Origin of the sequence: Acidovorax sp. ACV02, from assembly GCF_014851475.1 — a bacterium.
Classification (GTDB): domain Bacteria; phylum Pseudomonadota; class Gammaproteobacteria; order Burkholderiales; family Burkholderiaceae_C; genus Acidovorax; species Acidovorax delafieldii.
Window position 1 is genome coordinate 336,592 of sequence record NZ_JACUZU010000005.1, and the last position, 56,224, is coordinate 392,815.

Sequence of the window (56,224 nt, forward strand, 5' to 3'; positions counted from 1 at the left end):
CGCGGCCTTCGACACTGGCGCGGCCCAGGCCAGTGCACCCGTGGAACCGGCTTTGCCAGGCCAGGGGGGCGTCTCCCCAAGGGGGATGGCGCCGAAGGCGACTCAGGGGGCTACTCGGTAATAGTGATGCGATGCAGCTTGCGGTGCTGCGGAAAGAAGTCGCCCACTGCGTAGTGCTGGGTGGAACGGTTGTCCCACACGGCCAGCGTGCCCGGCGCCCAGCGCAGGCGGGCCTGGAACTCGGCCACCTGCGGCAGGGCAAACAGCTGGGTCAGCAGCGCATCGCTGTGCGTGCGGTGCAGGCCCTTGATGTGGCTGGTGAAGGTGGGGTTCACGTACAGGATCTTCTTGCCCGTGACGGGGTGCACGCGCACCACGGGGTGCTCCACGGGCGGGTACTTGGCGCGGGCGGCCTTCAGTTCTTCGCCGCTGGCGTCCTTGCGCAGCAGGTACTCCGTCCAGCCACTGATCTCCCAGGTGTGCACGGCCGTGAGCGTTTCCAGGTAAGCCTGGAAGGCGGGCGGCAGACTGGCGTACGCGGCCGTGAGGCTGGCCCACAGCGTGTCGCCGCCGCTGGCCGGGATCACCTGTGCATAGAGGCTGGTGCCCAGCGGCGGTTGCTCGCGCCAGGTGATGTCCGCATGCCATTGGTTGGACGCCTTGGGGCGCTCGGCCGTGCTCTCCACGATCTCGATCTCGGGGTGGCTCTCGAGCCGGGGGAAGAACGCCTTCACCTCGGCCACATTGCCAAAGCTGCGGGTGAAGTCCACCTGCTGCTGCGGCGTGATGTGCTGGTCGCGGAAGAACAGCACCTCGTGCACGGCCAGTGCCTGGCGCAGTTCGGCCTGCGTGGCGGCGTCCAGGGGCTGGCGCAGGTCCAGCTCGTGGATGACTGCCCCGATGGTGGGGGTGTAGGGCTCTACCGCAAAGCGGGTGAAATTGGGGTGCAAATCGTTGATCTTGGACATGGCGCTACTTTCTGAAACGGTGGGGTGATGAAAGAGAACTCCCACACGATTGGGACAGCGCGCAGTGAGCGCATCAACGAAGCAGTTTGCATATGCATAGTCGGAAAACTGTGCCTTGCACTGGCGCGCGTGGGCCTGCCATTCGCAAATTTGGATATCTGTTTTTGGTCGTTGGCCCACGCGCAGGGCTTGCCTAGAGTGATTGGCGATGTGTGCAGCACATTGCGCACGCACACCGGCACGACGACAGGCAAGACAACAGGCAAGACAACAGGCAAGACAACAGGCACGAAGGGTCAACAGATGAAAAAAACGCAATGGAAAACAGCGCTCTGGGCGGCTGCCACGGCAGCCAGCGCAGCGATGGCCCTGGGCCTGTGGGCGGGTAGCGCAGCCGCACAGGCGCAAGATCCCCTGAAGGTGATCCGCATCGGCATCGCCACCGGCGGTGTGGGCAGCGACCCGGTGCGCCATGGGGGCACCTCGGCCGCGCTGGCCTACACCGATGGCGGGCTGGAAGAAGAGTTCAAGAAGGACGGCGTGAAGGTGCAATGGACCTTCTTCAAGGGCGCAGGCCCGGCCGTCAATGAGGCACTGGTCAACAAGCAACTGGACTTTGCGTGGCAGGGCGACCTGCCCTCTATCGTGCACCGGGCCAGTGACGTGAAGACCAAGATCATTCTGGGCAGTGGCGTACGCGGCGGGCTCTACCTTGCGGTGCCGCCCGACTCCAACATCCGCCGCCTGGAAGACCTCAAGGGCCGCAAGGTGGCCGTATTCAAGGGCACCAACCTGCATCTGGCAGCCGTGCGCGCGCTGGCCGACAAGGGTCTGAGCGAGCGCGATGTGAAACTGCTCAATCTGGATTTGCCCAGCGCTGAGGCGGCGTTGGTCAGCAAGGACATCGACGCCGCATTTGGCTATGTGGGTTTTTTCAAGCTGCGTGACCAGGGCCTGGCCAAGGTGGTGTGGTCGGCCGCAGAAGATTCCTACAAGTACACCCGCCAGACGGCGCTGCTGGTGACCGACGACTTCGCCGCCCGCCACCCCAGGGCGGTGGAGCGCGTGGTCAAGACGGTGGTGCTGTACGCCCATAAATATTCCGACGAAAACCGCCGTGCCGAACTGTTTGCACAGTGGGGCAAGGCCGAGTACGCCGAGAAGGTGTGGCGCGAAGACTTTATTGGCCAGCCGCTGCGCGTGCGCCTGTCGCCACTGCTCGACCCATTTCTGGTGGCGCGCTACAAGGACGCGGCTGACGAGGCCCACAAGCTCAAACTCATCCGCAAGAAGCCAGAGATCGATAGCTGGTTTGACCGCCGCTATCTGAACGCTGCTCTCAAGGAGCTGAAGCTGGAGAGCTACTGGCCCGTGTATGGCGCCAACGGGGATCTGGTCGCCGCCCCTTGATGCAGGTCTCCAATCCGAACCACGGTGTCCAAGCCCGGAAAAGCCGCTCACCACCGCTCGTTGCAACCCGCCCGCACCTTGTGCGCGGCGGGTTTTTTGTGCCTGCGCCGAGGCAACCTCATAACGCAGGCGTCGCTGCTCATGCCGCAAACATCTTTGTCATTGCATATGAGTATTAACCATTTATTTTTATAACAAACGTCTTTTACATTTCTTTTGGTTGTTATCGATGGCGCTGCGCTCACCCCAGGTGGTAGCAGCTCCACCACCCACAAAGGAAATGCAAAAGATGGCGATACCCGCATTGAACGCGGCCGGGCCAGGCAGCCCCGTGAGCCCGCTGGACGCGCTGCCGGATGCCCCCACGCGCCGCCCCGCAGCGGTAAGGCAAAACGCTGCCTGGACTTGGGCGAGGCGTTCGCTTTGGGCCTGGCCCTTTCCGCTGGCCGTACTGGCGCTGTGGCAGCTCTCCGCCCTGTGGGGCTGGGTGCCCGAGCAGGTGCTGCCGCCGCCCGCCGCCGTGTTCAAGGTGTTTGGCGAGCTGCTGGCCAGCGGCGAGTTGTGGGACCACCTGCGCATCAGCATGGTCCGCGTGTTTGCGGGCTTTGGCATTGGCCTGTCGCTGGGCCTGGTGCTGGGTGGTGCCATGGGCCTGTCGCCGACATTCCGTGACTATTTCTTCCCATTGTTCAAGGCCTTCAGCCAGGTGCCGGTGATCGGCTGGCTGCCGCTGCTGATCCTGGTGGTGGGCATTGACGAGGGGCTCAAGTTTCTGCTGATCGCCAAGGCGGCCCTGGTGCCGGTGGCCATCAACACCTGCCAGGGCATTCAGAACGTGCCCAACCGGCTGGTGGAGGTGGCGCGTGTGTATGGCTTCACCCGCTGGCAGATGCTGCGCAAGGTGGTGTTTCCGGCGGCTACGGCGCCCATCTGGAACGGCGTGCGCTATGGCCTCACGCATGCCTGGCTGGCGCTGGTGGTGGTGGAGCTGCTGGCGTCATCGGAGGGCATTGGGTTCCTCATCGTCTATGGCCGCCAGCTCTTTCAGCTGGACGTGGTGCTGGCCGCCGTGCTGGCCGTGGGCATCGTGGGGTTTGTGATCGACAAGCTGCTGGCCGTGTCCGAGGCCTGGCTGCTGCGCTGGCGCAAGCCGGGTTTGTGAACGGGGTGTGCCAATGTCTTCTGTGAACGTGCAACGCAACGTGTTCCAAAAAGTGCCCGCACGCCTGCGGGGCTGGGTGCTGCCCGTGCTGATCCTGGCCGTGTGGTGGGCGGTGGTGGCTTCGGGGGCGTCCGATTCGCCCCTGCTGGTATCGCCATTGGCCGTATGGCATCGCGGTGTGGGCCAGGTTGTCAGCGGCGAACTGTGGGTGGCCTTGTCGGCCAGCCTGTGGCGCATGGCCTGGGGGTTCGGCATTGGCTCCGGCATCGGGCTGGCGGTGGGTGCGCTGCTGGGCTGGTCGCGCTGGGCCGAGCGGCTGGTGGGGCCCACGTTCCACACGCTCAAGCAGATCTCGCTGTTTGCGTGGATTCCGATGCTGTCGATGTGGTTTGGCCTGGGCGATACCGCCAAGGTAGCGTTTGTGGCCATGGCGGCGTTCTTTCCGGTGGTGCTCAACACGCTGGAGGGCCTGCGCAGCGTGCCGCGTGAGTACCTGGAGGTGGCCCGCGTGTACGAGTTCAGCGTGTGGCAAACGCTGCGCCGTGTGGTGGCGCCTGCTGCCGCGCCCTCACTGTTCACCGGTATCCAGCTCTCGCTCATCTACAGCTGGCTGGCCACGCTGGGGGCCGAATACCTGCTGGCCTCGGGCAAGGGCATTGGCAACACGCTGATCGATGGGCGCGAGCATTTCTGGATGGACCTGGTGCTGTTTGGCGTGGTGGTGGTGGGCCTGGTGGGCTTTGTACTGAACGCGCTGCTGGCCGCACTGGAAAAGCGCCTGCTGGCCTGGCGTGATCGCACGATCGCAAGGTATTGAGCCCCCTGAGGCGCTGCGCGCCATCCCCCTCAGGGGGACGCCCCCAGGGGCCTGGCAAAGCCAGCTCCCCGGGGGCACTGGCCTGGGCCGCGCCAGTTGCGGGCCATTGCTGAGAACAACGTCATTTGAAAAGGAACACACCATGGCACACGCCGGTACCCTGGCCATTCGCGGCCTGAACAAGCAGTACGAGGTCAAGGGCGAAGCCCTGCCCGTGCTGCAGGACATCCACCTCACCATCGAGCCCGGCGAGTTCGTGAGCATCGTGGGCTCGAGCGGCTGCGGCAAGTCCACGCTGCTGCGGCTGGTGATTGGCCTGGAGGGCGATTACCAGGGCGAGATCCTGCTCAACGGCCAGCGCATTGTGGGCACCAGCCTCAACCGGGGGATCGTGTTCCAGGAGCACCGCTTGTTCCCCTGGCTCACGGTCGAGAAGAACGTGGCGCTGGGCCTGCTCAACTCCAGCCTGACCGAAGGCCAGCAGCGCGCCACCGTGCGCGAGCACATTGCGCTGGTGGGCCTGCAAGGTTTTGAGACTGCCTATCCGCACCAGCTCTCTGGCGGCATGTCGCAGCGCGTGGCCATTGCGCGGGCGCTGGTCAACCGGCCCGACATCCTGCTGCTGGACGAACCCTTTGGCGCACTCGACGCCATGACCCGTGCCCACCTGCAGCAGGAGCTGCACCGCATATGGCAGCAGGAGGGCATCACCATGATCCTGGTGACCCATGACGTGGAAGAGGCCGTGTACCTGGGCGACCGCGTGGTGGTGATGGAGCCGCGCCCCGGCCGCATCCGCCGCACCGTGCCGGTGGGGCTGCCCCATCCGCGCGAGCGCACCTCCCACGCGTTCACCGCCATCAAGGACAGCGTGCTGCGCGAGTTCTCCGGCCACCCGGCGGCCGACCTGGCCGAGCCGCCGCTCAAGCGCGGCGAGCAGCTGGCGCCTGCCGCGCAGTGGCAATTTGCCGTTTGATTGTTTGTTCCCCTTTTACAGATCCCCGAGATTCCCATGACACAACAAAACCCCCTCGCTTTCTCCACACGCCGTTCTCTGCTGGTGGCTGGCGCTGCCGCATTGGCTGCCCCCATGGTGCTGCGCGCCCAGTCGCCCGCCAAGGTCATCCGCATCGGCTCGCCCGACCTGGGTACGGCCGGCAAGCCCTCGCCAGGCGGCAGTGTGTTTGCGGTGCTGCAGGCCAACAAGTGGCTGGAAGATGAATTTGCCAAGGACGGCATCAAGATCGAGTGGAACTTCTTTCGCGGCGCAGGACCGGCCGTGCACGAGGCGCTGTCGGCCAAGCAGCTCGACATCGTCTCGCTCGGCGACCTGGCCGCCGTCATTGGCCGCGCGCGCGGTCTGCCCACCCGCTTCATTGCGGCCACGGGCCGGGGCAGCAACAGCTATCTGGCCACGGCGCCGGGCGTGAGCATCAAGACCGTGGCCGACCTCAAGGGCAAGAAGGTCACGGTGCTCAAGGGCACCGCCTACCAGCGCACCTTCGACAACCTGCTGGCCACGGCGGGCCTGACCGAAAAGGACGTGAAGCTCATCAACATGGACTGGCCTACGTCCAAGGCCGCCGTGGTGGCCGGGCAGATCGACGCCACGTTCGGCGGCTCGGACCTGTTCCTGCTCAAGGCCCAGGGCGCGCAGATTGCGCTGAGCACCAAGGGCCGTGGGCCGGACTACACCATCAACTCCGGCATCCTGGCCACCGAGGATTTCGCTGCACAGAACCCGCAGCTCACGCAGCGCCTGGTGACCCAGCTGGTGCGCGCCGCCCACTGGTCTTCGCAAGAGGGCAACCGCGAGGCGCTCATCAAGCTGTACGCCGACAACAGCGGCAACCCCGAGCTGTCGTTCCGCGAAGAACTGGCGGGCGACAACCTGAACGCCCGATATTCGCCGCTGCTCGACGAGGGCTTCATCGCCGGTTACCAGGGCGTGCTGGACGACGGCGTCAAGCTGGGGCTGATCCGCCAGACGTTTGACGTGAAGGCCTGGTTCCAGCCCGCCTTCGTGCAGCAGGCCGTCAAGGACCTCAAGCTCGACAAGCAGTGGCGCGAGACCGATGCCGCCGGCAAGGCCAAGGGGGCTGCATGAGCATCACCACCAATGTGGCCGCCTCCGCTTCCACCCAAGCGCCCAACATCGTCTTTATCCTGGCCGACGACCTGGGCTGGGCCGACCTGAGCGTGTACGGCCAGGCCGACTTCACCACGCCGCACCTCGACGCGCTGGCGGGCGAGGGCGTGCGCTTTACCCAGGCCTATGCCAACTCGGCTGTGTGCTCGGCCACGCGGTTTGCGCTCATCACCGGGCGCTACCAGTACCGCCTGCGCGGCGGGCTGGAGGAACCCTTGGTGCGCAAGGCCCATGTGCACGGCCTGCCGCCCGAGCACCCCACGCTGCCATCGTTGCTGCGCGATGCGGGCTATGACACGGCGCTGATTGGCAAGTGGCACCTGGGCAGCCTGCCCACCTTCGGCCCGCTCAAGAGTGGCTACGACCGCTTCTTTGGCAACTATGGCGGTGCCATCGACTACTTCACGCACAAGCCCGGCGTGGGCGATGCCGTGGCGCGCGATTTGTACGAAGGCGAGGTGCCGGTGGAGCGCGTGGGCTACTACACCCAGCTGCTGGCCGATGAGGCCACGCGCTGGATCGGCGAGCGCAGCGCGGCCAAGCCGTTCTTTCTGTCGCTGCACTTCACCGCGCCCCACTGGCCCTGGGTGGGGCCGGAGGACGAAGAAATCTCGCTGGGCCTGAAAGACCTCTTTCACTACGACGGCGGCAACCTGGCCACCTATGCGCGCATGGTGCGCTCGCTCGACAAGGCGGTGGGCCAGGTGCTGGATGCACTCAAGGCACAAGGCCTGGCCGACAACACCATCGTCGTCTTCACCAGCGACAACGGCGGCGAGCGCTTTTCCAAGACCTGGCCCTTCACCGGCCAGAAGACCGAGCTGCTCGAAGGCGGCATCCGCGTGCCCACGCTGCTGCGCTGGCCTGCGCGTATTGCACCGCAGGTGAGCGACCAGGTCACCGCCACCATGGACTGGCTGCCCACGCTGCTGGCCGCTGCGGGCGTGGCGCCCCATGCCGACTACCCGCCCGACGGCGAGAGCATCCTGCCCGTGCTGGAGGGCGATGCGCCTGCGCACCCGCGCACGCTGTTCTGGCGTTACAAGTCGCAGCGCCAGCGCGCCGTGCGCGAGGGCCGCTTCAAGTACCTGCGCATCAACGACAACGAGTTTTTGTTCGACGTGGAAGACGACACGCTGGAGCGCGCCAACCTGCGCCACAAGCACCCCGAAGTGTTTGAACGCCTGCGCACGGCGTGGGAGCAGTGGAATGCGCAGTTCCTGCCCATCACCGACGAGGTCATCACCCACGGGCTGTCGCCCGACATCCAGGCCGACCGCTATGTGCCCGACCTGTCCCAGCGGGGCATGTAAGGCCCGCACGGGCAAAAAACCAAATAAAAGTGACTGATGCGCTAGTGGAATATGCGCTTGATGCTATCAAAAACATAGTATTTACAGACCCCTGCGCTACGGGCTGTCTGGCTACGGAACGCATGGGGCCGTCGCCAACACGGTCCCCGCGCGGTGGCAGTCACATCGACATTGTGAGACCGGCTTTTATCCATGAACTTTCAGCAACTGCGCTCTGTGCGCGAAACCGTGCGGCGGGGCTTCAACCTGACCGAAGTGGCACACATCCTGCACACCTCGCAGCCCGGGGTGAGCCGCCAGATCCGCGAGCTGGAGGAAGAGCTGGGCGTGGAGATTTTTGTGCGGGCGGGCAAGCGTCTCACGGGCCTGACACCGCCTGGCGAAGTGCTGTTGCCCACAGTCGAGCGCCTACTGCTGGAGGCCGACAACCTCAGGCGTGCCGGCCAGGACTTCAGCGACAGCGCGCAGGGGCGTCTGTCGGTGGCGGCCACGCACTCGCAGGCGCGTTATGCGCTGCCCCAGGTGGTGCGCGACTTTCGGGCGTTGTTCCCGCAGGTGTCGCTGCACCTGCACCAGGGCTCGCCCCGCCAGGTGGCAGAGATGCTGTTGTCCGGCGAGGCCGACATCGGCGTGGCCACCGAGGCGCTGGCCGGCTACGATGCCCTCGTCACCCTGCCGTGCTACCGCTGGACGCACAGCATCGTGGTGCCCCCGGGCCACCGCCTGCTCGACCTGCCCGGCCCGGTGACGCTGGAGCAATTGGCGCAATATCCCATCATCACCTACGAGCTGGGCTACACCGGCCGTGCGCACATCGACGAGGCCTTTGCGCGCGAAGGCATTGCGCCCGACATCGTGCTCACCGCCATGGACGCTGACGTGATCAAGACCTATGTGGAGCTGGACATGGGCGTGGGCATCGTCGCGTCCATCGCGGTCGATGAAGAGCGCGACCGCCACCTGCGGCTCATCGACGCGGGCCATCTGTTCGAGGTCAATCTCACCCGCCTGGGTCTGCGGCGAGGTGCCTGGCTGCGCGGGTATGCCTACCGGTTCATTGAAAGCTTTGTGCCGACGCTCACGCGCGAAGCGGTCGAAAAAGCGGTGCAGCAAGGCGGCGATGGCGTGGTGGATGACGCCGACGGGCGCAGGCTGGAATGACGCAGGCGACGCCGCCGGTTTCTTGTTCTCCTCAGGCCCGCCCCCGGGCATCCCCCGTTCAGGGCAATGACTTCACGCCCTCAAACGCCGCGTTCAGCGCCGCCTCGGCGGCCAGCAGGCGCTGCCGGGCTTCACCCGACCAGGCGCGGTCCTTGGCCAACGTGTCCTTGGCGGAGGCCACCATGCGCGCGACCTCCTGGGGCTGGGGGCCGCCTGTGCCGGTGCGGGTCTGCACCATCTCGGCGGGGGACAGGGCGCGGCGGAATTCCTTTTCCGTCAGGGGCAGGCGCTGGTCCTTGATGTCGTACTTTTTGCCCGCTTCGCGGTAGATGCGCACGGCTTCGGCGTACGGGAAGTCCTTGGGCCGGATGTTGCGTTCCTTGGCATACACCACCACGTCCGACGCAAAGTGGTGGCCCACCCGGAACGGAATGGCATGGGTGCGCTGCAGGGTTTCGGCCAGCTCCATCGACGTGGTCCATTCGGATTCCAGTTCGTCCAGCGCGCGGGCCGGGTCGATGCGCAGCGAGTCCAGCACATCGGCCAGCTGCTGCAGCATCTCCACGCCCTGGACAAAGGTCTTGGCGCTGCCGGGGCTCCAGGTGTTCTTGTAGTCGATCATGCCGGGCGTTACGTTATGGGCGCGCCACAGCGATGCCTGGGCCGACGCCACCACATCGCTGGCCTTGGCGCGGGTGTTCTGGATGATGCCCGGGTTCGCCTTTTGCGGCATGGCGCTGCTGGTGTAGGTCTTGGAGCTGGCCAGCAGCAGCCATGGCCGGGTCTGGTGGTACTGGGTGTGCACATCCTGCATGAAAGCGCCCACGCGGATGGCGGTGGAGCTGGCGATGGACGTGGCCTCGATCGGGATGTCATACGTGCTGATCTGCCCGGCATCCAGCGAGTTGACGATGAGCCCGTCAAACCCCAGCAGTTGCGCCAGGCGCTCCCGGTTGATGCCCCAGCTGGAGTTGGCCAGCACCGCCGTGCCCATGGGGCTGAGGTTGATGCGGGCATAGGCCTCGCGGATGCGGGCCGAGTCGCGGGCGAACGAATCGGCAAACGCCATGAGGTAGTGCCCATAGCTGATGGGCATGGCCTGCACGCCATTGGTGTAGGCGGGCACATAGGTGGCGGTGTGCGCCTGTGCGATGGTGATGAGCCGTGCGCGCACCTGGTCCAGGGCATCGGCAAAGTCCAGCATCTCCAGGCGCAACTGCGCAGCGTTCAGGGTGGAGTGGATGTCCTGGCGACTGCGCCCGGTGTGGATCAGCGTGGCCTCTGGACCCACGGCGTCCGTGATGATCTTCTCGACCTGCAGCACATCGGTGGGGCGCTTGCCGCCCGGGGCCGTCGCCTGCGTGATCGACAACTCCACGCCCCTCGCAATGCGGCCCGCCTGGGCTTTGGGGATGATGCCTTGCTCCACGTTGACCACGGTCGATGCCATGTTGATGCGGCCAAACCAGTAGAAGGTGTCCTGCGACTTGGACAAGGCGCTGGTGGCGTCCCCCTTGACCAGCCCCTGGATCTTGGCGACCTGTGCCTGGCATTCGGCGGTGGTCTTGCAGGCGGTGTCCAGGGTGTCTGCGGCCTGTGCCTGGCCCATGGCCAGGAGTGCGCCCACGACCGGGGCGAGCAGGAAGTGGGTGGGGCGCAAGGTGATCGTGCGCAGGGGCTGGCGCTGAGGTGATGGCATGGTGGTTTGTCTCCTGAGATCTCTCGCATCCAGCGGCGGGCTGGTGCGGGAATAAGATTCGTTAATTGAATGCATCTGGCGTGGGTTTGCCCCTTGCCAGCGCGCGATCGTTCCACAGCAGGCTCCGCAAGGCCAATGCTTCTTTTTCAAGTGAATTCATTTTTTGAATAAGTCATGCCGGATTTGACGCCTTCCGTCCTGTTCAACCGCATCCTGGGGCGGGTGCGCCTCAAGCACCTGCAGCTGGCCATTGCGATCGCCGACCTGCAAAGCCTGCACCGGGCGGCTTCCTCCATTGGCCTGAGCCAGCCCGCCGCGACCCATGCGCTGGTCGAGCTGGAAAGCTCTCTGGGCGGCCCTCTGTTCGAGCGGCACTCCAAGGGCATGCGCTTGACCCGCCTGGGAGAGGCGGTCCTGCCGCTGTTGCGCGCATCGCTGGTTCCGCTCCAGGCCGCCGCAGGCAATGCCGCGCTGTTGCAGCAGGGCGCAGCGTCTGCGCTGATCCGCATTGGCAGCATTGCGGCGGGCATCAACGGCCTGCTCACGATGGCCATCCCGACCTACGTTGCCGCACATCCGGATGCGGCCATCGATGTCCACGAGGTCACGATCGACAACTTGCTGGAGAGCATCCAGGAGGGGACCCTGGACCTGGCCATCTGCCGCGAACCGACCCCGCTGCCGCAAGGGTTCGCGTTTTGCGCCGCGCTGCAGGATGGGTTTGTGGTGGCCTGTCGTCCGGAGCATCCTCTGACCCGGCAGGCCACCGTCACGGCCGCAGAGCTGCTGGCCCAGCGCTGGCTGGCCCCACCCCTGACCGGGCTGGGACCCCAGCAGGTGGAGAGCCTCTTCGATGAACTGGGTGGTGTGCCTGAGCTGTGCCGCGTGTCGAGCCGTTCGACCGAGATTGCATACGCCATGCTGGCCGACAGCGACATGCTGATGTGCGCGCCCGCCAGCCTGCTGCGGCCGCTGGTTCAGCGTGGAGAGCTGGCGGTGTTGCCGTGGAAGTCACAGGCGGTGGGGCCGCTGGGCATCTTGGTCAAGGCAGATGTGCTGGCGCACCAGAGCCACCCGTGTCACAGCTTCATCGAGCATGTGCTGGCCGTTGGGGCGGGGCCGGGTCGCTGACCGCCATCAGCCAAGCGCTGCGACGGCGCTCCCAGCGTTTTGTCAGCCGCCCTGGTCGCCTGCATCGCCCTGAGAAGGGCCCAGCGCTTGCATCAGCATTTCCACCAGCGCGCGCAGCCGGGGCACCCGGCGCAGGTCCCGGTGGTAACCCAGCCACACATCGCGCCCTGGCGGCGCTGGGGCGACCTCCACCCTTTGCAGGCCGGGGTGTGAGTCACCCAACGGGCAAGGCAGTACGGCCAGGCCCGCGCCCGATGCGCAGGCCACGGCCTGCACGTGCCGGTTGTTGCTGCGAAACGCGATGCGCGCCGAAGGAAAGGCCTCGCGCAACCAGGCCGCGTCCGGCATCTCGCTGAAGCCCAGGTCCATGGTGATGAGGCGGGCGTCAGCACCGTCTGTGGGCATGTCTGCGCCCCGCTGCATGTACAGCGCGTAGGGCACATGCATCAGCCGCCGCTGTATGACGTCGGGCTCGTCAAAAGGAACGATGCGCGCCACCAGGTCCGCCTCGCGGCGCGCCAGGCTGAAGAGGCGCGCATCGGTCAGGAGTTCGATGCTGACGCGGGGGTGGTGGTTGGTGAACGCGGCGCACAGCGGCGCCAGCACATGCAGTCCAAACCAGTCAGAGGTCGATACCCGCAGCGCGCCTTCCAGCTGCTGGTCTGCGCCGTCCAGTTGGCGGGAGAACGACAGCGCCTGTGCTTCCATGCCCTCGGCGTGGCGCTGCACGGCGGCTCCTTCGTCGGTCAAGACGAAACCCTCGGAGGTCCGCTGGAACAGGGTGTGGCCCAGAGAAAGCTCCAGCGCCTTCAGCCTGCGGCCCATGGTGGGCTGGCTTTGTTGGAGGGCGCGGCCTGCCGCACCCAGCGTGCCGTGCCGGGCAATGGCCAAGAACACCTGTACGTCATCCCAGTTCATTGGCTGGATCATACAAAAGTGAATGACAAGGTTTCAATCTTGTGGCTTTTCATTCAAAAGCGAAAGATGAAAACTGGCGGCACTGTTCAACCCCGCGAAGGAAAACGCCATGTCCACCTCTCCCGTCCCCACCATGCAGGCCCTGGTGCTCGCATCCCCCCACGGCGCACTGACCCCCACCATGCTGCCCCGGCCCCAGCCCGCGGCGGGCCAGGTGCTGGTCCGCATCCACGCCAGCGGCGTGAACCCGCTGGACACCAAGATCCGCGCGGGCGCCGCCGAGCACGCCCAGCAACCACTGCCGGCCGTTTTGGGAATGGACCTCGCTGGCGTGGTGGAGGAGGTGGGGCAGGGCGTCTCTCGCTTCAAGGTGGGGGATGCGGTGTATGGCTTTACCGGCGGCATTGGCGGGCTGCAAGGCAGCCTGGCGCAATACGCGGTGGTGGATGCACGCCTGTTGGCCCACAAGCCGGGCCGGTTGACCATGCGCCAGGCAGCGGCCTTGCCGCTGGTCTTCATCACCGCCTGGGAAGGACTGGTGGACCGTGCCAACGTGCGCAGCGGGCACAAGGTGCTGGTGCATGGTGGCGCCGGGGGCGTGGGCCATGTGGCGGTGCAGCTGGCGCGCGCGCGGGGTGCCGAAGTGTTCGCCACGGGCACGGCGGCGCAGGCCGATTACATCCGGTCCCTGGGCGCCACGCCGATTGACCATGAAACAACCTTGGTCGAGGCCTATGTCCACGCGTTTACCGACGGCCGGGGCTTCGATATCGTTTACGACACCGTGGGTGGGCCAGTGCTGGATGCGTCGTTTGTGGCGGTCCGCCGCTACTCGGGCCACGTGGTGACTTCGCTGGGCTGGGGCACCCACAAGCTGGCGTCGCTGTCGTTCCGGGGTGCCACTTTCTCTGGCGTGTTCACGCTGCTTCCCATCCTCACGGGTGAGTTCCGTGAACACCACGGCGAGATCATGGAACAGGCCACCTTGCTCGCGGAAGCGGGGCAACTAGAGCCATTGATCGACCCCACCAGCTTCACGCTGGACACCGCCGAAGCGGCGCACGCCCTGGTCGCCAGCGGCCGCGCCCTTGGCAAGGTGGTGGTGAGCGTGCTGCCATGAGCCAGCCGGGTCAACCTTTGGCAGAAAGCGCCAGCGGGCCAGCCAGCAGGGACGACGCTGCAGGCCTGCGGCATGGTGCGATGGCCCCGACGCACGAACACCTGCGCCACGTGGCGGATGCGCTGATCGCGGCCACCAACGCATTGGCGGTGGAGCGGGTGCTCGCCCTTTTTGCACACGATGCCGTGATCGACGACCCCTCCACGGGCCACCGTTTTGATGGCCATGCCGGAATACGCCGCTATGTCGAACAGTACTTCGTCGGTTACCAGACGGTGACCCGGTTCCTGTCGATGCAACGCCTGGGGCCGCAGCGCGCGAGGGTGCGGGTGGACTTCACGGGGGATTTTGGTCACGAGATCGGCAACCTTGACATCACCGTGAATGCGCAGGGCCTTATCGCCCGGCTGGATGCCGACCTGGAATGAGCGGTGTGAATGGCTTGGCTGCGCGACGGCCCTCAGGGCCGGCGTGCGGCACCAGGCTGCACGAGGCGGAGGTGGGCGGCGCTGTGCTGTTTTGATGCGGAATTTGATCAAAAACAGCCGGAAGCGCTAGTGAATCATGCGGTAATAGCTATCAAAAAGAGAGCGTGTTGATCCGACTCAACGCGGCAAGCACCCCGCAAACCCCCTGGGCCCTGCTGCCGAGACATCCGCCAGCGCCACGGCCTCCAGCCGGTCGTTCTGCCCCGGTATCTTGGTCAGCCGCTGGCCGTTCTGCCAGCGCCACTGGGTGCCGTCAAAACTGTAGATGAAGGTGTGCGTGCGGTTGGACAGCAGGTGCGCGGGGGTGAGGGTGATGGCCTGGGCGGCGGCTTCGGTGGGTGCGTGGGCCTGGGCCTCGTTGTCCTTGATGACGAGCTTGCCTACGTAGGGTGTCACGGTGGATTCGGTGCGCGTGACTTCGGGCTGGACCAGGGCAGGGCTGTAGCCGGTCAGGGTCCAGTCGCCCGCGGCGCCAGGCAGTACATGGGGTTGCCGTGCGGCCAGGAACTGGGTGCACGCGGTGGTGATGGCATCGAAGCTGGTGGTGGCGGGGCCGGTGGCTTCGGGCTTGCTGCAGCCTGCCAGGCCCGCCACCATGGCGGCAGCGGCTGCCAGGTGGAGGGGGGCACAGGAGCGGAGGGTGGGCTGGGTCATCAGGCGTGAGGCGGGGGGGCGTCGAGAAGTTCGGCCGCACGGCCAGGCGGCTGCGGGGCTGGCTGCATTGTGGGCGGCTGGTTGCGGTGGGTCTTGACGGACATCAAGGCGCGTGGGCTTTCACGGCAATGTGGTGGGCAGGGCCAGCGCGCCTTCGTCACCCCGGTACCAGCGCAGCAGAGCGCTGGGTGCGTGGAGCGGCGTGCCGTCCAGGGCTGCCAGCACGGCGGCGTTGAGTTCGTGGGCGCTGGCGGGCAAGGGCTGGTCGCGGTAGGCCAGGGCGGTGCCGGCCATCAGCGCTTCGGCGTCCACCAGCAGGCGTAGGTTTTGCGGGATGGTGGGCGATTGCTCTGCACAGTGCACAGCCGACAAGGAATGCGCCTTGCGGCAGGCGGCAGGGCGCACGCTGTAGATGGCACACCGATCATTGACGAGAAAGCTGCAGGGCTGGCGCGTGCTGCCCGCGCTTGCCGCCGCGACGTGCTGCTGCAGGCGCAGCAGGGTTGTGGCCTGGTCCGCGCCGGGCAGCGTGCGCAGGTGCTGGGCGATGCGCAGCACCTCGGGCTCCGTCGCCTCCACGCGCAGGTGGCAGCAGTGCGCGCAGCCCGCCTGGCACGCTGGCTGGGGGCCGGTGGCGCGGGCTTGTTCTGCCACGGTATCCAGGCCCTTGTGCAGTTGGGCGATGAAATCGACGGCGGCCTGGGCGGCGGCGTTGGCCTCGGTGCCATGGGCTGCAGCGCCCTGCATGGCGTGGGCCTGCACCGCCCGCAAGGCCCGCCCGGCCGCGCTGCGCACGCGGGCGATGGACTGCAGGAAGGCCGCTTGCTCTGCCTCGGTCAGTGCTGGGTCGGGCGGGCTCGTCATGGGGTTGTGGGGAGCGTGCTGGAGGGGGCAGGCGCATTGGGCGCCAACGGCAGCCACACGCTGGCCGCGAGGCCAGATCCGTCGGTTGTGTCGCTGGCTGCCGCCAGTTCCAGCCGTCCTTCCATCAGCTGCACATACCGCGCCACGATGGCCAGGCCCAGCCCTGCACCCTGGCCCAGGCGCTGGCCCTGGTCGCCCTGCGCCCAGCGCTGTTGCAGCTGCTGCGCCAGCGTGGCGTCCACGCCGGGGCCGTTATCGGTCACGCGCAGCACACCAAAGCCGGGCTCGGTGTGCAGCGCCACGGTGATGCGGGGTGGCGTGCCGCGCCCGTAGCGCAGTGCGTTGTCCAGCAGGTTGTTCAGGATGCCTTCGACCAGCGCTGTGTTGCCCCGCACCACCACGGCCTGGTCCAGCCCCTCGGCGCCCAGGTCCACTCCCAGGGCATCGGCGCGTGGCAGGTAGCGCAGCAGCACGTCGCGCACCAGCGAGTGCAAGGCCAAGGGCTGCAACGTCAGCGCGATGCCACCCTCGGCCGCACGGGCCAGGGCCAGCAGCTGGTCCACGGTGCGGCTGGCGCGCTGTTCGGCTTGGGCGATGCCCTCGATTTCGCTGCGCCAGACGGCCGGGTCGTTGTGGGCCAGTGCGTGGGCGGCCTGGGCGCGGATGCCAGCGAGCGGAGTGCGCAGCTCGTGCGCCACGTTGCCCGCAAATTCGCGCTGCGCGTGCAGGCTTTGCTGCACCCGCGCCAGCAAGCCGTCCAGGGCCACGCCCAGGCGTTGCACGTCGCTGGTGCTGGCCTGTTGCGTCAGCGCGGGCGGCAGGGGTTGCAGGTCGGCAGCGTCGCGCTGGTCCATGGCGTCCTGCAGTGCACCCAGCGGATGCAGGTCGCGCTCGATGCCACGCAGCAGCCACGACCCCAGCACCACCAGCAGCCACAGCTGGGCCAGGCCCGAGTACACCAGCAGCCTGCGCAGCAGCTGCGTGCGCTCGGCGGTGGTCTGCGCCATGACGACGGTGAAAGAGGGCGGCCCCGCAATCTGCAAGGTGGCGCGCCGCAGCTCGCGCCCGTCTTGCGAAAGCTGCGAAAAGGCGTGGCTGCTGCCCGCCGCCACCACGCCCGGCGCCAAATGGGGGTCGCCTGCGATGAAGCTGCCATCGGGCGCGTACACCGCAAACCATACGGTTTCGCTCTGGTCAAAACGCAGCAGACCCACCTCGCGCGGCGTGAGGTCCAGCCGCAAAGGGTCGCGCGCAGGATCTGTCGGCTGGCCGCCGCGCACATGGGCGGCCACGGCGTGTGCGTCGTCGAGCAACGCTCGGTCAAATGCCTCGGCCACAAAGTGGTTGCCCACGCCCAGCACCACCGTGCTGCCCAGCCCCCAGATCAGCACCAGTGACAGCAGCACGCGCCGGCCTATGCGCTGGCGCAGGTCGGGCGGCTGCTGGTGCAGCGGTGCGGGGCCGGGTTCAGGACTGGCCAACGTCATCCTCTAGCACGTAACCCAGCCCACGCAGCGTGCGGATCGCCGCGCCGCTGCCGGCAATCTTGCGCCGCAGGCGGGAGAACGAGGCCTCCAGCGCGTTTTCGCCCACCACCTCACTACCGTCCGACAGGCGCGAGGACAAGTCGCCCTTGCTCAGCACACGGCCGGGCGGGGTCATCAGCTCCCACAGCAAATCGAACTCGCGCGCGGGCAGCTCCAGCGGTTGCCCGGCCACGCTGACGCGGCGCGCCTGGCGGTCGAGCACCAGCTGGCCCACGGTGACGATGTCGGCGGTGCCGCTGGCGCGTCGCAGCAGCGCGCGCAGGCGCGCTTCCACCTCTTTGAGTTCATAGGGCTTGCCCAGATAGTCGTCGGCGCCGGCGTCCAGCCCGGCAATGCGCTCCTCGGTGCTGTCGCGGGCACTGAGCACCAGCACGGGGGTGCGGTCGCCGCGCGCACGGGCGCTGCGCAGGGCGGTGAGGCCGCTGCCCAGGCCACTGCGCGCATGGGCAGCGTGGGGCAGGTTCAGGTCCAGCAGCACAGCGTCGAAAGCCTGTACGGCCCACCAGTGCTGGGCTTCTTCGACGGTATGGGCCAGCTCGACACGGTGGCCCGCGTTTTCGAGGCCCTGGGCCATGGTGCGGCTGAGCACCGGGTCGTCTTCCACCAGGAGGAGGCGCATGGAGGTCGGGGTTCTACGTGAAATTACGCATGGCCAAGATCAGCCTGCGATCAGGTTCGATGGAGATAGTCTGCCCGTCAGCATACCCCAGCCCTGCGCGCCGTTTGCACCGCCGGATGGGGTCGTCCAGCCTATCAGGAGACAACCTTTACATGATCAACCGCAATCTACTCAGAGGCTTTGCCCTCATGGCTTTGGCGCTGGGCTTTGGCCTGCCGTCCATGAGCTATTCGCTGGGGACGCTCGGCCGCGCAGGGCCGGGCATGTTCCCGTTCATCGTCAGCTGCATGCTGTTTGTGATCGGGGTCATCACCGTGGTGCGCGCGCGCCTGGTGGCACCGGTGCCCATGGACTTCCAGGTGCGCAACATCGCCATCATTCTGGGCAGCCTGTGCGGCTTTGCGGCGCTGTCGCACTTTGTGAACATGATCGCAGGCATCGTGTTTCTGGTGTTCTGCTCGGGGTTTGCGGGTACGTCGTACTCGTGGAAGCGCAACCTGAAGATCGCTGCGGTGCTGGTCGGCATCGCGTTTGCATTCCAAAAGCTGCTGGGCGTGAGCCTGCCGCTGTACTGAGGTCGCCGCCATGGAAGTCTTGAACAACCTCGCGTTTGGCTTCAGCCACGCGCTGACGCTGCAGAACCTGATGTTCTGCGCCCTGGGCTGCACGGTGGGCACCCTGGTGGGCTTGCTGCCGGGCCTGGGCCCGCTGGCCACCATCAGCCTGCTGCTGCCGCTGACCTATTCCATCGACACCACCGGCGCACTCATCATGCTGGCCGGCATTTACTACGGTGCGCAGTACGGCGACAGCGTGAGCGCCATCACCATGAAGATCCCGCATGCGAGCAGTATCGTGGCGTGTATCGACGGGTATGCGATGACGCTGAAAGGGAAAACGGGGCTGGCCCTGTTCACCGCCGGGTTCTCCAGCTTCATCGGGGGCACGGTGGCCATTGTGGTGTTGGCGTTCCTGGCGCCCAGCCTGGGCGAGGTGGCCTTTCTGTTCGGCCCTGCCGACTACTGCGCGCTGATGCTGGTGGGTTTTGTGTGCGTGAGCTTCGTGACCACGGGCAGCCTGCTCAATGGCCTGGCCATGTGCATGGTGGGCGTGCTGCTGGGCTCCATCGGTACCGACGTGAACAGCGGCCTGGCCCGCTTCACCTGGGACGCTCCGTTCCTGGCTGACGGCGTGGGCATTGTGAGCATTGCGCTGGGCTGCTTCGGCATTGCAGAGATCGCAAAGAACCTCGACTCGCGTGAAGAGCGCTCGCCCTTCAACGGCAAGATCAAGCTCATGCCCACCTGGCCCGAGTTCAAGCGCATCATCCCCAGCGCGCTGCGTGGCAGCGTGGTGGGCTCCATCCTGGGCATCCTGCCCGGCGGCGGCCCCGTGATCGCCCAGTTTGCGGCCTATGCGCTGGACAAGAAGGTCAGCAAGTACCGCCACGAAATCGGCACCGGCTGCATCGAAGGCGTGGCCGGCCAGGCTGCAGCGGACGAAGCGGCTGCACGCACCAGCTTCATCCCGCTGATGAGCATCGGTATCCCCGAGAACGCCGTGATGGCGCTGATGATGGCCGCGTTCATCATCAAGGGCATCCAGCCCGGCCCCAACATGATTGCCGGCCACCCCGAACTCTTCTGGGGTCTGGTCGCCAGCATGTGGATTGGCAACTGCTTCCTGCTGGTGCTGAACGTGCCGCTGGTGCGCTACTGGCTGTCGGTGTTCAAGATTCCGTACAACGTGTTGTTCCCCGCGATCTTGTTCTTCTGCTGCATTGGCACCTACAGCATCAACAACAACCTGGACGACGTGTTCATCACTGTGGCGTTTGGTGCGCTGGGCTACCTGTTCATGCGGCTGGAGATGGACCCCTCGCCGCTGATGCTGGGCTTCATCCTGGGCCCCATGCTCGAAGAGAACTTCCGCCGCTCCATGCTGCTGTCGCGCGGTAGCTTTGAGGTGTTCATCAACCGTCCTATCAGCGGCACGCTGATCAGCCTGATCGCCGCATTCGTCTTGTGGCAAACGGTGGCGTTTTTCCGCCAGCGTGGCAAGGCCAAGGAGCTGGTGGTGACGGAGCCCGTTGCATCCTGAAGATTGACTCTCTGTGTGCCGCTTTGGCGGCCTTTGCAAGGCCGGTCCCCAACGGGTGACCGGCCTTTTTTTGTGGCTCAGCCTCTCAGTCCACCTGCCACCATGCAGGCAGCAGCGCACGCACCTGGGCCTGCGCAAACCGGTCGTCCATCAGGTGCACCACGCCCTCGTCGCTGGGCGTGCGGATCACGCGGCCTGCGGCCTGCACCACCTTTTGCAGGCCGGGGTAGAGGTAGGTGTAGTCGTAGCCCGCGCCAAACAGCACCTGCATGCGCTCGCGGATCTGCTCGTTGACGGGGTTGACCTGCGGCAGGCCCAGCGTGGCCAGAAAGGCGCCAATCAACCGCTTGCCCGGCAGGTCGATGCCCTCGGCAAACGCGCCGCCCAGCACAGCAAAGGCAATACCCTGGCTGCTGTCGGTAAAGCGCGCCAGAAACTCGCGCTGCTCGCCCTCCAGCATGCGGCGCGACTGGCACCAGTGCGGCACGTCGGGGTGTTGCTGCGCAAACAATGCAGCAGCCTGCTGCAGGTAGTCATAGCTGCTGAAAAACGCCAGGTAGTTGCCGGGCCGCTCGCGAAACTGCTGCGCCATCAGCGCCGCGATGGGCGCGAGGGACGCCGCGCGGTGCGGGTAGCGCGTGGAAATGTGGCGCGCCACCTGCACCTGCAGCTGGTGCGCGGCAAAGGGCGATTCCACGTCCACCCACACATGATCGTCGGGCAGGCCCAGCAGGTCGGCGTAGTAGCGCGCGGGCTGCAGCGTGGCCGAAAACATGGTGCTGGTGTGTGCCGCTGCGAGGCGCGGTTGCAGAAAGGGTGCGGGCACCACGTTGCGGATGCAGACCACGGAATCGCCGGGCTTGGGGGCGTGGCGGTGGGTGGCCTGGGTGATGTCCACCATCGAATGCGCGTCGAGCAGGTCGGCCATGCGCTGCAGGTGCAGGGCATCGAAGTAGAACGTTTGCAGTGCGCCGTCCGGCTCGGTGGGGTGATCGGTGAAGTGCTCGGTGAGCGTAGTGGTGCACTGCTGCAGCGCGGCCAGCAGCTTGTCGGGGAAGGTTTCGAGCACCGTGTACGTGGCCGGGTGCGCCTTGTCCAGCGCCACCCAGGCGCGGCGCACCTTGTTCAGCGCCTTCTTCACCGGCGCGTGCTGCGCAGCGGTGGGGCTGCTGCGGGCCTGGGCCAAGGCGGCGGGGTGCAGCTCGGCCGTGAACATCTTGCGGCCGCGCTCCACCAGGTTGTGGGCCTCGTCCACCAGCAGCGCCGTGCGCCACTGGTTGGCCTGGGCCAGGCCGTGCAGCAGCCCGCCCAGGTCAAAGTAGTAGTTGTAGTCGCCCACCACCACATCGGCCCAGCGGGCCAGTTCCTGGCTCAGGTAGTAGGGGCAGATGTCATGCTGCAGGGCTACGTCGCGCACACGGGCTTGTTGCAGGACGGACGCGGGTTTGTCTGCGCTGGCGGGGGCCACGGCGGCAGCGCGGGCGGCAGGCAGCCGGTCGTAAAAGCCCCGGGCCAGCGGGCAGGATTCGCCGTGGCAGGCCTTGTCTGGGTGTTCACAGGCCTTGTCGCGCGCCACCAGCTCCAGCACGCGCAGCGGCAGTGCGGGAGCGCTGTTGGACAGGCGCGCCAGCGCATCCAGCGCCATCTGCCGCCCCGAGGTTTTGGCGGCCAGAAAGAACACCTTGTCGATGTGCTGCGCAGGCGCAGCCTTGAGCAGTGGGAACAGCGTGCCCATGGTCTTGCCAATGCCCGTGGGCGCCTGGGCCAGCAGGCAGCGGCCCGCCACTGCCGTCTTGTACACGGCCTCGGCGAGCGGGCGCTGGCCGGTGCGAAAGTCGCCAAACGGAAACGCCAACGTGGTCAGTGCCGCATCGCGTGCGGCACGGTGGGCCACCTGCTGTTCGGCCCAGGCAATGAAGCGCTGGCACTGGGCCTCGAAGTGCTGGCGCAGGTCGTCGGCGTTGCAGCGTTCGGTGAACACCGTCTCTTGTTGCGTGCCCACGTCCAGGTAGACGAGTGCCACGTCGATGTGCGCCAGCTGCTCCTGTTCACACAGCAGCCAGCCATACACCTTGGCCTGCGCCCAGTGCAGGTGGCGGTGCGATGCGGGTTGGCGGTCCAGCCGCCCTTTGAAGGTCTTGACCTCGTCGATGCGCTGCTGCGCGGGGTCGTAGCCATCGGCCCGGCCGCGCACGCGCAGGCTCTGGTAGCTGCCGCTGAGTGCCACTTCGGCGCGATAGCCTGCACCCCGGCGCGACGCTGCCACCGCATGGCCCGCCATGCCCTCCAGCGCGGTGGGTGCGGGCGTAAAGCGCAGGTCCAGGTCGCCCTGCTTGGCGGTGAACTCGCACAGCTCGCGCACCGCCACGGTGTAGGTCATGGTGCGGAGTGGTGGCTGTCGATGGCGGGATCGAACGCTTCACCGAGATGCGCCTGGGCCGGGTCTTCCTCACTGCGCAGCGGCGTGGCCTTGCACAACGCCATCCACACCGCAAAGGGCAAGGTGCAGCGGTTGTGCCTCGCAGGGCGCAGCAGCTCAAAGCGCCCATCCTCCACACTGCCATGTAGCACCCAGATGCCGAAGTGCTCGGGGATCTCTTCGGGCTCGGCTATGCCTGCCGGGAAGACGTAGTAACACTCCTCGCACAGCCACTGATAGGCCTGCCGCTTGGCGTCGTGCCGCAGGTCTGACAGCAGGTCGGCCCGGCTCGCCTTCACCTCGTGCACCATGGGCTGCAGGTAGGCGGGCACCGAGGTATTGCGCACCGAGAACAGATCGGGCCGGGCCATGCGCCACACATTGGCGGCGGCGCGGGCAGCGGGGGCGTGGTCAGCCTCGGCCCACAGCGGTGACATGGCGGGCGCGGTGTTGGTGGGTGCATCGGCCGTGGCCGCAGGCGGCACCACATCCCCCATCGGTACGGTGTCGATCACCGCGCGCAGTGACAGTTCGGTCCATACGATGCGTCCCGAAGCCAGCAGCTGCGCTGCAAACTTCTGCCCCAGCCGGTCGTGCAGGCTCAGCGCCCGCACGCCACGCTGGCGGGCCTGTGCCAGGGTGCGGATGCCTTCGTCGGTGAGGCGCAGGGTTTCACAACCATCGGCCGCAATGTGCAGGCGGATGAGGCCCGCAGCCAGCAGGTCAATCTCCAGCCCATCCTTGCACGGCCAGCCTGCCGAGCGCCAGATCTGCATCAGGCGCGTGCGGTGAAAGCGGGTGATGGGGGCGGAGCGTGGGGAGTCCGAAGTGGGGGAAGGCAGCACCGTCATGGCGGGGTGGGTGGGCTGGCGGAATACTGATTTTAATCACAGTATCCTGCTGGCGCTGCTCTTCGGATGGGCGGAAGGGGAGCGCAGACGAAATTAGGTCAGATCGGCATCTAGTGCAACATGAATATGCACTGGCAGCTATTGAAATAGGAGCGTTTTGGTAAATACCTGGCAAAGGGGGCCATATGAATCCCACAGAGTTTTGAATGGGTATGCTCTTGTGATTGCTTGTATCTTCTTTTTTCAGGCTCTTTGGCTAGTGGTGCCGGTGTGGCTCTAGACAAATGGCGCAGGCCGTCGTCAAGACCTTCACCCAAACACCCCGTTCATCCCCGTGAGCCCCCACAACAACACCCGCATCGATATCACCATACTGGGCTGCGTTGAAAAGCAGATTTGCGAACAACTGATGGAGCCTCACGCTTTCAACCGAAGGACTCGCGGACGTGCAGTTTTTTATGAATCGCTACTGCCAGCAGCCAGGAGCCCAAGGCTTGCAAGCGCAACCGGGGAGCGTTGGATGCTCAGCCCCCGAGCGTCGGATAGTCCGTGTAGCCCTTGGCACCGGGCGTGTAGAACGTGGCGGGGGCGGGCGCGCTCAACGGTGCGTCTTGGCGCATGCGCTTGACCAGGTCCGGGTTGGCGATGAACGGTCTGCCCATGGCGATCAGGTCCGCACGGCCTTCGCTCAGCGCCTGTTGTGCGCTGGCTTTGTTGAACCCGCCGGCGAGGATGAAGGGGCCATCGAATGCCGCCCTCAGATCTGCTTTCAGCTTCGCTGGTACTGGCGGGGCGCCCATGGCCGAATGGTCCAGAAGGTGAACGTACATGAGGCCGAGGGCGGAGAGCTGCTGGACCAAGGCCAGGTACTGTGCGTCCACGCCCTCGAATGCGCCCGTGCTATTGACCACACCGCAAGGCGACAGGCGGATGCCGACGCGCTCGGCGCCGATCTCGTTCACTGCAGCGCGGGCGACCTCCAGCACGATTCGGTTGCGCCCATCGGCGTTGCTGCCGTACCCATCGGTGCGGCGATTGACATTGGCGTTCAGGAATTGCTCCAGCAGGTAGCCGTTGGCTGCGTGCAATTCGATGCCATCGAATCCAGCCTGGATGGCAAGGCGCGCGGCCGTGGCGTACTCGCCGATCACGTTGTGAATGTCAGCCTCTGTCATGGCGCGCGGCGGCGTGTGCGGCAGGCTACCTTGCGTATCGGTCCACATTTCGCCAGGGCAGGTTTCGGGCGAAGGCCCAAGCACCTCGGCACCCGTTGGCAGGTTGGCCTGGTGGCTCACCCGGCCGGTGTGCATCAGCTGCACGACGATCTTGCCGCCCTTGGCATGAACCGCATCGGTCACCAGCTTCCAGCCTTGCACCTGAGCGTCATTGAACAGCCCCGGTATGCGGGCATAGCCCAAGCCGTTGGGCGACGGGGAGGTGCCTTCCGTGATGATGAGGCCAGCGCTTGCACGCTGGGCGTAGTAGGTGGCCATGAGGCTATTGGCCGTGTTGCTCTCGCTCACACGGCTGCGCGTGAGCGGCGACATCACTGTGCGATTGCTCAGCGGGGTGGCGCGCAGGGAGAAAGCTTCGAAAAGCATGGGCTGTCCTAGGAAAATCTAAAGAGGGAAGGGGCGCGAAGGGGAAGAGCTGCCAGCGGTCCGTTCGCAGGCGTCAAGCGATCTGGTAGCGAGGGGCTGGCTTTCCTGCTTGGGTGCCCGCAAACAGTGCGGACCGAGTGGCCTCGTACTTCTCCCACAGGCTTGCATCGGCGACGGATGGCCAGGTGATCGTTTCGCCCTGGTCCAGACCCGCGAGCGCCGCAGCGACCATGTGCTCGGTCGTCATCAGGGTGTCCTTGTTGAGGGCCGCCAGCGGAACGCCCGACAGATCCCAGAGTTCGGTGGATGTCGATGCTGGCAGGACCAGTTGCACCTTCACCCCCGTGTCGGCCAGTTCTTGCTGCAGGCCTCTGCTGTATTGCAGTACGAAGGCCTTGGTGCCGCTGTAAATGGCGCTGATGGGCAGCGAGTGGACGGCCAGAGCGGAGGCGATGTTGATGATCAGACCCTGCTTCCGTGCCACGAAAGCTGGCAGCGCAGCTTGCGTCAGGCGCATCAGGGCTGTGATGTTGAGGTTGATCTGGGCCAACGCTTCATTCGCGGACGTCTGGGCAGCCGGTGCCAGGCGCGCAACACCGGCGTTGTTCACCAGGACTTGCAAGTCCTCCTGGGTGGCCACCATCGTCTCGATGCGCGCTACATCCTGCTCTTGGGTCAGATCGGCCACGATGGGGTCGGCTTTGACGCCATGCGCCTTTGCGATCTGCGTGCAAAGGGCTTCCAGGCGGTCGGCGCGCCGGGCGACAAGGATCAGGTCGTATCCGCGCGCAGCGAGGCGGTCCGCGTAGACGGCACCAATGCCGGAGGAGGCCCCGGTGACCAGGGCGACTTTTTTAGGAGATGGATTTGTCATTGATGGTTGTCCAATTCAGTGGGGTGTTTGACCTGCGTATGCCTCTGTCTGATCTATCGGGCAAGGAACGCCAGCGAGCTGGACACGAAGTCGGCGTGGTACTGGAAAACCCCGCCATGGCCCGCGTCGGGATAGATGATCAGTTGGCTGTTGGGTAGCCGCCGTGCCAGGTCGTGCGTGTTGAGCGTCGGGACCATCCGGTCGTTGTCGCCGTTGACAACGAGCACCGGCTGCCTGATTTGGGAGAGATCGGCAGGCGCCTTCTTGCCCCAGGCGCTCAGGGCTTGCAACTGGGCCACGTAGGCGCTCACGGTGATGTCCTTGTCACGGTTGTCCGTGCGCTCCGAGAGCCGTTTCAGGAAAGCCTTGCCGGCTTCGATGCCGCCGGGCGTGCGGGTGAAGAACAGGAATTGTTTGGGGTCCTGGCCCGTGAAAAGGCCTCGCAAGAGGTCCAGATTGGCCACCCCCGCAACGGAGCTGATGCCATCGCCCCCTGCCGGGCCCGTGCCAGCGAGGATCATTTTGCGAACCAGGTCCGGCTCCTTCAAGGCGATCTCTTGGGCAATCATTCCGCCCATCGAGAAACCGAACAGGTCCACCTGCTGGTAGCCCTTGGCCTTGACGAAGGTGATCGCGTCATCGGCCATCTGCTCCATGGAGTTGGATGGCGAGCCGCTGGATGCACCCACACCCCGGTTGTCGAACGCGATCACGTGGCGCTGGGCGGCAAGCCCGTCCACCACGCGGGGGTCCCAGTTGTCCAGCACCGCCGCCAGGTGGACCAGCAGAATCAGCGGCGTCCCGCCGTGGTGCTTGCCCAGCTCACGGTAGGCAAAGTCCACCCCACCTGCCGATATGGACTGGGTGGGCGCAGTGGCCCAGGTTGGCCGCACTGGGCTGGCCACTGGCGCGGCGCGCGTTGTGCCATTGGGCTCGGCCTGTTGGGCATGCAATGGGATGGATACAAAAGGGGCGGCCAGCGCAAGGAGCGCAGCTGTGGTTTTTTTCAGAAGGGGGTTCATGGCGGGCGTTCGGTAGGCCAAAGACACAGGGGCTGGCGTATTGGGGCTTGATCAGCCCGGCGGGTGCAGGTAGGTCGGCGTGGGCGCGGTCATGCCGTTTTTGACCAGCATGGTGAGTTCGTCCGCCAGGACTTCAGCCTGACCCGCTTCGAGGCCATCCAGCGCGCGCTGGACGATTTTTTCAGGGCTCGACTTGGGTACATCGAAGCCCCGGGTGAGATCGGTGTCCACGTACGCCATGTGCAGGCCGAGCACCTGGGTTTTCTGGGCCAGCAACTCGTTGCGCAGAGCGTTGGTGAGCGACCAGGCTGCAGACTTGCTGGCGGAGTACGCGGCCAGCTCTCCACCATTCACCCAGGATGCGACCGACAGCACATTCAGCAGGGCACCGCCCCCGTTGTCCTTCAGGATGGGCGCAAAGGCCTTGCTCATGCGCAGCACGGAGAAGAAGTTGGTCTCGAAGATGCGGCGTGCGACTTCTTCGCTGTCGTCAGCGAGAAATCCCCCTGGCTGGGCGATGCCCGCGTTGTTGATGAGCAAGGTCACATCCCCGGCCTGAGCGACGGCATTGGCGATTTCTTCGGGCTTGGTCACGTCAAGCTTCAGCGCTTGCACACCGGGCAGGGTGACGGAGGCTGGGTCTCGGGCGGCGGCATAGACTTTGCGCGCGCCACGGTTCAAGAGTTCACGTGCAAAGGCCAGGCCAATGCCACGGTTGGCGCCCGTCACGAGGGCTACAGCGTTTTCGATCTTCATAAGAAACTCCAGTTCAAAAATCAAGATTTCGTTGCGCAGGGCAAAGCCAAGCCAGGCGGGCCGTGTCTGCCTTTGGCCCTGCTTGGCTTTGCTCTGTTTGGTTTTTTGGGTGACTACCGCACCTTGATCACGACCTTGCCTTTGGCGCGGCCGGATTCGACATAGGCCAGTGCGTCGTTGGTGGACTCAAACGAGAAGACCCGGTCCACCACGGGCCGGATCACCCCGGCCTCCACCAGGCGCGTGATCTCGCGCAGCTGGCTTCCGTTGGCCCTCATGAAGAGGAACGAATAGCCCACCCGGCGCGCCAACGCCCTGCGCCTGACGCCTGCACTCAGCAACCGCACGACCAGCTTCAAGAACCAGGGCGCCTTGATCGCGTTTGCGAAATCCGGGTCCGGCGGGCCGGAAATGGAAATGAGCTTTCCTCCGACCTTGAGCACACGCAGGGATTTTTCGAGGGTCTTGCTGTCCTGGCTGTTCAGTACGACGTCGTAGTCGCGCAAGATCTGCTCGAAGTCCTGTGTCTTGTAGTCCACGGCTACGCTGGCCCCGAGGTCCTTCACCATGGCGACATTGGCCGTGCCGGTGGTGGCGGCCACCGTGGCGCCCAGGTGCCGGGCCAGCTGGATGGCAAAGGTCCCCACACCACCAGAGCCCGCCTGGATAAAGACCTTCTGGCCCTTTTTGAGTTGGGCCTTCTCAACCAGCGCTTGCCAGGCCGTCAGCGCCACCAGGGGAAGGGACGCAGCTTCTTCCATGGTGATGTTCTTCGGCTTGAGCGCTAGCGAGGCCTCATTCACTGGCACAAACTCTGCGAACGTGCCAATGCGAAAGTCATCCGGCCGCGCATAGACCTCATCACCCACTTTGAACTGCCGCACGCGGGCGCCCACCTGGGTGACCACGCCAGCCACGTCGTGGCCCAGGACCAGGGGCAGTTTGTAAGGCAGGATGAGCTTGAACTCTCCACTGCGGATCTTCGCGTCCAGAAGATTCACTCCCGCCGCGTGTACCTGGACAAGGACTTCATCGTCGCGCAGCTCCGGGGTTGGCAGCTCGGCCAATCGAAGATCCCCCTTTTGCTGTAGCGATCAAGGACAAATGCTTTCATGGTTCTTCCTTACTCCTGGCGTATTCAGGTCTGTGAACGGCCCAGCACGGGAACGCCGATGTGCCCGCGCGCACTGAGCTTCCCGCCCCCCTCCAGGAGGTGGACTTTGCTACGGTAGACCTTTCCGTTGTCCGAGTCGAGAATCTCTCCATCGGTGTACTGATCGCCGTCTTTTTGGAGACCGCTCTGAGTCGTCAAGCCGATGACAGGCGCGCCCTTGTTGGCGCCTTCGCACTGGTCGCGTTGGGGGTTGTAGTCTTCTGCAGGGCCTGGAAAGACCTTTTCGATCCGGCCCAGCAGAACACCGTTGACCTCGGTGATGCGGGTCAGGGCCCGGGGCTGTCTGCTCACGTCATCGACGTTTTTCCATAGACCCTTCGGCCCTCCTTCGTCGGCCTGCGCGAGGTGCGGCAGCAGGGCCAGCATCCATGCCATGCCGACAAGGAGCAAACTCTGAAAAGCCATCGATTGGTTGCGGGTTAGTGGTTTAAATATGATATTTATCATATTACGGATCGAGCAATAAAGCGCATCACCTGGGCCAAAGTTACCGTGTACCGGTCTCGCCGGAGGAGATCTGGCCCGTACGGACTGCGTCAGCCGCTTGAGACCGGATCACCGAGCGGTCCGCCACGGACTTGTAGGACTCGGCTTTCGAACCCGAAGGGATCTGGCTCCGTGTCATGGGCACTTGAGCTGCTTCGGCGGCCACTTCGGCCCGAGTGCGATTGCCCTCAAACTGGGTTGCAAATTGTGCGGGATCCAACTCTGCGGCGTGTGCGCCGACCGAGGCGAGCGTGGCAAGAATTGCTGTCGAGAAAAAGCGAGAGAAGGTGGTCATGATGGGTATCTCCAAGGAAGTGAGGCTCAGATGCCTCGAAAAAGGCGGCGTATCAAACAGGGGGACGAATCACTTAGCAAGGGTTGTAAAGCAGGGTGGTCATTGCAGCTGGAGGGCCCTTTCAAGGTGGATTGTCAGAGTGAAAATGACAGTCATCATATTTGGCAACAAAAAAACACCAGGCAGGCTATGCATCAAATCATGCACTTTGCACTTCTTGGCTCCGAGTCGATGTTAAATATGATTGCCATCATAATTTTAAATCAAGAAAAATGGAAGCTATTTTTGTGACTCTTCGCCGCTCGCGCGGGCGTATTTGAAAGCTGCCTTGCAAAGCCTTTCAGCCAGCGAAGGGTCGTCTACCGCGCGAGCCAAAGAGACCGCTCCCACCATCGTGGCGACCAAGAAAAGTGCGCGCTCGTGGGCATCTGGGGTCCCCCAGCTGGGCAACTGCCGCGCGACCACATCGACCATTTCCTTCATTCGCCGGGTGGCCGCACGCCTGACCTCTGGGGCCTGGCGAGAGAGTTCTGAACTCAAGGCTGCCATGGGGCAGCCGGACTCTGGGTTGTTGATGTGCTGTTCGGACAAATAGGCGCCCAGCATGGCCTCCAGGGCCTGATCTGCCGGAGCCGCCGCCGCTGCGGACTCGGCAAGCCCTACGGTTTCTGCGCCAGCTCTGTCTGCGGCTTCTGCCAGCATCGCCTCGCGCGAAGGAAAGTGGGCATAAAAGCCGCCATGCGTGAGGCCCGCATCCTTCATGATCTCCGAAACCCCCGCGCCGCCGAAGCCGTTGCGCCGAATTGCGCGTGCTGCCGCTGCAACGATGCGTTCGTGGCTCAGCTCTTTGCGGGAGGGGGCAGTATTTTTCACGCGCTGATGGTACCGCAAATTATTGCATCCGTCATATTTTAAGGACTCTACAAGTCCAACTATTGGACGCGCACTCCCATTGAATGAGCCCGGGCGCCTCGGTGGGGGCCAAGCCGCTGCCGGCATCCATGAATGCGACAGCGTCGGCATCCGGCACGCCACAAGGCTCCGGTGTGACTCTGATGTGGTGGTTGCCCGTCCAGGACAATGTGCCGCAAGGACCTCTCGGATGGAGCGGTAACGAAATCTGGCCCAGCCATAACTTGCGTTGCTAAAAACGACGATCGCCAAGGGGCGATCCTCGGTTGGACACCAGTCTGTCAATATGGCGTGCAGCGCCCGCTGACCGATAGCCTGAACAACGCCTGTTCTGGGACGAAGAACGCGGAACTTCCGAACTTTGGGGCTACGTGGAGAGCAGCAGCTCCTGCCCGAAGCTGGTCAACGGAAAAGACTTCGCCTGATGTCATCGTCCGGACAACACAGGCGCGCACACACAATTGGCGACGAATGACGGCCTTCCACCAAAGCGGTCAGCCGACGCGGCGTTCAGCGAGCTTTGGGTTTCGGTCGCGGTCGACATTCATCACTGAAATCTGACCGTCCGAAACCCGCCTGAAGCCGCCCATTGCCACCGAATCCACTGACGAAGCTCCCGACCCGCTCACCACTCCGCAAAGCTCCCATCCCGGTGCCGCCACACCGGGTTCCTCCACCGGTGCCCCTGCTGCGCCCGCTCGCGCACGTAGTCTTCGTTCACCTCAATCCCTAGCCCCGGCCCCGTGGGGATGGCGACCATGCCGTCCTGGTACGCAAACACCCCGGGGTTGGACACATAGTCCATCAGGTCGTTGGCCTGGTTGTAGTGGATGCCCAGGCTTTGCTCCTGGATGAAGGCGTTGTAGCAAACCGCATCCAGCTGCAGGTTGGCCGCCAGTGCAATTGGGCCTAGCGGGCAGTGCAGGGCCAGGGCCACGTCGTAGGCCTCGGCCATGCTGGCGATCTTGCGGGTTTCGGTGATGCCGCCGGCATGCGAGGGGTCGGGCTGGATGATGTCCGCATATCCGCCTTGCAGCACGCGCTTGAAGTCCCAGCGCGAGTACAGGCGCTCGCCCAGGGCGATGGGGGTGGAGGAGATGCGGGCGATCTCCTTCAGCGCCTCTTCGTGTTCGCTCAGCACGGGCTCTTCGATGAACATGAGCTTGTAGGGCTCCAGCTCCTTGACCAGCACCTTGGCCATGGGCCGGTGCACGCGGCCGTGGAAGTCCACGCCAATCCCCACATTCGGCCCCACGGCCTCGCGCACGGCGGCCACGTTCTGCAGGCAGCGCTCCACCTTGTCGTAGCTGTCCACGTACTGCACCTCTTCGGTGCCGTTCATCTTCACGGCCGTGAAGCCGCGCGCCACGGCGGCCTGGGCAGCGGCGGCCGTCTCGCTGGGGCGGTCTCCGCCAATCCAGCTGTAGACCTTGATGTGGCTGCGCACATTGCCACCCAGTAGCTCGGACACGGGCACGCCCAACGCCTTGCCCTTGATGTCCCACAGGGCCTGGTCGATCCCGGCCAGTGCGCTCATGTGCACGCCGCCGCCCCGGTAAAAGCCGCCCCGGTACAGCACGGTCCAGTGGTCTTCGATGTGGCGTGGGTCTTTGCCAATGAGGTAGTCGGCTAGTTCATCGACCGCAGCGGCCACGGTGTGCGCGCGGCCTTCCAGCACGGGCTCGCCCCAGCCGGTGATGCCTTCGTCCGTTTCGATTTTGAGGAAGCACCAGCGCGGCGGGACGATGAACGTGGTGAGTCGGGTGATCTTCATGGGGGATGGGCAGTCGGTTCAGAAGTGCTGGATTAGCTGGAACGAGTAGGGGGGCGGTTCAGGCAGTGGCGGGCGCGGTGCCAAAGGACGCCTGCCACGCCCGCGCAAACGCTGCGGCTTTGTGCGCGACTTCGGGAGCCTGGTCGCCCGGCCGGTACAGGGCCGAGCCCAGGCCAAAGCCGCTGGCGCCCGCTGCCGCATAGGGCGCGATGCTCTCGGGCACGATGCCGCCCACGGGCACCAGCGCCATGGGCGGCGTGATGACGGCGCGCCAGGCCTTGAGCACATGGGGCGGCAGCGCCTCGGCAGGGAACAGCTTGAGCATGTTGGCGCCCGCTGCCAGCGCGGCATAGGCCTCGGTCAGCGTGGCCACGCCGGGCGCGCAGGCCATGCCGGCAGCGCGGGCGGCCCGGATCACATCGGGGTCGCTGTGGGGCATGACGATGATCTGCCCGCCGGCTGCCGCCACATCGGCAACGGCATCGATGGAGAGCACGGTGCCTGCGCCCACGAGGCAGTCGGCGGGCAGTGCATCGCGCAGCGCGCGGATGCTGGCCAGCGGCTCGGGGGAGTTGAGCGGCACTTCGATGATGCGGAACCCTGCGTCGTACAGCGCGTGGCCGATGGCCACCACCTCGTGCGGCTGCACGCCGCGCAGGATGGCGATGAGCCCGCAGCGCTGCAGGATGTGGAACAGGGCTTTGTCGATGGGGTTCATGCAGCCAGGCTCCCGGCGGTGAAGGGGTGTGAGGGGGAGGGTGCGGGCGCAACGACCAGCCCTGCCGCCAGCGCGATCTGCCACAGCCCGGTGGCCGTGGCCTGCGTGGCGATGGTGGGTGCGGCAAAGCCATGGGTCTGCAGCGCGACGGCGTAGCGGCGGCACAGGTCGGGCTCGCCGCACAGCACCAGCGTTTGTGGTGTTGTTGGGGTTTGATCCTGTGCGCGGCTCAGGCTCGCCACCTCGTGCCCGATCAGCAGGCCCGAGAGGTAGTCCGCTTGCGCGGTAGGCGCCAGCGCGCCGGTCAGCCCCAGCGTGCGGGTGCTGAAGATGTGCGAGAGCAGTCCCAGCGCGGCATCGCTGCCCCGCGCCACCTTCAGCCCGCGCGCAAAGGCATCGTCGTCGGGTGTAACTGCAGCCTGCATGGTCTTGCCCAGAATCGTGTGGCCGCGCAGAGCGGCAAACACCTCGCCGGTCATGAAGGTGTGGAACTGTTCGATGTGGCCTTGGCGTGCCAGCACCCATTTGCTGTGGGTGCCGGGCAGGCCGATGAGCACGGGCGCATCTGCAGGCAGCGCAAGGCCTGCCAGCACCCCCAGCACCTGGGTTTCTTCGCCGCGCATCACGTTGGGCAGCGCGCCCTGCTGCAACAGGCCCGGCACGATGTGCAGCGGCGGGCCGTCGCGCCGCGCCACCAGCGTCAGGCCCCGCGCCAGTGCATCGAGCGAGGTGGGCGTCGGCAGGTACTTGGCCTCGCGCCAGCCCTGGGCGCTGCCCACCATGCCGCAGGCCAGCAGGGGCAGGCCAGGTGTGGCGGCCAGCCAGTCGCCGCAGGTGTCTTGCAGTGCTCGTTCAAACGCGGCGCCGGGCTCGCCGTCTGCCACGCTCGCGGTGGCGGGGGGCAGGTTCATGATGCCCCAGGGGCGGTGCCGCGTCTCCAGCACCTCGCCATGCGCGCCCATGTGGAAGGCGCGCAATGCGCTGGTGCCCCAGTCCAGGGCAATCAGGCCCGCCTCGGCGGGCACCAGATAACGTGCAGGCACCATGGGTGTCCTGCTTAACGCGCCCAGCGCAGCACCAGCGGGTCCAGCCGCCGTGCGATGTCGATCAGGCCGCGCCGCACCTCGGGGTGCATGGCCGGGAAGGGGTGGCGGCCTGCCTCGCAGGCGATCACGCCGCCTTCCTTCATCAGTGCCTTGGCCGTGAGGATGCCGCCCTGGCGGTTTTCGTGGTTGATGAGGGGCAACCAGCGCTGGTAGAGCGCAAACGCCTGGTCCATGTCACCCTGGCGGTGGGCTTCGATGATGGGGCGGATGCCGTCGGGGAACGCACCGCCCGTCATCGCGCCCGTGGCGCCCGCATCCAGGTCGGCCAGCAGGGTGATGGCTTCTTCGCCGTCCCACGGGCCTTCGATGGCATCGCCTCCCAGGCGGATCAGCTCGCGCAGCTTGCTGGCGGCGCCGGGCACTTCGATCTTGAAGTAGGCCAGGTTTTCAATCTCTTGCGCCATGCGCGCCAGGAAGGGGGCCGAAAGCACGGTGCCGCTGGCGGGCGCGTCCTGCACCATGATCGGAATGCGGATCGCATCCGACACACGGGCATAGAACTCGTAAATCTGCGCCTCGGGCACGCGGAAGGTGGCACCGTGGTAGGGCGGCATGGCCATCACCATGGCCGCGCCCATGTCCTGCGCGGCGCGGCTGCGCTCGGCGCACACGCGGGTGCCGTAGTGTGTGGTGGTGACGATGACTGGCACACGGCCTGCCACGTGCTCCAGCGATGTGCGGGTGAGGACTTCGCGCTCGGCATCGGACAGCGAGAACTGCTCGGAGAAGTTGGCCAGGATGCAGACGCCATCCACACCGGCGTCGATCATGAAGTCGAGGCAGCGCTTCTGGCTGTCGAGGTCGAGGCGGCCGTCTTCATGGAACGTGGTGGGCACCACGGGGAAGATGCCGCGGTAGCGAGGGTTCTGGAGGGAATGGGTGGCTGGCATGGCGGGTGCGGGTAAGAATTTGAGTGAAATATGCCTATAGCGCTAGTTGAATAAGCGCTGGTAGCTATTGAATCTGTAGCAATTGACTGCGACGAGCGCCTCAGTGGGGCACATCAATGCGAGTGGCGGGGCACAGCAGCCCCCCGGCAGCCGACCAAGAAGTCAAAGTCGCAACCATCGTCCGCCTGCAGTACGTGGTCCACATACAGCCGCTGGTAGCCGCCGCGTCCGCCGTTGTCCGCGCCCGCCAACGCGGCCAGGCGTGCTGCCAGTTCCTCGTCGCTGATGTCCAGGTGCAATCGGCCGTTCTCGCAGTCCAGCTCAATGAAGTCGCCATCGCGCACAGCAGCCAGCGGGCCACCGGCTGCCGCCTCGGGCGCCACGTGCAGCACCACGGTGCCGTAGGCGGTGCCGCTCATGCGGGCGTCGGAGATGCGTACCATGTCCTTCACGCCCTGGCGCAGCAGCTTGGGCGGCAGGCCCATGTTGCCCACCTCGGCCATGCCGGGGTAGCCCTTGGGGCCGCAGTTCTTGAGCACCATCACGCAGCTCGCGTCGATGTCCAGGTTCTCATCGACGATGCGCTCCTTGTAGTGCTCCAGGTTCTCGAACACCACGGCGCGGCCCCGGTGCTTGAGCAGTTCGGGTGAGGCGGCGGAGGGCTTGAGCACCGCGCCACGCGGCGCCAGATTGCCGCGCAGGATGCAGATGCCACCGTCGGCAATCAGCGGGTTGTTGATCGGGCGGATCACCTCGTCGTTGTATTGCGGGGCTTCGCGCACGTTGTCCCACAGGCTCTTGCCGTTGACGGTGAGGGCGTTGGGGTGGGGCAGAAGCCCGTTCTCGCCCAGGCGGCGCAGCACGGCGGGCAGGCCGCCCGCGTAGTAGAACTCTTCCATCAGGAAGCGGCCCGAGGGCTGCAGGTCTACCAGCGTGGGCGTGCCACGGCCGATGCGCGTCCAGTCCTCCAGGTCCAGCTGCACGCCGATGCGGCCCGCGATGGCCTTCAGGTGGATGACAGCGTTGGTCGAGCCGCCGATGGCGGCGTTGGTGCGGATGGCGTTCTCGAAGGCCTGGCGGGTCAGGATCTTGGAGAGCGTGAGCCCTTCGTGTGCCATCTCCACAATGCGCTTGCCCGACATGTGGGCCAGCACATAGCGGCGCGAGTCCACGGCCGGGATGGCTGCGTTGTGCGGCAGCGATGTGCCCAGCGATTCAGCCATGCAGGCCATGGTGCTGGCCGTGCCCATGGTGTTGCAGGTGCCGGCAGAGCGGGACATGCCGGCCTCGGCCGCAAAGAACTGGTGTTCGTTGATCTCGCCCGCCTTCAGTGACTCGTGCAGGCGCCACACGGCCGTGCCCGAGCCGATGTCCTTGCCGTCGAGCTTGCCGTTGAGCATGGGCCCGCCGGTGACCACGATGGCGGGCACATCGCAGCTGGCCGCGCCCATCAGCAGCGCAGGCGTGGTTTTGTCGCAGCCCACCAGCAGCACCACGGCGTCGATGGGGTTGCCGCGAATGGCCTCTTCCACATCCATGCTGGCCAGGTTGCGCGTGAGCATGGCCGTGGGGCGCAGGTTGGATTCGCCGTTGGAGAACACCGGGAACTCCACCGGAAAGCCGCCCGCCTCGTAGATGCCGCGCTTCACATGCTCGGCGATCTTGCGAAAGTGTGCGTTGCACGGGGTCAGCTCGGACCAGGTGTTGCAGATGCCGATCACGGGGCGGCCGTCGAACGCGTGGTCGGGGATGCCCTGGTTCTTCATCCAGCTGCGGTACATGAAGCCGTTTTTGTCGGCCGTGCCGAACCATTCGGCGGAGCGGAGTTTGCGCTTGGGGGTGGTCATGGTGGGGTGCGAGAGAAAGAGGAAAAATGAAGAGTCAACGGGCCTTGCCCGAGCGGCGCGAAAGCAGCCGCTGCAGCAGACAGAAAGCGAACAGCAGCACACCAACGACGATGCGTGTCCACCAGGAGCTGAGCGTGCCGTCGAAGGAAATCAGGGTCTGGATGATTCCGAGCATGAGCACGCCAAACAGCGTGCCTGCCACATAGCCCACGCCACCCGTGAGCAGTGTTCCGCCAATGACCACGGCGGCAATCGCGTCCAGCTCCATGCCCACGGCATGCAGGCCATAGCCCGACAGCATGTAGAACGTGAACACCACGCCCGCCAGTGCTGAGCAAAAGCCCGAGAGCGTGTAGACACCAATGAGCGTGCGGCGCACCGGCAGGCCCATGAGCACAGCCGAGTGCTCGCTGCCGCCCACCGCATACACGCTGCGGCCAAACGGCGTGCAGTGCGCCACGAACAGGGCCACCATCAGCACGGCGATGGCGATGAGCGCCCCCAGCGAAAGGGATGCGCCTTCCCACAGCGGCAGTCGCCATTGCGCCAGCTCCGAATAGCCTTCGTGTGTGATGCTGATCGAGTCGATGCTGATGAGGTAGCACAGCCCCCGCGCCAGGAACATGCCTGCCAGCGTGACGATGAAGGGCTGCAGCCGAAAGCGCTCGATGAGGAAACCCATGAACGCGCCAAATGCCGTGCCCATCAGCAGCACCAGCGGGATGGCGACCATGGGGTTCCAGCCCCGGTGTTCCACCAGCGCGGCCAGCACCATGGTGGTCAGCGCCACCACCGATCCCACCGAGAGGTCGATCCCGCCCGACAGGATCACGAACGTCATGCCCACCGCCACGATGATGAGGAAGGCGTTGTCGATCAGCAGGTTGAGGAACACCTGGGCCGAGAAGAACCCGGTGTACAGCACCGAACCCAGCGTGGCCATGGCCACGAACAGCGAGATGGTGGCTGCCAGCGGCAGGTACTTGGGGTTGAACCGCGCGCGCGCGGCGGTGGCCTGTGGGGCAGGGTGGTTCACGGTGCCGAAGCCTGCGGTCTTGGGTACGGCGCTCATTGCAAAGCTCCCGCGCCGGGGCGGCGTGCCAGGGCGCCCACTTGCGCCCGGAACTCGGGCGACTGGAGCAGCATCACGATGAACACCACCACGGCCTTCACCACCAGGTTGATCTCGGGCGGCACGCCCAGGGAGTAGATGGCGTAGGTCAGCGTCTGGATGATGAGTGCGCCAATCACGCTGCCCACCAGGCTGAAGCGGCCGCCGGTGAGGGCGGTGCCACCCAGCGTGGCGGCCAGGATGGCGTCCAGCTCCAGCAGCTGCCCAGCGTTGTTGCCATCCGCGCTCTTCACGTTGGAGCTGATCAGCAGCCCCGCAATGCCCGCGCACACGCCGCAGAACACATAGGCCGCCACGATAAGCCGCCCCGCCTGCACACCCGCCACCCGCGCCGCCGTGGGGTTGATGCCCACTGCCTGGATGAACAAGCCCAGCGCCGTGCGCGTGATGGCGAGGTACAGCACCACGAAGACTGCGGCCACTACGAACACAGAGAACGGCAGCCCTGCCAGGTACCCACCGCCCATGAAGAAGTAGGGCGTGTAGTAGATGGTGATGATCTGCCCGTCGGTGATGAGCTGGGCAATGCCCCGGCCCGCCACCATCAGGATCAGCGTGGCAATGATGGGCTGCATGCCCACCTTGGCGACGAGCACGCCGTTCCACAAGCCGCACAGCAGTGCCACGCCGATGGCGCCCAGGATGGCGACGGGCAGCGGGAACCGGCTTTCGGTGCCCGACACCGAGCCGCCGATCAGCCACGCTGCCACGGCCGCTGCAATGGCCACCGTCGCACCCACCGAGATGTCGATACCCCGAGTGGCAATCACCAGCGTCATGCCCAGCGACACCAGCACCAGCGGTGCGGCGCGGTTCAGTATGTCGATGAGGCTGCCGTACAGGTGCCCGTCGCGCCATTCGATGTGGAGGAAGCTGCTGTTGAACACCGTGTTCACGATGAGCAGCAGTGCCAGCGTGATCAGGGGCCAGGCCAGACGGTGGCGCAGTAGCGCTGTCAGAAGGGAAGGGGAACGTTCAAGCATGTTCGGCCGCAATCAGGTCGTAGACGGCGTCCTCGCTACTTCCAGCTGGAAGTTCACCCACTTTGTGGCGGTCGCGGAGCACCACGATGCGGTGCGCCACGCGCACCACCTCGCTCATTTCGGAAGAGATGAACAGCACGGCCATGCCGCCCTGGGCCAGATGCAGGATCTGGTCCATGATTTCCTGCTTGGCGGCCACGTCGATGCCGCGCGTGGGTTCGTCCAGGATCAGCAGGCGCGGCTCGATGGCCATCCAGCGCGCAAGGATGGCCTTTTGCTGGTTGCCGCCCGAGAGCAGGCCGATGGCCTTGTCCACGGTCTCGGTCTTGATGCCCAGCAGCTTCACATAGCGTTCGGCCAGCGCCGTCTGCTCGGCACGCGAAAGAAAATTGCCCACGCCCATGCGGGCCTGCAGCGCCAGCGCAATGTTTTCGCGTACTGACAGTTCCGCCACGATGCCGTCGGTCTTGCGCTCTTCGGGGCACAGGGCGAGGCCATGGCGGATCGCATCCATGGGGTTGGCAAACTTCACCACCTGCCCGTCGATGCGCAGCGCGCCCCGGTCAGGCTGCTCCAGGCCAAACAGCAGGCGCGCCAGCTCGGTGCGGCCCGAGCCCAGCAGCCCCGCCAGGCCCACCACCTCGCCCGCGCGGATCTGCAGGTCCAGCGGCTGCAATTGCGTGTCTTGTCCCAGGCCCTCGGCTTGCAGCAGGTTGGCTTGGCGGCTGTCCACGGCGGGTGCTGGTGCGGGTCGCTCCGATGCAGCGGCCAGGTCGCGGCCCAGCATGGCAGCAATCAACGCCTGCGGGCCCAGGTCCTTGGCCAGCCACTCACCCACCCAGCTGCCATTGCGCAGCACGGTGATGCGGTCGGACACGGCATACACCTGGTTCAAAAAGTGCGTCACAAAGACGATGGACAGGCCCTCGCTGCGCAGGCGCCGCAGCACCTCGAAGAGCTTTTGCACCTCGTCGTCGTCCAGGCTGGAGGTGGGCTCATCCAGGATCAACACGCGCGATTCGATGCTGAGTGCGCGCGCAATCGCCACCAGCTGTTGCACGGCCACGGGGTAGTCCGACAGCAGGCGCGTCACGTCGATCTGTAGGCCGATGCGCGCCACCAGATCGCGGGCACGCTGGTGCAGCGTGGCCCAGTCGATGCGAAAGCCCTGCGCGATGCCGCAGCGCGGGTAGCGGCCCGCAAAGATGTTCTCGGCCACCGAGAGGTTGGGGCAAAGGTTGACCTCCTGGTACACGGTGCTGATGCCCAGGCGCTGCGCCGCCAGCGGCGAGTCGGGCCACACGGCTTCTCCACCCAGCCGCATCTGCCCGCCGCTGGCCTCCAGCACACCCGTCAGCACCTTGATCAGCGTGGACTTGCCCGCACCGTTTTGCCCCATCAGCGCATGGATCTCGCCAGGGTAGAGGTTGAGCTGCACATCGCGCAGCACGGTGATGCCCGCAAACTGCTTGTGGATGCCCGAAAGCTGCAGCACCGGCGCTGCAGCGTGGGCGTGAACGGTGGATGCGTCCATGGAAACCGTCATGCCTTGTTTTTGTTGTAGACATCGACCAGCACGGCTGCCAGCAGCACGACGCCCTTGATGACCTGCTGGTAGTCGATGCCGATGCCCAGGATGGACATGCCGTTGTTCATCACGCCCATCACGAAGGCGCCGATGACCGCGCCCATCACCTTGCCCACGCCGCCCGATGCCGATGCGCCGCCGATGAAGCAGGCAGCAATCACGTCCAGCTCAAAACCCAGGCCCGCCTTGGGCGTGGCGGTGTTGAGCCGCGCCGCAAACACCAGCCCGGCCAGGGCTGCCAACACGCCCATGTTGATGAAGGCATACAGCGTGAGCCGCTCGGTCTTGATGCCCGATAGCTTGGCCGCCTTCTCGTTGCCGCCCATGGCATAGATGCGGCGGCCGACGGTGGTGCGGCTGGTGACAAAGTCGAACAGCACGATCAGCAGCGCCATCACGATGAGCACGTTGGGCAGGCCCTTGTACGAAGCGAGCAGGTAGCTGAAGTACACCAGCAACCCGCCAAACACCACCGTGCGTGCGACGAACAGGCCAGCGGGCTCCGTCTGCACGCCATGGCGCAGGCGGTTGGCGCGCTGGCGCAGTCCGCCCACGGCCAGGGCCGCAGCCACGGCCGCACCCAGCAGCAGCGAGGTCAGGCGCAGCCCCTCCACGCTGAACAGGTCAGGGATAAAACCCGAGCTGAGCATCTGGAACGCCGAGGGGAACGGCCCCACCGACTGACCCGCCAGCAGCGCCAGCGCCAGGCCCTTGAACACCAGCATGCCCGCCAACGTGACGATGAACGAGGGGATGCGCGAGAAGGCCACAAACCCGCCTTGAATGGCGCCGATGAGCCCGCCGCACAGCAGGCACACCAGCGTGGCGGGCACAAAGTGCCAGTTGTATTCGACCATCAGCACCGCCGCCAGTGCGCCGATGAAGCCACACACCGAGCCCACCGACAGGTCGATGTGCCCGGCCACGATGACCAGCAGCATGCCCAGCGCCATGATGACGATGTAGCTGTTCTGCAGCACCAGGTTGGTCAGGTTCAAGGGCTGCATCAGCGTGCCCTCGGTCATGTACTGGAAGAAGCCCATGATGGCCACCAGCGTGATCAACATGCCGTATTCGCGCAGATTGTGCTGCAGGTGTTGCAGCAGCGACTTGTCGTGCCGCGCCGCTGCTGTCGTGCTGCCGTCGGCCAGCGTGCTGGCGGGGGGATGGGTGGTCTGGCTCATTTCGGTCATCAGTTCAATGCGTTGTGCGGTTCATCAGGCGCTGAAGAGGGGCGCTGCAGCTACGCGCGGCCGCCGTGCAAGGGCCGCCCCGCCGCACTGGCGGCGTCCCCCTTGGGGGGGATGGCGCGAAGCGCCTCAGGGGGGGCACTCACGATGGCTCGCATGATCTTTTCTTGCGAGGCGTCTGAAGTTGGCATATCGGCCACAAAGCGGCCTTCGTTCATCACATAGATGCGGTCCGTGATGCCCAGCAGCTCGGGCATTTCGGAGGAGATCACGATCACGCATTTGCCCTCGGCCGCCAGCTGGGCGATGAGGGTGTAGATTTCGTACTTGGCGCCCACGTCGATGCCGCGCGTGGGCTCGTCGAGGATGAGCACTTCGGGGCTGGTGAACAGCCATTTGCTCAGCACCACTTTTTGCTGGTTGCCGCCCGAGAGGTTCAGCGTCTTCTGGTCCACGCCCGAGCAGCGGATGCGCAGCTTCTCGCGGTAATCCTGTGCCACGCGGTGTTCCTGGCCGCTGTCGATCACGCTGGCGAACGACACGCCCGGCAGGTTGGCCAGCGAGGTGTTGAACTGGATGTCTTCGTTCAGCACCAGGCCATTGCCCTTGCGGTCTTCGGTCACATAGGCCAGGCCGTGGCGCACGGCCTTTTCCACAGTGCTCACGTCGATGGGCTGGCCGTGCAGCCGCACTTCGCCGCTGATGCGCTGGCCCCAGGAGCGGCCGAAGATGCTCATGGCCAGCTCGGTGCGGCCTGCGCCCATCAGGCCCGCAATGCCCACTATCTCGCCGCGCCGCACATTCAGGTCGATGCCCTTGAGGTGCTCGCGGTCGCTGCGCTGCGGGTGGTGGGCGCGCCAGTTGCGCACCTCAAAAACAATGTCACCCACTTGCGGCTGGCGCTGGGGGTAGCGGTCGCTCATCTCGCGGCCCACCATGGCCTGAATCACGCGGTCTTCGCTCACCGGGCCCTCGCGGCAGTCCAACATCTGCACGGTGCTGCCGTCGCGCAGCACGGTGATGGCATCCGCCACGCGCGAGATCTCGTTGAGCTTGTGCGAGATCAGGATGGAGGTGATGCCCTGGGCTTTGAGCTCCAGCAGCAGGTCAAGCAGGGCCTGGCTGTCGTTCTCGTTGAGGCTGGCGGTGGGCTCGTCCAGGATCAGCAGGCGCACCTTGCGCGACAGCGCCTTGGCAATTTCCACCAGCTGCTGCTTGCCCACACCCAGCTGGCCCACCGGTGTGTCAGGCGACTCGCGCAGGCCCACCTTGTGCAGCAGCGCCTGTGCGCGGCTGTGTGCGGCCATCCAGTCGATGACGCCGTGCCGCGCGGTTTCGTTGCCAAGAAAGATGTTCTCGGCAATCGACAGCAGCGGCACCAGCGCCAGCTCCTGGTGAATGATGATGATGCCCAGGTGCTCGCTGTCGCGGATGCCCGCAAATTCGCGCTCCTGCCCGTCGAACAGGATCTGGCCGCTGTAGCTGCCGTGTGGGTACACACCCGACAGCACCTTCATCAGCGTGGATTTGCCCGCCCCGTTTTCGCCGACGATGGCATGGATCTCCCCGGCCTGCACCTGCAGGTTGACCTGGTTCAGCGCCACCACGCCGGGGAAGGTTTTGCGGATGTTCCGCATTTCAAGAAGCATGGTCTCTCAGTCTGTTGGCGGGGCCTCTGGCCCCATCCCGGTTGCACGCCGCCTGCGCTGCCCCAGCAGCATTCGCAGGCGGCGGCTCTACATGCAGAAGCCGCTCGCGCTCACTTGATTTGGGACTCTTTGTAGTACCCACTGCCCACCAGCACCGTGTTCCAGTTGGATACGTCCACCGACACGGGCTTGAGCAGGTACGAGGGCACCACCTTCACGCCGTTGTTGTAGGTCTTGGTGTCATTGATCTCGGGCTGCTTGCCTGTCAGCACGGCGTCCACCATGTTGGCTGCCACCTTGGCCAGCTCGCGGGTGTCCTTGAACACGGTGGAAGACTGCTCGCCCTTGAGGATGGACTTGATGGAAGGCACCTCGGCGTCCTGGCCGCTGACCACGGGGCAGGGCTGCTGGGCGGTGCAGTAGCCCACGCCCTTGAGGGAGGACAGGATGCCGATGGAGATGCCGTCATAGGGCGACAGCACCGCGTGCACCTTGTCCTTGCCGTAGTAGGCGGACAGCAGGTTGTCCATGCGCGCCTGGGCCACCGAGCCATCCCAGCGCAGCGTGCCCACCTTGTTCATGCCGGTCTGCTTGCTGCGCACCACCAGCTTGCCACTGTCGATGTAGGGCTGCAGCACGCTCATGGCGCCGTCGTAGAAGAAGAAGGCGTTGTTGTCGTCCGGCGAGCCGCCGAACAGTTCGATGTTGAACGGGCCCTTGCCTTGCTTGAGGCCCAGCTTGTCCACGATGGAGGTGGCCTGCAGCACACCCACCTGGAAGTTGTCGAACGTGGCGTAGTAGTCCACGTTCTTCGAGCCCTTGATGAGACGGTCGTACGCAATGACCTTCACGCCCTTGTCGGCCGCGTTTTGCAGCGCCTTGGACAGCGTGGTGCCGTCAATCGACGCGATCACCAGCACCTTGGCACCCTTGGTGATCATGTTCTCTATCTGCGCGAGCTGGTTGGGGATGTCGTCTTCGGCGTACTGCAGGTCGGTCTTGTAGCCCCGGTCCTTGAGCACCTTGACCATGTTGTCGCCATCGGCAATCCAGCGCGCCGAGGACTTGGTGGGCATCGAGATGCCGATGGTGCCCTTGTCCTGGGCCGATGCCACGGATGTGGCGCCAATGGCAGCCAGTGCCACGGTGGCCAACACGGCCTTGAAAATTGCACGCTTCATTTGAGTCTGTCTCCTGATGTTGTTTTGATTTGATTGCCGCTTGGATGCGTCACGGCCTTACGAAACTGTCGCGGCCCAGTGCCAGAGCCACCGCCCAAGGGCCGCCCCGCCGGGCCGGTGGCGTCCCCCTTCCCGCATCGCGCAGCGATGCGAGAGAAAGGGGGAAGGCGCGCAGCGCCTCAGGGGGTTAATACTTCCTGTTCGGCATTTCCTTCGCCGCCACTTCCATCGGGAAGATGCCTTCTTCCGTCACGATGCGCTTGGGTACCGCCTTGCCTGCCTTGATGTCCTTGACAGCGCTCATCAGCTGCGGGCCCAGCAGGGGGCTGCATTCCACGCTCACGTTGAGCTTGCCGGCGATCATGGCTTCGAAGGCGCCCTTCACTGCATCGATGGAGATGATCACGATGTCCTTGGCGGGCTTCATGCCGGCCTCTTCGATGGCCTGGATGGCGCCAATCGCCATGTCGTCGTTGTGCGCGTACAGCACGTTGATCTTCTTGCCCTCGGCCTTCAGGAAGGCTTCCATCACTTCCTTGCCCTTGGCACGGGTGAAGTCGCCGGTCTGGCTGCGGATGATCTTGAACTTGGGGTCGGCCTTGATGACTTCTTCAAAGCCCTTCTTGCGGTCGATGGCAGGGGCCGAGCCCACGGTGCCTTGCAGCTCGACGATGTTGACCTCGCCCTTCTGGTCCTTCATCTTCTCCACCAGCCAGCGGCCGGCCTTGCGGCCTTCTTCCACAAAGTCCGAGCCCATGAAGGTCACGTACAGCGACGTGTCCTTGGTGTTCACTGCGCGGTCGGTCAGCACCACGGGAATCTTGGCGGCCTTGGCCTCGCGCAGCACGGGCTCCCAGCCCGACTCCACCACGGGCGAGAACGCAATCACGTCCACCTTCTGCGCGATGAACGAGCGGATGGCCTTGATCTGGTTCTCCTGCTTTTGCTGCGCGTCCGAGAACTTCAGCTCGATGCCCGCCTCCTTGGCGGCCGACTTGATGGACTCGGTGTTGGCGGTGCGCCATTCGCTCTCGGCCCCCACCTGGCTGAAGCCCAGCACGAGGGGCTTTTGCGCCCAGGCAGTGCCGGGCAGCAAGGCGGCCACGGGCACGCTAGCCAAGGCGGCAGCAACGGTGCGGCGGTTCATTTTCATCATCTTGTCTCCTGTCTGTAATGGTTGGTTGACGATGGTTGCGGGATGGAAAGAAGGAACGCTCGAAAAGGGCAGGGCTCAAGCCAGCATGTAGCCCGTCTTGACGGTGGTGTAGAACTCGGCGGCGTAGCGCCCCTGCTCGCGGGCGCCGTAGCTCGATTCCTTGCGGCCGCCAAACGGCACATGGAAGTCCACGCCCGCCGTGGGCAGGTTCACCATGGTCATGCCCACGGCAGCGTGGCGCTTGAAGTGCATGGCGCGCTTGAGCGACGTGGTACAGATGCCCGCACACAGGCCAAAGGGTGTGTCGTTGGCCAAGGCCAGCGCGTGGTCGTAGTCGTCGGCCCGCAGCACACAGGCCACGGGGCCAAAGATTTCCTCGCGCGCCACGCGGTGCTCCGGGCGGGCCAAGAAGAGGGCGGGGCTCATGTAATGGCCTGGGGTGGGGCGCTCCAGGCGCTCGCCACCCCAGACATGCTCCGCTCCCTCGCTCTTCGCAATGTCGATGTAATCCAGGTTTTGTGCCAGCTGGTTGTCATCCACCACCGGGCCCATCTCGGTGCCGCGCTCCAGCGCGTGGCCCACCTTCAGGCTGGCCAGCCGGTTGCGCAGGCGCGCCACAAAGGCGTCGTGCACCTCGGCCTCGACGATGAGACGGCTCGATGCGGTGCAGCGCTGGCCGGTGGAGAAATACGAGCCCTGCAGCGCGCAGTCCACCGCCTGGTCCAGGTCGGCGTCGGCCAGCACGATGAGCGGGTTCTTGCCGCCCATCTCCAGCTGCACCTTGGCACGGCGCTGGCTGGCCGCACGCAGGATTCGGTCGCCCGTGGCTACCGATCCGGTAAAGCTCAGTGCGTTGACCAGCGGGTGGTCCACCAGCGTCTGGCCCACCTCGCGGCCGCTGCCCATGACTAGGTTGAAGGCACCGGCGGGCAGGCCGCTGCGGCTGATGATTTCGGCCAACGCCCAACCACAGGCGGGCACCAGCTCGGCGGGCTTGAACACCACGGTGTTGCCGTAGGCCAGGGCTGGGGCGATCTTCCAGGCCGGGATGGCGAACGGGAAGTTCCACGGCGCGATGATGCCCACCACGCCCACGGGCTCGCGGGTTACGTCCACCTGCACGCCCTGGCGCACAGAGGCCAGCAGCTCGCCCTGGATGCGCAGCGCCTCTCCCGCAAAAAACTTGAAGATCTGCCCGCTGCGCGCCACCTCGGCGATGCCTTCGGGCAGCGTCTTGCCTTCTTCACGGGCCAGCAGTGCGCCCAGCTCGTCCTTGCGTGCCAGCAGCTCGCTGCCGATCATGTCCAGCACGTCGGCGCGGCGTTGGGGGGTGCTCTGGCTCCAGGTGGGCAGCGCGTCGGCCGCCGCGCGCACGGCCAGCTCGGTCTGGTTGCGGTCGGCGCGGGCGTATTCGGCCACCACCTCGCGGGTGTCCGACGGGTTGGTGCTGATGCCGGTGGTGGTGCCGATTTCCCACCGGCCGTTGATCAGGTGCCGGGGGCTGAGCTGGAGGTCGCCGAGCTTCATGGAGAGAGGCCTTTGTTGCAGTTGCGGCGAAGTCTATGGAAGGTTTCGATATCAATCCAATCGTTTTTTAGACAAAATACATATCGTTCTTTGCATTCTGGAAAACCCCTCCCTTTTCCCGTCCTCCTCCTCCGCCATCCATGAGCACCTACAACCACTGGTTCATCCGCGCCCGCCTCAAAACGCGCCAACTGCTGCTGCTGGTGGCCCTGGCCGAAGAGGGCAACATCCACCGCGCCGCCCAGGTGCTCAGCATGACCCAGCCGGCCGCCTCCAAGCTGCTCAAGGACCTGGAGGATGTGCTGGAGGTGTCGCTGTTTGACCGCCTGCCGCGTGGCATGCGCCCCACCTGGTACGGCGAAACGATGATCCGCCACGCGCGCATGGCCCTGGCCAACCTGAACCAGGCGCACGACGAGATCGGTGCGCTCAAGCGCGGGCACTACGGCCAGGTGGGTATCGGCGCCATCACTTCACCCGGCCTGAGTCTGCTGCCCGCCGCCGTGGCGCAGGTCAAGCAGGAGCACCCCAGCCTGCGCATTTCGCTGGACATCGAAACCAGCCCCGTGCTGCTGGAGCGGCTGGAGCAGGGCAAGCTCGACATCGTGGTGGGCCGCCTCTACGAGGAGCACGACAAGGAGAACCTGCGCTATGAGTCGCTGACGGAGGAGCTGGTCTGCGCCATGACGCGCCCGGGCCACCCGCTGTCGAGCATGACCGGGTTGACGCTGCGCGACGTGGTGTCGGCCAGCTGGATCGTGCCGCCGGCGGGCAGCGTGCTGCGTCACCGGTTTGACCTGATGTTCCAGCAGGACGGGCTGGCGCCGCCGCTGCACACGGTGGAGACATCGGCGCTGTTGTTCATCACGCGCATGCTGCAGCAGAGCGACATGATCGCTGTGGTGGCGGAGGATGTGGCGCGCTATTACGCGGCGCATGGGATCGTGACGGTGTTGCCGCTGGCGATGCCGTGCCATATGGATGCGTTCGGAATCATCACGCGGTCGGACCGGCTGTTGTCGCCGGCGGCGAAGGTGATGATGAAGGCGTTGAAGCAGACGAGTCTGGTGCAGTATGGGCGGAGGTTGGAGGTGGGGGATTGATGGTTTTGAATTGATATTGGCTGGATGCGCTAGTGGGATATGTGCTTGTAGCTATTGATTTTGTAGTGTTGGTTCTTGTGCGCTGATTGGGTGGCGTGCCTTTGTTGAGGACGGAGGCCGGGAGTCGCCCCGGCGGGCGAGGTACTTTTCTTTGCTTCGCCAAAGAAAAGTACCCAAAAGAAAGGCGACCCCCAGTCTGCGACCCCTTCGCTGTGCGAAGGGGCAAACCTGCGGCGGGGCGGTTGCGGGGTGCGCCGTGGAACTCACTGCGCTGCAGTGCAGCTTCGTTCAGACATCCACGGCGAGTCAGTTCACGAAGCATGGGCGCTCCGACGCCCATGCTCACCTCGCAACCGCCCCGCCGCAGGCGCAGCCAGCAGGGGTGTGACAGCCGAACATCCAAACAACTGAACAGCCGGACATCCATTCGAGCCATTGCTTCGCTCGGCCCCATCTCGCGGGCGCAAGCGCTACGCGCTGCGCAAATTGGGCCGAGCGAAGCAAAGGCCCGTGTGGCTGTTCTGTCCCCCTTGCCCCTCTGGATGCGCCGAGGAGCGCAGGGTTTGGCGGATCAGGGCTCGCGTGTGTCTGAGCGACGCGCAGCGGCGCGAGTTGAGCGAGACCCCGCCAAACCCGAGCACCGCAGGTTGCCCCGGCGCGCAGCGGCGGGGACGCAGACAGTGGGGTCGCCTTTCTTTTGGGTACTTTTCTTTGGCGAAGCAAAGAAAAGTGCCTCGCCTGCCGGGCGACTCCCGGCCTCTGCCCTGAGCACGGGCACCCGGCCACATCAGCCCAAAGACCTAGAACCAGGCAGGCGTCTACAAATCACTATAAAAAAATAGCTACCAGCGCTTGAAGCACTAGCGCTTAGACGCACTGAGACCAGAAAACCTCAAACCCACCCCGCATCCACCTTGAACTCCTGCGCCGTACACATCGCCGCATCATCCGACGCCAAAAACAACACCATCCGCGCAATGTCATGCGGCCGCAGCTTGTCCGGCAAACACTGGTTGCGCGCCAGCTCCTTCTCGCCCTCGGCGTCCAGCCACAGTTTGATCTGCCGCTCCGTCATCACCCACCCCGGCGACACCGTGTTGATGCGGATCCGGTCCTGCCCCAGCGTCTTGGCCAACCCGCGCGTGAGGCCGTTCACCGACGACTTGGCGATGGCATAGCAGGGGTAGCCCGTGCCCTTGCCCTGCCAGCCCGTGGAGCCCAGGTTGATCACCGAGCCCGCACCCAGCCTGCGCATGCCGGGCACCACGGCCTGGATGGCGAAGAAGGCGGGGCGCTCGTTGATGGCCATGCGCTCGTCGTAGTACTCGGGCGTCACGGATTCGAGCGTGTGCCGGTCATCGCTGGCCACGTTGTTCACCAGCACCGCAAAGTCGCTGCCCAGCTCGGCCGCCGCTTCGGCCACGCAGGCCTGCAGGGCGTTCACATCGCGCACATCACATACGCGCCACCAGGGGCGGGGCAGGCCTGCGTCGGCGATGTGGTGGGCCAGGGCTTCGCTCGCGTTGCGCGCCACGTCCACAAACGCCACGCGGGCACCTTGCTCGGCAAACGCCGCCACGATGGCCGCGCCAATGCCGCTGCCGCCGCCCGTCACAAACACGGCGCGGCCTTGCAGGCTGGGGAATTTCGCCAGGCCCTGGGGGGCGCCGGTGGCGTCGGTCGACGAAGAGGAGGGGGTAAAAAGCTGTGTCATATCAATATTGCAATCAATCAATGGCAAAAAAATTCATTTCAAGCATCAATTGGCGTTGATAAGATGCCGCTCGTCAAGTGCCTGGCGGCAGGCCGATGCAAAAAAACGACCGGAGACAACCAACGTGCGCCCTTCGCTGGATACCCCCATCCCACCGTCCAGCGGCGCGTCCGCCTCTGCTCCCACAAAAACCGGCGCCGTGCGCTGCGTGGTCGCACTGGGCAACGCACTGGGTGAGGGCGTGACGTGGTCGGTGCGCGAGCAGGCTGTGTACTGGGTGGACATCCTGCAGCGCGAGCTGCACCGCTGGGACCCGGCCACCAGCGCCCACCAGCGCTGGACGTTTGACGAAGAGATTTCTGCCATTGCCGAGCGCGCCGACGCCCCCGGCTTCATCGTCACCCTGCGCCGGGGCTTTGCACTGTTCGACCCCGCTGCTGACATCGCCCCGCGCTACCTGCACCAGCCCGAGCCAGAGCGCGCAGGCAACCGATTCAACGACGGCAAGTGCGACGCCTGGGGCCGCTTCTGGGGTGGCAGCATGGACTTTGCGTGCGAGGCTCCCACGGGCGCGCTCTACAGCTACACCGCCAGCGGCGACTGCACGAGGCACGACGATGGTTTTGCCGTGACCAATGGCCCCACCTGGGCCCCTACCGCGCAAGGCACGGCCATGTTTTTCAATGACACGGTGCAGGGCACCACCTACCGCTACCGCTGCGACCCGGCCACCGGCACCGTGAGCGACAAAACGCTGTGGAAGCGTTGGCCCGCGGCTGACGGCGTGCCTGACGGCATGACCACCGATGCGCAGGGCCGCCTGTGGGTGGCGCACTGGGGCGGTAGCTGCGTCACCTGCCACGACGCCGACACGGCCGAGGAGCTGGCCCGCATCCCGCTGCCCGTAAGCCAGGTCACCAACTGCGCCTTTGGCGGTGCGGACCTGCGCACGCTGTACATCACCTCGGCCCGCACCGGCCTCACGCCCGAGCAGCTCGCGGCCGAGCCGCTGGCCGGGGCACTGTTTGCCGTGGACATCAGCACGCCCGGCCTGCCCGCGCATCTGTTTGGCGGCTGATGCCGGCCCCGCGCGCAGCAGCGAGGCCCATGGCTCCGCCTCTTCTTTTCTCCATCCCGCAGAAAGCACACCGCCCATGACCGAGGCCTCTTCATCCCACCCCATCGTCTGGCTGCACCACGCGGGGCAGCATCTGGGCCTGGTGCCCACACTGGGCGGCAGCGTGGCGGCCTGGCAGATCGACGACCCGCAAGAGGCTGATGCACGCATCGACCTGTGGCGGCCGTGGGACGGCGCCACGCCCGACCTGTACCAGCTTGCATCCTTTGCCATGGTGCCCTGGTCCAACCGCATCAGCGGCGGCGGGTTTGAGCAGGCGGGCCAGTTCCACCCCATGCGTCCCAACCGCGTGGGCGAGCCGTACCCCATCCACGGCGACGGGTGGCTGCAGCCCTGGCAGCTGACCCAGCCCGCGCCCGACACGCTGCAGATGCAGCTGCGCTCCGAGCGCTTTGACGGCAACCCCTACGAGTACGAATGCGTGCAGACCTTCCGCCTGGTGGAGGGCGGCCTGGACCAGTCGGTGCAGGTGCGGCACCTGGGCGCGCAGCCGCTGCCCTACGGCCTGGGCCTGCACCCCTGGTTTCCGCGCACGCCCGGCACGCGCATCACGGCGCCGGTGCAGGGCGTGTGGCTGTGTGGCGACGACCCTTTGCCCACGGAGCACACGCAACAGTTTCCGCCCGGCTGGGACTTGAACACCGGCGCGCCCGCCAATGGCGGCCTGATCGACAACGCCTACACCGGCTGGGGTGGCACCGCGCAGATCGACTGGCCCGAGCGCGGGCTGCGCCTTACCGCCCACATGCCGGACTTTGACAAGGACGGCGGCGCGGCCCACCACTACTGCCTGGTGTACCGCCCGCCACAGGGCCCGGCGTTCTGCTTTGAGCCCATCACCCAGCCCATCGATGCTTTCCACCAACCGGGCCAGCCCGGCCTGCGCACCTTGGCGCAGGGCGAGGTGCTGGCGATGAACGTGTCGTGGCGGTACGAGGCGTTGTAAGCCCCTCTGGGGCGCCCCAGAAGAAGGTTTGTAGCGAAATCAGCCGGTAGCGCTAGTGAATCATGCGCTGGCAGCTATTAAATCGATAGTGAATCAGATCACTCGGAACCCGTGGGTGCCGTCGCGCCCCAGTTGCTCCACCAGCCCGAACTCCCAGTCCAGGTAGGCCTGCATCGCTTCGCGCGGGCTGTCGGTGCCTTCGTACGGGCGGCGGTAGCGGTCGATGCGTGGCGAGGCCAGGCGCGTCTCGCCATGCTCCAGCGGCAGGCCCTGGGCGATCCAGGCCAGCGTGCCACCCTCCAGCACCACCACCTCGGCGCCACCCGTCAGGCGGGCCAGGTCCTGCGCGGCATAGCGTGCCAGCAGGCTGCTGCCACAGGTCAACACATAACGCTGCGCCTTGGGAATACTGGCCACCGCCTGTGCCAGTTGCGAGCGGATCACGAACCACGCGCCGGGGATGTGGCGCTGCACGTAGTTAGCGCTGGTGGTCAGGTCCAGCACGGCGGTGTGGCCGGGGCGCTCTTTGCTTTCTTCGTTCAGCCAGGCCGCCAGTTGTGCGGGCGTGACCCAGGCAATGGGGCCTTCGGGCTCGGGCACGGGGTTGGCCACGGCGCCGGTCTCATTGAAGTCGGCGGCGGGCGCGTCGTCCAGCACCCACACGTCCCAGCCCATCTGCGCCAGCCACGATGCACTCATGTTCGCGCGCACCCCGTCGTCATCCACCAGCACGATGCGCGCGCCACGCGCGGCGGCGGTGTGGTCGGTCTCCTGCACCAGCTGGCCGCCGGGCGTGTTGCGAAAGCCGGGCAGGTGGCCCGCGGCAAATTCTTCGGGCGTGCGCACATCCAGCAGGTAGGTGGTGCGCTGCGCCTCGGCCGCAAAGCGCGCCAGGTCGGCGCGGGTGGCGCGCTGGACGCCCGCGCGGTCGGCCACGCTGCGCGCCTGCTGGGGCGCGCGCTCGCGGTCGGCATGCACGGCGGGGTCAAAGCGGCGGGTGGCGCCGCGCTCCAGCGTCTGGCCGGCCAGTAGCCAGCCGATGGTGCCGTTGCGCAAGGCCGCCACCGGGTTGGGGATGCCCGCGTTCACCAGCGACTGTGTGCCGATGATGCTGCGCGTGCGGCCTGCGCAGTTCACGATGATCTGCGTGGCCGGGTTGGGCGCCAGTGCCTGCGCGCGCAGCACCAGCTCCGCGCCGGGCACGCTCACGCCGGTGGGGATGTTCATGGTGTGGTACTCGTCATACCGGCGCGCATCCAGCACCACGACATCGGCCTGGGCGTTGATGAGCGCCTGCACCTCTTCGGCCGCCAGCGAGGGCGTGTGGCGCTCGGCCTCCACCAGCTCGCCAAACGATTTGCTGGGCACGTTCACGTCGATGAACAGCTCTCCGCCCGCATCGCGCCAGCCCCGCAGGCCACCGGCCAGCAGCGTCACCTGCGTGTAGCCCAACTGCTGCAGCTTGCGCGCGGCGGGCTCGGCCAGGCCTTCGCCGTTGTCGTACACCACGATGAAGGTGTCGCGGCGCGGAATGCGCGTCCACGCATCCAGCTCGATTTTTCCGGCGGGCAGGTTGGCGGCGAACAGCGGGTGGCTTTGGGCAAACGGGTCTTCCTCGCGCACGTCGAGCAAGGCGATTTCCTGGCGGGCGAGCAGGGCCTCGCGAACCTGGTGGAACGAAGTCTGGGGCAGGGCGGGAGCGGTCATGATCTTGGTGTTGGGTCGGATCGGCTTCAGGCAGCCGGTGCAGGATTTTTGGACAGGTCCCAGAGGTTGGGCAGGGTGCTGTTGCTGTAGCCCGAGATGAATGGCTTGCGCGTGCCGTCCTCCAGGTACACGCTGCGCTGCACCGCGCCAATGTTGGCGCCGTACACGTGGATGCTGATGGAGGTGTGGCCCTCCCACGCGTTGCTCACGCGGTGCACATCGCCTATGGCAGGGTCGTTGGGCGAGACGACCTCCACCTGGCCCGGCTGCAGCCGCACGGGCTCGCCCTGCGGTGCCCAGCGGCCGTCGGGCGTGCGGGCATAGGCCTGCGAATCCTCGGCGCCGCGCAGCATGCCGATCAGGCCCCATACGGTGTGGTCATGAATGGGCGTGGCCTGGCCCGGGCCCCACACAAAACTCACGACCGAAAAGCGCCCCAATGCGTCGGCATGCAGCAGGTACTGCTGATAGCGCTCGGGGTGGGGCTGGGCATAGGCGTCGGGCAGCCAGTTGTCATGGGCCACCAGCGTGCGCAGCAGCGTGGCGCCCTGGGTCAGGGTGTCGGGCTCGGGCAGGCGCTGCTCCACCAGCGCGGCCAGCTGCTGCACAAAGTGGCGCAGGCGGGCGGTGTGGGGGGCGCCCTGCGGCGCGGAGGGGGACGTGGGTGGGGTCGATGGGTTGGGCAATGCACTCATGCCCGGTATTGCACCAGCGCCCGGGCTGCCCGTGTGTTGCGTGTTTTGCATATGCATCCCTGTTTTTCTTCGTTCTGTTGCGAGGCGTCTTTCAGTTCAATGCCAATCCATCGTAACGGCGGTGCGGACCGACTCGCAGGCATCCACAGGAATTCACGGGCAATCGCAGCGCCGATCAGGATTTGACAACCAAAAGGGCACAACATGAGCAAGCTTCAAAACCAAGGTGGGGTGGGAGGGCGCTGGACGCGCCGGCAGCTGTTGCAGACAGCGGGCGCGGCCAGCGTGGTGGGGGCGTCGAGTGTGGTGGGCAGCCACGTGCTGGCCGCGGGCAAGCTGCGCGAAGTGAAGCTGGCGTGGAACGCCAACGCCATCTGCCTGTCGGCCGCGCCGGTCGCCATCGAGCGCGGCATTTTTGAAAAACATGGTCTCAAGGTCGAGCTGATCAACTTTGCGGGCTCCACCGACCAGTTGCTGGAAACCATCGCCACCTCCAAGGCCGACGCGGGCCTGGGCATGGTGCACCGCTGGATCAAGCCGCTGGAGTCGGGCTTTGACGTGAAGCTGGTGGGCAGCTCGCACGGCGGCTGCTCGCGCCTGGTGGGCTATGAGGCGGCGGGCGTGACCAGCCTGCAAAAACTCAAGGGCAAGACCATTGCGGTGTCGGACCTCAACAGCCCCGGCAAGAACTTCTTTTCGGTGCTGCTGACCAAGGCCGGGCTGAACCCCGAAAAGGACGTGACCTGGCGCCAGTTTCCTGGCGACATGCTGGGCCTGGCGGTGGAAAAAGGCGAGGCCCAGGCCATTGCCGATGGCGACCCCAACCTGCTGCTGATCCAGCGCCGCACCAAGGGCCTGGTGGACCTGGCGTCCAACCTGTCGGGCGAATACGCGGCCAAGACCTGCTGCGTGCTGGGCGTGAGTGGCGCCATGGTGCGCAACGACAAGGGCACGGCAGCCGCGCTGACCCGCGCCATCATCGAGGCCTCGGACTTTGTGGCCGACAACCCCAACGAAACGGCGCGCATCTTCAGCCCGTATTCCAAGGTGCCGCAGGAGGACTTGCGCGCCGTGCTGGGCACGCTCACGCACCGCAGCCACCCGGTGGGCACAGCGCTGCGGCAGGAGATCGAGTTCTATGCCCGCGACTTCAAGCTGGTGGGCGTGCTCAAGCCCGGCACCGACCCTGCGCGCTTCGCGGCCCACGTCCACGCTGACGTGTTGGCCTGAGCCTCCTCCCATTCCGTGCAAGGACCCTCTCCATGAGCACTGTTGCCGACAACATCCTGGGCGCCCCGCCGGGCATCAGCCCCAAGCCCTCGCAGCCCCCGCTGCGTGCGCCCAGCCCATCATCCGGTGCGCCCCATGCTGCGGGTGCGCAGCCTGCCACTGTGCCTGACTTCAAGGCGGCCAAAGCGGCGCTGGGGGTCTGGTGGGTGGGGCTGGCCGCCGCCGTGGCCTGGGCGGGGCTGGCCTTGCTCACGGGGCTGTGGCCCAACAAGCCGGCGGGTTTCAGCGAATGGGCGTTTACCGAAGAGTTCGCCTGGGGTGCGGGGGGCTTGTCGGCACTGCTGCTGGCGCTGACCGTGCTGGCCCGTCCGCTGGCTGCCGTGGTGCGCCGCGTGCGTGCGGCTGGACCGTGGCTGGTGGCCATTGCCGTCGGCCTGGCG

The 56,224-nt window shown here is 65.7% G+C and carries 49 protein-coding genes and 1 pseudogene (1 of these 50 cut by a window edge); 17 read left to right on the forward strand and 33 right to left on the reverse strand.

What is annotated here, in order from left to right; genetic code table 11:
- Positions 1-110 precede the first annotated feature (110 nt).
- Complete coding sequence (locus IB236_RS14410; RefSeq protein WP_192421250.1) at positions 111-968, reverse strand: TauD/TfdA family dioxygenase; 858 nt, start codon at positions 966-968, stop codon at positions 111-113.
- 303 nt (positions 969-1,271) lie between these two features.
- On the opposite strand from IB236_RS14410, the gene IB236_RS14415 reads away from it, so the two are divergent.
- From IB236_RS14415 to IB236_RS14445, 7 genes are all read left to right on the forward strand, one after another.
- Positions 1,272-2,378 (forward strand): ABC transporter substrate-binding protein, encoded by a 1,107-nt coding sequence (locus tag IB236_RS14415; RefSeq protein ID WP_192421251.1) that lies wholly within the window; start codon positions 1,272-1,274, stop codon positions 2,376-2,378.
- A gap of 289 nt (positions 2,379-2,667) precedes the next feature.
- On the forward strand, positions 2,668-3,540 hold the full coding sequence (locus tag IB236_RS14420) for an ABC transporter permease (RefSeq protein ID WP_192421252.1): 873 nt from the start codon (positions 2,668-2,670) through the stop codon (positions 3,538-3,540).
- A 13-nt stretch (positions 3,541-3,553) separates the two neighbouring features.
- Positions 3,554-4,357 carry an ABC transporter permease gene (locus IB236_RS14425; protein WP_192421253.1) on the forward strand — a complete coding sequence of 268 codons (804 nt, stop codon included), beginning with the start codon at positions 3,554-3,556 and terminating at the stop codon, positions 4,355-4,357.
- Between the two features lie 142 nt (positions 4,358-4,499).
- Positions 4,500-5,333, forward strand: coding sequence for an ABC transporter ATP-binding protein (locus IB236_RS14430; RefSeq protein WP_116749602.1), 834 nt, complete (start codon positions 4,500-4,502; stop codon positions 5,331-5,333).
- A 36-nt stretch (positions 5,334-5,369) separates the two neighbouring features.
- Positions 5,370-6,464: an ABC transporter substrate-binding protein gene (locus IB236_RS14435; protein ID WP_192421254.1), complete on the forward strand. Its 1,095-nt coding sequence runs from the start codon at positions 5,370-5,372 to the stop codon at positions 6,462-6,464.
- Positions 6,461-7,819, forward strand: coding sequence for a sulfatase (locus IB236_RS14440; RefSeq protein WP_192421255.1), 1,359 nt, complete (start codon positions 6,461-6,463; stop codon positions 7,817-7,819). Before IB236_RS14435 ends, IB236_RS14440 begins: the two co-directional genes overlap by 4 nt.
- 192 nt (positions 7,820-8,011) lie before the next feature.
- A complete protein-coding gene (locus IB236_RS14445; RefSeq protein ID WP_146869635.1) occupies positions 8,012-8,980 on the forward strand; it encodes a CysB family HTH-type transcriptional regulator in 969 nt (322 codons plus the stop codon).
- A gap of 58 nt (positions 8,981-9,038) precedes the next feature.
- Here IB236_RS14445 and IB236_RS14450 read toward each other — a convergent pair whose 3' ends face one another.
- On the reverse strand, positions 9,039-10,679 hold the full coding sequence (locus IB236_RS14450) for an argininosuccinate lyase (RefSeq protein WP_192421256.1): 1,641 nt from the start codon (positions 10,677-10,679) through the stop codon (positions 9,039-9,041).
- 174 nt (positions 10,680-10,853) lie between these two features.
- On the opposite strand from IB236_RS14450, the gene IB236_RS14455 reads away from it, so the two are divergent.
- On the forward strand, positions 10,854-11,810 hold the full coding sequence (locus tag IB236_RS14455; protein WP_192421257.1) for a LysR family transcriptional regulator: 957 nt from the start codon (positions 10,854-10,856) through the stop codon (positions 11,808-11,810).
- A gap of 42 nt (positions 11,811-11,852) precedes the next feature.
- Here the strand turns inward: IB236_RS14455 and IB236_RS14460 are convergent, their stop codons facing one another.
- Positions 11,853-12,728 carry a LysR family transcriptional regulator gene (locus IB236_RS14460; RefSeq protein ID WP_192421258.1) on the reverse strand — a complete coding sequence of 292 codons (876 nt, stop codon included), beginning with the start codon at positions 12,726-12,728 and terminating at the stop codon, positions 11,853-11,855.
- Positions 12,729-12,837: 109 nt separating this feature from the next.
- Between IB236_RS14460 and IB236_RS14465 the strand changes: the two genes are divergently transcribed.
- Both IB236_RS14465 and IB236_RS14470 read left to right on the forward strand, forming a co-directional pair.
- The gene (locus IB236_RS14465) at positions 12,838-13,848 is read left to right on the forward strand and encodes a zinc-dependent alcohol dehydrogenase family protein (RefSeq protein WP_192421259.1); all 1,011 of its coding nucleotides are present in this window, start codon (positions 12,838-12,840) and stop codon (positions 13,846-13,848) included.
- Between the two features lie 80 nt (positions 13,849-13,928).
- Positions 13,929-14,276, forward strand: coding sequence for a nuclear transport factor 2 family protein (locus IB236_RS14470; protein ID WP_225581152.1), 348 nt, complete (start codon positions 13,929-13,931; stop codon positions 14,274-14,276).
- Between the two features lie 177 nt (positions 14,277-14,453).
- Here the strand turns inward: IB236_RS14470 and IB236_RS14475 are convergent, their stop codons facing one another.
- The 4 genes from IB236_RS14475 to IB236_RS14490 all read right to left on the reverse strand — a co-directional run bounded on the left by IB236_RS14475 (position 14,454) and on the right by IB236_RS14490 (position 18,020).
- Positions 14,454-14,990: a hypothetical protein gene (locus tag IB236_RS14475; RefSeq protein ID WP_192421260.1), complete on the reverse strand. Its 537-nt coding sequence runs from the start codon at positions 14,988-14,990 to the stop codon at positions 14,454-14,456.
- Positions 14,991-15,110: 120 nt separating this feature from the next.
- Positions 15,111-15,854: a YkgJ family cysteine cluster protein gene (locus IB236_RS14480; RefSeq protein ID WP_192421261.1), complete on the reverse strand. Its 744-nt coding sequence runs from the start codon at positions 15,852-15,854 to the stop codon at positions 15,111-15,113.
- Entirely contained in the window at positions 15,851-17,341 is a 1,491-nt protein-coding gene (locus IB236_RS14485; protein ID WP_056744311.1) for a sensor histidine kinase, read from the reverse strand. The genes IB236_RS14480 and IB236_RS14485 overlap by 4 nt, the downstream gene beginning before the upstream one ends.
- Positions 17,322-18,020, reverse strand: a complete 699-nt coding sequence (locus IB236_RS14490; protein WP_056067514.1) for a response regulator transcription factor — start codon at positions 18,018-18,020, stop codon at positions 17,322-17,324. The genes IB236_RS14485 and IB236_RS14490 overlap by 20 nt, the downstream gene beginning before the upstream one ends.
- Positions 18,021-18,172: 152 nt before the next feature.
- Between IB236_RS14490 and IB236_RS14495 the strand changes: the two genes are divergently transcribed.
- Both IB236_RS14495 and IB236_RS14500 read left to right on the forward strand, forming a co-directional pair.
- Positions 18,173-18,595, forward strand: a complete 423-nt coding sequence (locus tag IB236_RS14495; RefSeq protein WP_056067517.1) for a tripartite tricarboxylate transporter TctB family protein — start codon at positions 18,173-18,175, stop codon at positions 18,593-18,595.
- 10 nt (positions 18,596-18,605) lie between these two features.
- A complete protein-coding gene (locus IB236_RS14500; RefSeq protein ID WP_056744313.1) occupies positions 18,606-20,120 on the forward strand; it encodes a tripartite tricarboxylate transporter permease in 1,515 nt (504 codons plus the stop codon).
- An 85-nt stretch (positions 20,121-20,205) separates the two neighbouring features.
- On the opposite strand, the gene IB236_RS14505 is transcribed toward IB236_RS14500, so the two are convergent.
- The 23 genes and pseudogenes from IB236_RS14505 to IB236_RS14615 form a co-directional block, all read right to left on the reverse strand.
- Positions 20,206-22,500 (reverse strand): ATP-dependent DNA helicase, encoded by a 2,295-nt coding sequence (locus IB236_RS14505; RefSeq protein ID WP_192421262.1) that lies wholly within the window; start codon positions 22,498-22,500, stop codon positions 20,206-20,208.
- A complete protein-coding gene (locus IB236_RS14510) occupies positions 22,497-23,390 on the reverse strand; it encodes a hypothetical protein (RefSeq protein WP_192421263.1) in 894 nt (297 codons plus the stop codon). Before IB236_RS14510 ends, IB236_RS14505 begins: the two co-directional genes overlap by 4 nt.
- Before the next feature lie 524 nt (positions 23,391-23,914).
- Complete coding sequence (locus IB236_RS14515) at positions 23,915-24,991, reverse strand: alkene reductase (RefSeq protein ID WP_192421264.1); 1,077 nt, start codon at positions 24,989-24,991, stop codon at positions 23,915-23,917.
- A 73-nt stretch (positions 24,992-25,064) separates the two neighbouring features.
- On the reverse strand, positions 25,065-25,865 hold the full coding sequence (locus tag IB236_RS14520) for an SDR family oxidoreductase (RefSeq protein WP_192421265.1): 801 nt from the start codon (positions 25,863-25,865) through the stop codon (positions 25,065-25,067).
- A gap of 53 nt (positions 25,866-25,918) precedes the next feature.
- The gene (locus IB236_RS14525) at positions 25,919-26,887 is read right to left on the reverse strand and encodes an alpha/beta fold hydrolase (RefSeq protein WP_192421266.1); all 969 of its coding nucleotides are present in this window, start codon (positions 26,885-26,887) and stop codon (positions 25,919-25,921) included.
- Between the two features lie 51 nt (positions 26,888-26,938).
- Complete coding sequence (locus tag IB236_RS14530; RefSeq protein ID WP_192421267.1) at positions 26,939-27,643, reverse strand: SDR family oxidoreductase; 705 nt, start codon at positions 27,641-27,643, stop codon at positions 26,939-26,941.
- Positions 27,644-27,756: 113 nt separating this feature from the next.
- Positions 27,757-28,757, reverse strand: a pseudogene (locus tag IB236_RS14535) (NADP-dependent oxidoreductase).
- A gap of 24 nt (positions 28,758-28,781) precedes the next feature.
- Positions 28,782-29,192: a DUF2147 domain-containing protein gene (locus IB236_RS14540; RefSeq protein WP_225581153.1), complete on the reverse strand. Its 411-nt coding sequence runs from the start codon at positions 29,190-29,192 to the stop codon at positions 28,782-28,784.
- A 112-nt stretch (positions 29,193-29,304) separates the two neighbouring features.
- Positions 29,305-29,598 carry a hypothetical protein gene (locus tag IB236_RS14545; RefSeq protein WP_192421269.1) on the reverse strand — a complete coding sequence of 98 codons (294 nt, stop codon included), beginning with the start codon at positions 29,596-29,598 and terminating at the stop codon, positions 29,305-29,307.
- Between the two features lie 279 nt (positions 29,599-29,877).
- Positions 29,878-30,471: a TetR/AcrR family transcriptional regulator gene (locus IB236_RS14550; RefSeq protein WP_370539918.1), complete on the reverse strand. Its 594-nt coding sequence runs from the start codon at positions 30,469-30,471 to the stop codon at positions 29,878-29,880.
- A 664-nt stretch (positions 30,472-31,135) separates the two neighbouring features.
- Positions 31,136-32,284 (reverse strand): galactonate dehydratase, encoded by a 1,149-nt coding sequence (gene dgoD, locus IB236_RS14555; protein ID WP_192421270.1) that lies wholly within the window; start codon positions 32,282-32,284, stop codon positions 31,136-31,138.
- Between the two features lie 58 nt (positions 32,285-32,342).
- Entirely contained in the window at positions 32,343-33,002 is a 660-nt protein-coding gene (locus tag IB236_RS14560) for a 2-dehydro-3-deoxy-6-phosphogalactonate aldolase (RefSeq protein ID WP_116749616.1), read from the reverse strand.
- Positions 32,999-34,048, reverse strand: a complete 1,050-nt coding sequence (locus tag IB236_RS14565; protein WP_192421271.1) for a 2-dehydro-3-deoxygalactonokinase — start codon at positions 34,046-34,048, stop codon at positions 32,999-33,001. Before IB236_RS14565 ends, IB236_RS14560 begins: the two co-directional genes overlap by 4 nt.
- 11 nt (positions 34,049-34,059) lie before the next feature.
- Positions 34,060-34,998: a dihydrodipicolinate synthase family protein gene (locus tag IB236_RS14570; RefSeq protein ID WP_192421272.1), complete on the reverse strand. Its 939-nt coding sequence runs from the start codon at positions 34,996-34,998 to the stop codon at positions 34,060-34,062.
- Positions 34,999-35,111: 113 nt separating this feature from the next.
- On the reverse strand, positions 35,112-36,845 hold the full coding sequence (locus IB236_RS14575) for an IlvD/Edd family dehydratase (protein ID WP_192421273.1): 1,734 nt from the start codon (positions 36,843-36,845) through the stop codon (positions 35,112-35,114).
- 34 nt (positions 36,846-36,879) lie between these two features.
- Positions 36,880-37,917 carry a galactofuranose ABC transporter, permease protein YjfF gene (gene yjfF, locus IB236_RS14580; protein ID WP_192421274.1) on the reverse strand — a complete coding sequence of 346 codons (1,038 nt, stop codon included), beginning with the start codon at positions 37,915-37,917 and terminating at the stop codon, positions 36,880-36,882.
- Entirely contained in the window at positions 37,914-38,960 is a 1,047-nt protein-coding gene (locus IB236_RS14585) for an ABC transporter permease (protein WP_192421275.1), read from the reverse strand. Before IB236_RS14585 ends, yjfF begins: the two co-directional genes overlap by 4 nt.
- Positions 38,953-40,494 (reverse strand): sugar ABC transporter ATP-binding protein, encoded by a 1,542-nt coding sequence (locus IB236_RS14590; RefSeq protein ID WP_192421327.1) that lies wholly within the window; start codon positions 40,492-40,494, stop codon positions 38,953-38,955. Before IB236_RS14590 ends, IB236_RS14585 begins: the two co-directional genes overlap by 8 nt.
- An 8-nt stretch (positions 40,495-40,502) precedes the next feature.
- Complete coding sequence (gene mmsB, locus IB236_RS14595) at positions 40,503-41,732, reverse strand: multiple monosaccharide ABC transporter permease (protein WP_116750362.1); 1,230 nt, start codon at positions 41,730-41,732, stop codon at positions 40,503-40,505.
- A 59-nt stretch (positions 41,733-41,791) separates the two neighbouring features.
- A complete protein-coding gene (gene mmsA / locus IB236_RS14600) occupies positions 41,792-43,387 on the reverse strand; it encodes a multiple monosaccharide ABC transporter ATP-binding protein (protein ID WP_192421276.1) in 1,596 nt (531 codons plus the stop codon).
- Between the two features lie 110 nt (positions 43,388-43,497).
- On the reverse strand, positions 43,498-44,568 hold the full coding sequence (chvE, locus tag IB236_RS14605) for a multiple monosaccharide ABC transporter substrate-binding protein (RefSeq protein ID WP_056067543.1): 1,071 nt from the start codon (positions 44,566-44,568) through the stop codon (positions 43,498-43,500).
- A gap of 187 nt (positions 44,569-44,755) precedes the next feature.
- Complete coding sequence (locus IB236_RS14610; RefSeq protein ID WP_116750363.1) at positions 44,756-45,721, reverse strand: ABC transporter substrate-binding protein; 966 nt, start codon at positions 45,719-45,721, stop codon at positions 44,756-44,758.
- Between the two features lie 78 nt (positions 45,722-45,799).
- The gene (locus IB236_RS14615; protein WP_192421277.1) at positions 45,800-47,251 is read right to left on the reverse strand and encodes an aldehyde dehydrogenase family protein; all 1,452 of its coding nucleotides are present in this window, start codon (positions 47,249-47,251) and stop codon (positions 45,800-45,802) included.
- 140 nt (positions 47,252-47,391) lie between these two features.
- Between IB236_RS14615 and IB236_RS14620 the strand changes: the two genes are divergently transcribed.
- Positions 47,392-48,354, forward strand: coding sequence for a LysR substrate-binding domain-containing protein (locus tag IB236_RS14620; RefSeq protein ID WP_056067548.1), 963 nt, complete (start codon positions 47,392-47,394; stop codon positions 48,352-48,354).
- Between the two features lie 892 nt (positions 48,355-49,246).
- Here the strand turns inward: IB236_RS14620 and IB236_RS14625 are convergent.
- The gene (locus IB236_RS14625) at positions 49,247-50,068 is read right to left on the reverse strand and encodes an SDR family NAD(P)-dependent oxidoreductase (protein ID WP_192421278.1); all 822 of its coding nucleotides are present in this window, start codon (positions 50,066-50,068) and stop codon (positions 49,247-49,249) included.
- 124 nt (positions 50,069-50,192) lie between these two features.
- On the opposite strand from IB236_RS14625, the gene IB236_RS14630 reads away from it, so the two are divergent.
- Positions 50,193-51,146 carry an SMP-30/gluconolactonase/LRE family protein gene (locus IB236_RS14630; protein WP_192421279.1) on the forward strand — a complete coding sequence of 318 codons (954 nt, stop codon included), beginning with the start codon at positions 50,193-50,195 and terminating at the stop codon, positions 51,144-51,146.
- A 76-nt stretch (positions 51,147-51,222) separates the two neighbouring features.
- The gene (locus IB236_RS14635) at positions 51,223-52,152 is read left to right on the forward strand and encodes an aldose 1-epimerase (RefSeq protein WP_192421280.1); all 930 of its coding nucleotides are present in this window, start codon (positions 51,223-51,225) and stop codon (positions 52,150-52,152) included.
- Positions 52,153-52,245: 93 nt separating this feature from the next.
- Here the strand turns inward: IB236_RS14635 and IB236_RS14640 are convergent, their stop codons facing one another.
- Positions 52,246-53,859 (reverse strand): rhodanese-related sulfurtransferase, encoded by a 1,614-nt coding sequence (locus IB236_RS14640; protein WP_192421281.1) that lies wholly within the window; start codon positions 53,857-53,859, stop codon positions 52,246-52,248.
- 26 nt (positions 53,860-53,885) lie between these two features.
- Entirely contained in the window at positions 53,886-54,554 is a 669-nt protein-coding gene (locus IB236_RS14645) for a cysteine dioxygenase (protein WP_225581154.1), read from the reverse strand.
- A gap of 204 nt (positions 54,555-54,758) precedes the next feature.
- On the opposite strand from IB236_RS14645, the gene IB236_RS14650 reads away from it, so the two are divergent.
- Positions 54,759-55,784 carry an ABC transporter substrate-binding protein gene (locus IB236_RS14650; protein WP_192421283.1) on the forward strand — a complete coding sequence of 342 codons (1,026 nt, stop codon included), beginning with the start codon at positions 54,759-54,761 and terminating at the stop codon, positions 55,782-55,784.
- Positions 55,785-55,816: 32 nt separating this feature from the next.
- On the forward strand, positions 55,817-56,224 hold the 5' end (the start) of the coding sequence (locus tag IB236_RS14655) for an ABC transporter permease (protein ID WP_192421284.1). 708 nt of this gene lie beyond the right edge of the window; only the first 408 of its 1,116 coding nucleotides appear in the window; the start codon lies at positions 55,817-55,819; the stop codon falls past the right edge of the window.

What these genes read in the sequence shown, in the direction of transcription:
- IB236_RS14635 (WP_192421280.1), top strand. Translation starts at nt 51,223, where the DNA reads ATGACCGAGGCCTCTTCATCCCACCCCATCGTCTGGCTGCACCACGCG.
- IB236_RS14590 (WP_192421327.1), bottom strand. Translation starts at nt 40,494, where the DNA reads ATGGACGCATCCACCGTTCACGCCCACGCTGCAGCGCCGGTGCTGCAG.
- IB236_RS14440 (WP_192421255.1), top strand. Translation starts at nt 6,461, where the DNA reads ATGAGCATCACCACCAATGTGGCCGCCTCCGCTTCCACCCAAGCGCCC.
- IB236_RS14645 (WP_225581154.1), bottom strand. Translation starts at nt 54,554, where the DNA reads ATGAGTGCATTGCCCAACCCATCGACCCCACCCACGTCCCCCTCCGCG.
- IB236_RS14455 (WP_192421257.1), top strand. Translation starts at nt 10,854, where the DNA reads ATGCCGGATTTGACGCCTTCCGTCCTGTTCAACCGCATCCTGGGGCGG.
- IB236_RS14485 (WP_056744311.1), bottom strand. Translation starts at nt 17,341, where the DNA reads ATGACGTTGGCCAGTCCTGAACCCGGCCCCGCACCGCTGCACCAGCAG.
- IB236_RS14495 (WP_056067517.1), top strand. Translation starts at nt 18,173, where the DNA reads ATGATCAACCGCAATCTACTCAGAGGCTTTGCCCTCATGGCTTTGGCG.
- IB236_RS14640 (WP_192421281.1), bottom strand. Translation starts at nt 53,859, where the DNA reads ATGACCGCTCCCGCCCTGCCCCAGACTTCGTTCCACCAGGTTCGCGAG.
- IB236_RS14410 (WP_192421250.1), bottom strand. Translation starts at nt 968, where the DNA reads ATGTCCAAGATCAACGATTTGCACCCCAATTTCACCCGCTTTGCGGTA.
- mmsB (WP_116750362.1), bottom strand. Translation starts at nt 41,732, where the DNA reads ATGAGCCAGACCACCCATCCCCCCGCCAGCACGCTGGCCGACGGCAGC.
- IB236_RS14430 (WP_116749602.1), top strand. Translation starts at nt 4,500, where the DNA reads ATGGCACACGCCGGTACCCTGGCCATTCGCGGCCTGAACAAGCAGTAC.
- IB236_RS14475 (WP_192421260.1), bottom strand. Translation starts at nt 14,990, where the DNA reads ATGACCCAGCCCACCCTCCGCTCCTGTGCCCCCCTCCACCTGGCAGCC.
- IB236_RS14465 (WP_192421259.1), top strand. Translation starts at nt 12,838, where the DNA reads ATGTCCACCTCTCCCGTCCCCACCATGCAGGCCCTGGTGCTCGCATCC.
- IB236_RS14420 (WP_192421252.1), top strand. Translation starts at nt 2,668, where the DNA reads ATGGCGATACCCGCATTGAACGCGGCCGGGCCAGGCAGCCCCGTGAGC.
- IB236_RS14450 (WP_192421256.1), bottom strand. Translation starts at nt 10,679, where the DNA reads ATGCCATCACCTCAGCGCCAGCCCCTGCGCACGATCACCTTGCGCCCC.
- IB236_RS14615 (WP_192421277.1), bottom strand. Translation starts at nt 47,251, where the DNA reads ATGAAGCTCGGCGACCTCCAGCTCAGCCCCCGGCACCTGATCAACGGC.
- IB236_RS14490 (WP_056067514.1), bottom strand. Translation starts at nt 18,020, where the DNA reads ATGCGCCTCCTCCTGGTGGAAGACGACCCGGTGCTCAGCCGCACCATG.
- mmsA (WP_192421276.1), bottom strand. Translation starts at nt 43,387, where the DNA reads ATGCTTCTTGAAATGCGGAACATCCGCAAAACCTTCCCCGGCGTGGTG.
- dgoD (WP_192421270.1), bottom strand. Translation starts at nt 32,284, where the DNA reads ATGAAGATCACCCGACTCACCACGTTCATCGTCCCGCCGCGCTGGTGC.
- IB236_RS14575 (WP_192421273.1), bottom strand. Translation starts at nt 36,845, where the DNA reads ATGACCACCCCCAAGCGCAAACTCCGCTCCGCCGAATGGTTCGGCACG.
- IB236_RS14570 (WP_192421272.1), bottom strand. Translation starts at nt 34,998, where the DNA reads ATGCCAGCCACCCATTCCCTCCAGAACCCTCGCTACCGCGGCATCTTC.
- IB236_RS14480 (WP_192421261.1), bottom strand. Translation starts at nt 15,854, where the DNA reads ATGACGAGCCCGCCCGACCCAGCACTGACCGAGGCAGAGCAAGCGGCC.
- IB236_RS14540 (WP_225581153.1), bottom strand. Translation starts at nt 29,192, where the DNA reads ATGGCATGGATGCTGGCCCTGCTGCCGCACCTCGCGCAGGCCGACGAA.
- yjfF (WP_192421274.1), bottom strand. Translation starts at nt 37,917, where the DNA reads ATGAGCGCCGTACCCAAGACCGCAGGCTTCGGCACCGTGAACCACCCT.
- IB236_RS14560 (WP_116749616.1), bottom strand. Translation starts at nt 33,002, where the DNA reads ATGAACCCCATCGACAAAGCCCTGTTCCACATCCTGCAGCGCTGCGGG.
- IB236_RS14415 (WP_192421251.1), top strand. Translation starts at nt 1,272, where the DNA reads ATGAAAAAAACGCAATGGAAAACAGCGCTCTGGGCGGCTGCCACGGCA.
- IB236_RS14585 (WP_192421275.1), bottom strand. Translation starts at nt 38,960, where the DNA reads ATGCTTGAACGTTCCCCTTCCCTTCTGACAGCGCTACTGCGCCACCGT.
- IB236_RS14505 (WP_192421262.1), bottom strand. Translation starts at nt 22,500, where the DNA reads ATGACCTACACCGTGGCGGTGCGCGAGCTGTGCGAGTTCACCGCCAAG.
- IB236_RS14435 (WP_192421254.1), top strand. Translation starts at nt 5,370, where the DNA reads ATGACACAACAAAACCCCCTCGCTTTCTCCACACGCCGTTCTCTGCTG.
- IB236_RS14610 (WP_116750363.1), bottom strand. Translation starts at nt 45,721, where the DNA reads ATGAAAATGAACCGCCGCACCGTTGCTGCCGCCTTGGCTAGCGTGCCC.
- IB236_RS14565 (WP_192421271.1), bottom strand. Translation starts at nt 34,048, where the DNA reads ATGGTGCCTGCACGTTATCTGGTGCCCGCCGAGGCGGGCCTGATTGCC.
- IB236_RS14445 (WP_146869635.1), top strand. Translation starts at nt 8,012, where the DNA reads ATGAACTTTCAGCAACTGCGCTCTGTGCGCGAAACCGTGCGGCGGGGC.
- IB236_RS14625 (WP_192421278.1), bottom strand. Translation starts at nt 50,068, where the DNA reads ATGACACAGCTTTTTACCCCCTCCTCTTCGTCGACCGACGCCACCGGC.
- IB236_RS14510 (WP_192421263.1), bottom strand. Translation starts at nt 23,390, where the DNA reads ATGACGGTGCTGCCTTCCCCCACTTCGGACTCCCCACGCTCCGCCCCC.
- chvE (WP_056067543.1), bottom strand. Translation starts at nt 44,568, where the DNA reads ATGAAGCGTGCAATTTTCAAGGCCGTGTTGGCCACCGTGGCACTGGCT.
- IB236_RS14620 (WP_056067548.1), top strand. Translation starts at nt 47,392, where the DNA reads ATGAGCACCTACAACCACTGGTTCATCCGCGCCCGCCTCAAAACGCGC.
- IB236_RS14525 (WP_192421266.1), bottom strand. Translation starts at nt 26,887, where the DNA reads ATGAACCCCCTTCTGAAAAAAACCACAGCTGCGCTCCTTGCGCTGGCC.
- IB236_RS14520 (WP_192421265.1), bottom strand. Translation starts at nt 25,865, where the DNA reads ATGACAAATCCATCTCCTAAAAAAGTCGCCCTGGTCACCGGGGCCTCC.
- IB236_RS14470 (WP_225581152.1), top strand. Translation starts at nt 13,929, where the DNA reads ATGGCCCCGACGCACGAACACCTGCGCCACGTGGCGGATGCGCTGATC.
- IB236_RS14460 (WP_192421258.1), bottom strand. Translation starts at nt 12,728, where the DNA reads ATGAACTGGGATGACGTACAGGTGTTCTTGGCCATTGCCCGGCACGGC.
- IB236_RS14425 (WP_192421253.1), top strand. Translation starts at nt 3,554, where the DNA reads ATGTCTTCTGTGAACGTGCAACGCAACGTGTTCCAAAAAGTGCCCGCA.
- IB236_RS14530 (WP_192421267.1), bottom strand. Translation starts at nt 27,643, where the DNA reads ATGAAGATCGAAAACGCTGTAGCCCTCGTGACGGGCGCCAACCGTGGC.
- IB236_RS14515 (WP_192421264.1), bottom strand. Translation starts at nt 24,991, where the DNA reads ATGCTTTTCGAAGCTTTCTCCCTGCGCGCCACCCCGCTGAGCAATCGC.
- IB236_RS14500 (WP_056744313.1), top strand. Translation starts at nt 18,606, where the DNA reads ATGGAAGTCTTGAACAACCTCGCGTTTGGCTTCAGCCACGCGCTGACG.
- IB236_RS14650 (WP_192421283.1), top strand. Translation starts at nt 54,759, where the DNA reads ATGAGCAAGCTTCAAAACCAAGGTGGGGTGGGAGGGCGCTGGACGCGC.
- IB236_RS14545 (WP_192421269.1), bottom strand. Translation starts at nt 29,598, where the DNA reads ATGACCACCTTCTCTCGCTTTTTCTCGACAGCAATTCTTGCCACGCTC.